Source organism: Pseudomonas sp. LBUM1645 (genome assembly GCF_059716185.1).
Map to the genome: position 1 here is coordinate 1,516,123 of NZ_CP166811.1, position 57,671 is coordinate 1,573,793.

Annotated in this window: 44 protein-coding genes, 4 tRNA genes, 2 rRNA genes and 1 riboswitch (1 of these 51 running past the window's edge); of the genes, 31 read left to right on the plus strand and 19 right to left on the minus strand. The window is 55.7% G+C overall.

From position 1 onward, the window contains the following. The 3 genes from ACA079_RS06660 to ACA079_RS06670 all read right to left on the minus strand — a co-directional run. Window positions 1–21, minus strand: partial view of an XRE family transcriptional regulator gene (locus ACA079_RS06660; RefSeq protein WP_497702976.1) — the start only. The gene continues 240 nt to the left of window position 1, outside the view; only the first 21 of its 261 coding nucleotides appear in the window; the start codon lies at window positions 19–21; its stop codon lies beyond the left edge, outside the window. An 11-nt stretch (window positions 22–32) separates the two neighbouring features. Beyond that, complete coding sequence (locus ACA079_RS06665; protein WP_033056760.1) at window positions 33–350, minus strand: helix-turn-helix domain-containing protein; 318 nt, start codon at window positions 348–350, stop codon at window positions 33–35. 93 nt (window positions 351–443) lie between these two features. Further along, a complete protein-coding gene (locus ACA079_RS06670) occupies window positions 444–1,211 on the minus strand; it encodes an AraC family transcriptional regulator (RefSeq protein WP_497702977.1) in 768 nt (255 codons plus the stop codon). Between the two features lie 111 nt (window positions 1,212–1,322). Here ACA079_RS06670 and ACA079_RS06675 point away from each other — a divergent pair, with 111 nt between their 5' ends. The 3 genes from ACA079_RS06675 to ACA079_RS06685 all read left to right on the plus strand — a co-directional run bounded on the left by ACA079_RS06675 (window position 1,323) and on the right by ACA079_RS06685 (window position 4,629). Further along, on the plus strand, window positions 1,323–2,138 hold the full coding sequence (locus ACA079_RS06675) for a sulfite exporter TauE/SafE family protein (protein WP_497702978.1): 816 nt from the start codon (window positions 1,323–1,325) through the stop codon (window positions 2,136–2,138). Between the two features lie 101 nt (window positions 2,139–2,239). Continuing rightward, complete coding sequence (locus ACA079_RS06680; RefSeq protein WP_497702979.1) at window positions 2,240–3,412, plus strand: hypothetical protein; 1,173 nt, start codon at window positions 2,240–2,242, stop codon at window positions 3,410–3,412. A gap of 35 nt (window positions 3,413–3,447) precedes the next feature. Beyond that, a complete protein-coding gene (locus ACA079_RS06685) occupies window positions 3,448–4,629 on the plus strand; it encodes a hypothetical protein (RefSeq protein ID WP_497702980.1) in 1,182 nt (393 codons plus the stop codon). Window positions 4,630–4,636: 7 nt separating this feature from the next. On the opposite strand, the gene ACA079_RS06690 is transcribed toward ACA079_RS06685, so the two are convergent. After that, window positions 4,637–5,626, minus strand: a complete 990-nt coding sequence (locus tag ACA079_RS06690) for a hypothetical protein (protein WP_497702981.1) — start codon at window positions 5,624–5,626, stop codon at window positions 4,637–4,639. Between the two features lie 568 nt (window positions 5,627–6,194). Further along, entirely contained in the window at window positions 6,195–7,868 is a 1,674-nt protein-coding gene (locus ACA079_RS06695) for a DNA cytosine methyltransferase (RefSeq protein ID WP_497702982.1), read from the minus strand. Between the two features lie 49 nt (window positions 7,869–7,917). Between ACA079_RS06695 and ACA079_RS06700 the strand changes: the two genes are divergently transcribed. Next, window positions 7,918–8,337 carry a very short patch repair endonuclease gene (locus tag ACA079_RS06700; protein ID WP_497704288.1) on the plus strand — a complete coding sequence of 140 codons (420 nt, stop codon included), beginning with the start codon at window positions 7,918–7,920 and terminating at the stop codon, window positions 8,335–8,337. Window positions 8,338–8,539: 202 nt separating this feature from the next. Here the strand turns inward: ACA079_RS06700 and ACA079_RS06705 are convergent, their stop codons facing one another. The 8 genes from ACA079_RS06705 to ACA079_RS06740 all read right to left on the minus strand — a co-directional run bounded on the left by ACA079_RS06705 (window position 8,540) and on the right by ACA079_RS06740 (window position 19,100). Then, entirely contained in the window at window positions 8,540–9,592 is a 1,053-nt protein-coding gene (locus tag ACA079_RS06705; protein WP_497702983.1) for a DUF6339 family protein, read from the minus strand. After that, the gene (locus ACA079_RS06710) at window positions 9,593–10,495 is read right to left on the minus strand and encodes a hypothetical protein (RefSeq protein ID WP_497702984.1); all 903 of its coding nucleotides are present in this window, start codon (window positions 10,493–10,495) and stop codon (window positions 9,593–9,595) included. It abuts the gene before it with no gap. After that, on the minus strand, window positions 10,492–12,339 hold the full coding sequence (locus tag ACA079_RS06715; RefSeq protein ID WP_497702985.1) for a hypothetical protein: 1,848 nt from the start codon (window positions 12,337–12,339) through the stop codon (window positions 10,492–10,494). Before ACA079_RS06715 ends, ACA079_RS06710 begins: the two co-directional genes overlap by 4 nt. Continuing rightward, on the minus strand, window positions 12,330–13,328 hold the full coding sequence (locus tag ACA079_RS06720; protein ID WP_497702986.1) for a PD-(D/E)XK motif protein: 999 nt from the start codon (window positions 13,326–13,328) through the stop codon (window positions 12,330–12,332). The genes ACA079_RS06715 and ACA079_RS06720 overlap by 10 nt, the downstream gene beginning before the upstream one ends. 10 nt (window positions 13,329–13,338) lie before the next feature. Then, window positions 13,339–15,969, minus strand: coding sequence for a Z1 domain-containing protein (locus ACA079_RS06725; protein ID WP_497702987.1), 2,631 nt, complete (start codon window positions 15,967–15,969; stop codon window positions 13,339–13,341). Window positions 15,970–16,604: 635 nt separating this feature from the next. After that, a complete protein-coding gene (locus ACA079_RS06730) occupies window positions 16,605–17,855 on the minus strand; it encodes a ribonucleotide-diphosphate reductase subunit beta (RefSeq protein ID WP_008034875.1) in 1,251 nt (416 codons plus the stop codon). A gap of 518 nt (window positions 17,856–18,373) precedes the next feature. Further along, entirely contained in the window at window positions 18,374–18,649 is a 276-nt protein-coding gene (locus tag ACA079_RS06735; RefSeq protein ID WP_497702988.1) for a hypothetical protein, read from the minus strand. A gap of 187 nt (window positions 18,650–18,836) precedes the next feature. Beyond that, entirely contained in the window at window positions 18,837–19,100 is a 264-nt protein-coding gene (locus tag ACA079_RS06740; protein WP_038979415.1) for a DUF2790 domain-containing protein, read from the minus strand. 457 nt (window positions 19,101–19,557) lie between these two features. Here ACA079_RS06740 and acs point away from each other — a divergent pair, with 457 nt between their 5' ends. The 7 genes from acs (at window position 19,558) to argR (ending at window position 27,630) form a co-directional block, all read left to right on the plus strand. Then, window positions 19,558–21,513, plus strand: coding sequence for an acetate--CoA ligase (acs, locus tag ACA079_RS06745; protein ID WP_282482684.1), 1,956 nt, complete (start codon window positions 19,558–19,560; stop codon window positions 21,511–21,513). Between the two features lie 700 nt (window positions 21,514–22,213). Further along, a complete protein-coding gene (locus ACA079_RS06750; protein WP_008154331.1) occupies window positions 22,214–22,987 on the plus strand; it encodes an ABC transporter substrate-binding protein in 774 nt (257 codons plus the stop codon). A 91-nt stretch (window positions 22,988–23,078) separates the two neighbouring features. After that, complete coding sequence (locus tag ACA079_RS06755; RefSeq protein WP_008154330.1) at window positions 23,079–23,768, plus strand: ABC transporter permease; 690 nt, start codon at window positions 23,079–23,081, stop codon at window positions 23,766–23,768. Next, complete coding sequence (locus ACA079_RS06760) at window positions 23,765–24,463, plus strand: ABC transporter permease (RefSeq protein WP_046045453.1); 699 nt, start codon at window positions 23,765–23,767, stop codon at window positions 24,461–24,463. Before ACA079_RS06755 ends, ACA079_RS06760 begins: the two co-directional genes overlap by 4 nt. A gap of 1 nt (window position 24,464) precedes the next feature. Then, entirely contained in the window at window positions 24,465–25,577 is a 1,113-nt protein-coding gene (locus tag ACA079_RS06765) for a M14 family metallopeptidase (RefSeq protein WP_497702989.1), read from the plus strand. Window positions 25,578–25,604: 27 nt separating this feature from the next. Beyond that, on the plus strand, window positions 25,605–26,369 hold the full coding sequence (locus ACA079_RS06770) for an ABC transporter ATP-binding protein (protein WP_008154324.1): 765 nt from the start codon (window positions 25,605–25,607) through the stop codon (window positions 26,367–26,369). A 280-nt stretch (window positions 26,370–26,649) separates the two neighbouring features. Further along, window positions 26,650–27,630, plus strand: coding sequence for a transcriptional regulator ArgR (gene argR, locus ACA079_RS06775; protein WP_415773628.1), 981 nt, complete (start codon window positions 26,650–26,652; stop codon window positions 27,628–27,630). Window positions 27,631–27,662: 32 nt separating this feature from the next. Here the strand turns inward: argR and ACA079_RS06780 are convergent, their stop codons facing one another. Further along, entirely contained in the window at window positions 27,663–32,528 is a 4,866-nt protein-coding gene (locus ACA079_RS06780) for a dermonecrotic toxin domain-containing protein (RefSeq protein WP_497702990.1), read from the minus strand. Window positions 32,529–32,815: 287 nt separating this feature from the next. Here ACA079_RS06780 and ACA079_RS06785 point away from each other — a divergent pair, with 287 nt between their 5' ends. The 7 genes from ACA079_RS06785 to astE all read left to right on the plus strand — a co-directional run bounded on the left by ACA079_RS06785 (window position 32,816) and on the right by astE (window position 40,689). Beyond that, entirely contained in the window at window positions 32,816–34,036 is a 1,221-nt protein-coding gene (locus ACA079_RS06785; protein WP_497702991.1) for an aspartate aminotransferase family protein, read from the plus strand. A gap of 226 nt (window positions 34,037–34,262) precedes the next feature. After that, on the plus strand, window positions 34,263–35,282 hold the full coding sequence (gene aruF, locus ACA079_RS06790) for an arginine/ornithine succinyltransferase subunit alpha (protein WP_461977786.1): 1,020 nt from the start codon (window positions 34,263–34,265) through the stop codon (window positions 35,280–35,282). 95 nt (window positions 35,283–35,377) lie between these two features. Further along, window positions 35,378–36,403: an arginine N-succinyltransferase gene (gene astA / locus ACA079_RS06795; RefSeq protein ID WP_008154313.1), complete on the plus strand. Its 1,026-nt coding sequence runs from the start codon at window positions 35,378–35,380 to the stop codon at window positions 36,401–36,403. Further along, window positions 36,400–37,869: a succinylglutamate-semialdehyde dehydrogenase gene (gene astD, locus ACA079_RS06800; RefSeq protein WP_497704289.1), complete on the plus strand. Its 1,470-nt coding sequence runs from the start codon at window positions 36,400–36,402 to the stop codon at window positions 37,867–37,869. Before astA ends, astD begins: the two co-directional genes overlap by 4 nt. 142 nt (window positions 37,870–38,011) lie before the next feature. Continuing rightward, window positions 38,012–39,358, plus strand: a complete 1,347-nt coding sequence (astB, locus tag ACA079_RS06805; protein WP_497702992.1) for an N-succinylarginine dihydrolase — start codon at window positions 38,012–38,014, stop codon at window positions 39,356–39,358. Window positions 39,359–39,378: 20 nt separating this feature from the next. Further along, the gene (locus ACA079_RS06810; protein WP_033056735.1) at window positions 39,379–39,666 is read left to right on the plus strand and encodes a hypothetical protein; all 288 of its coding nucleotides are present in this window, start codon (window positions 39,379–39,381) and stop codon (window positions 39,664–39,666) included. Between the two features lie 12 nt (window positions 39,667–39,678). After that, the gene (astE, locus tag ACA079_RS06815) at window positions 39,679–40,689 is read left to right on the plus strand and encodes a succinylglutamate desuccinylase (RefSeq protein ID WP_046056748.1); all 1,011 of its coding nucleotides are present in this window, start codon (window positions 39,679–39,681) and stop codon (window positions 40,687–40,689) included. Window positions 40,690–40,859: 170 nt separating this feature from the next. On the opposite strand, the gene ACA079_RS06820 is transcribed toward astE, so the two are convergent. Continuing rightward, window positions 40,860–41,369, minus strand: coding sequence for a 6,7-dimethyl-8-ribityllumazine synthase (locus ACA079_RS06820; RefSeq protein WP_497702993.1), 510 nt, complete (start codon window positions 41,367–41,369; stop codon window positions 40,860–40,862). Between the two features lie 102 nt (window positions 41,370–41,471). After that, window positions 41,472–41,642, minus strand: a riboswitch (FMN riboswitch). Between the two features lie 196 nt (window positions 41,643–41,838). On the opposite strand from ACA079_RS06820, the gene ltaE reads away from it, so the two are divergent. The 7 genes from ltaE to ACA079_RS06855 all read left to right on the plus strand — a co-directional run bounded on the left by ltaE (window position 41,839) and on the right by ACA079_RS06855 (window position 47,808). Further along, a complete protein-coding gene (ltaE, locus tag ACA079_RS06825) occupies window positions 41,839–42,843 on the plus strand; it encodes a low-specificity L-threonine aldolase (protein ID WP_497702994.1) in 1,005 nt (334 codons plus the stop codon). Window positions 42,844–42,989: 146 nt separating this feature from the next. Then, window positions 42,990–45,614, plus strand: a complete 2,625-nt coding sequence (alaS, locus tag ACA079_RS06830; protein ID WP_497702995.1) for an alanine--tRNA ligase — start codon at window positions 42,990–42,992, stop codon at window positions 45,612–45,614. A 91-nt stretch (window positions 45,615–45,705) separates the two neighbouring features. Continuing rightward, window positions 45,706–46,947, plus strand: a complete 1,242-nt coding sequence (locus ACA079_RS06835) for an aspartate kinase (protein WP_008154299.1) — start codon at window positions 45,706–45,708, stop codon at window positions 46,945–46,947. 187 nt (window positions 46,948–47,134) lie between these two features. Further along, window positions 47,135–47,323 carry a carbon storage regulator CsrA gene (gene csrA / locus ACA079_RS06840; RefSeq protein ID WP_002554426.1) on the plus strand — a complete coding sequence of 63 codons (189 nt, stop codon included), beginning with the start codon at window positions 47,135–47,137 and terminating at the stop codon, window positions 47,321–47,323. Window positions 47,324–47,385: 62 nt separating this feature from the next. Continuing rightward, window positions 47,386–47,476: transfer RNA gene (locus ACA079_RS06845), tRNA-Ser, on the plus strand. 107 nt (window positions 47,477–47,583) lie between these two features. Then, window positions 47,584–47,660, plus strand: a tRNA-Arg gene (locus ACA079_RS06850). A gap of 71 nt (window positions 47,661–47,731) precedes the next feature. After that, window positions 47,732–47,808: transfer RNA gene (locus ACA079_RS06855), tRNA-Arg, on the plus strand. A gap of 19 nt (window positions 47,809–47,827) precedes the next feature. Here the strand turns inward: ACA079_RS06855 and ACA079_RS06860 are convergent. Continuing rightward, window positions 47,828–48,346, minus strand: a complete 519-nt coding sequence (locus tag ACA079_RS06860) for a cell envelope protein SmpA (RefSeq protein ID WP_497702996.1) — start codon at window positions 48,344–48,346, stop codon at window positions 47,828–47,830. 319 nt (window positions 48,347–48,665) lie between these two features. Here ACA079_RS06860 and mgtE point away from each other — a divergent pair, with 319 nt between their 5' ends. After that, complete coding sequence (gene mgtE, locus ACA079_RS06865; RefSeq protein ID WP_497702997.1) at window positions 48,666–50,108, plus strand: magnesium transporter; 1,443 nt, start codon at window positions 48,666–48,668, stop codon at window positions 50,106–50,108. 100 nt (window positions 50,109–50,208) lie between these two features. On the opposite strand, the gene ACA079_RS06870 is transcribed toward mgtE, so the two are convergent. Beyond that, complete coding sequence (locus ACA079_RS06870; RefSeq protein ID WP_003178899.1) at window positions 50,209–50,535, minus strand: Arc family DNA-binding protein; 327 nt, start codon at window positions 50,533–50,535, stop codon at window positions 50,209–50,211. Window positions 50,536–50,645: 110 nt separating this feature from the next. Between ACA079_RS06870 and ACA079_RS06875 the strand changes: the two genes are divergently transcribed. Together ACA079_RS06875 and phnN are read left to right on the plus strand one after the other, a co-directional pair. After that, the gene (locus tag ACA079_RS06875; protein ID WP_415757533.1) at window positions 50,646–50,801 is read left to right on the plus strand and encodes a hypothetical protein; all 156 of its coding nucleotides are present in this window, start codon (window positions 50,646–50,648) and stop codon (window positions 50,799–50,801) included. 120 nt (window positions 50,802–50,921) lie between these two features. Continuing rightward, on the plus strand, window positions 50,922–51,494 hold the full coding sequence (phnN, locus tag ACA079_RS06880; RefSeq protein WP_497704290.1) for a phosphonate metabolism protein/1,5-bisphosphokinase (PRPP-forming) PhnN: 573 nt from the start codon (window positions 50,922–50,924) through the stop codon (window positions 51,492–51,494). Here phnN and ACA079_RS06885 read toward each other — a convergent pair. Then, window positions 51,469–51,648: a PA3371 family protein gene (locus ACA079_RS06885; RefSeq protein WP_056741414.1), complete on the minus strand. Its 180-nt coding sequence runs from the start codon at window positions 51,646–51,648 to the stop codon at window positions 51,469–51,471. The two genes, phnN and ACA079_RS06885, sit on opposite strands and share 26 nt — an antisense overlap. 22 nt (window positions 51,649–51,670) lie before the next feature. Further along, on the minus strand, window positions 51,671–51,904 hold the full coding sequence (locus tag ACA079_RS06890) for a hypothetical protein (protein WP_497702998.1): 234 nt from the start codon (window positions 51,902–51,904) through the stop codon (window positions 51,671–51,673). A gap of 292 nt (window positions 51,905–52,196) precedes the next feature. Here ACA079_RS06890 and ACA079_RS06895 point away from each other — a divergent pair. The 3 genes from ACA079_RS06895 to ACA079_RS06905 all read left to right on the plus strand — a co-directional run bounded on the left by ACA079_RS06895 (window position 52,197) and on the right by ACA079_RS06905 (window position 57,647). Beyond that, window positions 52,197–52,273: transfer RNA gene (locus ACA079_RS06895), tRNA-Arg, on the plus strand. 628 nt (window positions 52,274–52,901) lie between these two features. Beyond that, a 16S ribosomal RNA gene (locus tag ACA079_RS06900) occupies window positions 52,902–54,440 on the plus strand. Window positions 54,441–54,755: 315 nt separating this feature from the next. After that, window positions 54,756–57,647, plus strand: a 23S ribosomal RNA gene (locus tag ACA079_RS06905). The 16S and 23S rRNA genes sit together here, the layout of an rRNA operon. The last annotated feature ends 24 nt before the right edge of the window (window positions 57,648–57,671 follow it).

The window sequence follows — 57,671 nt, forward strand, 5'->3', positions numbered from 1 at the left end:
GCTTCCATTGACTTCACTCATTCGCTGACACCTCACTCAACCATCGCATAATCCGCCCGCCCAACCGGATCAGGCGTCGACCCTTTCACATTCATCCCTCGACCCGGCGCAAACCCCGGGAAGAACACCAACCCCTCCGATTCAAACCGATAAGCCAACGCCAGCCGCGTAACATCCAGCACATCGCGTTCATCCTCAAATCGCTGAATAGCGTCAACCGAAACCCCGGATTCCCGAGACAGTTCCTCCACACTCCAACCCAGCATCGCTCGGGCCTGAACGCTATGCGCGGGGGTGAATTGGAAAAGGGCGATACGTTCCAGGGTGATTTTCATCGCAAGAGAGGCCATGGTGTTCTCCGGGCTCAAGAGTGCTGATTCAAAAAATACTGTGTTTTTGTACAGTTGTTTTGAGCCCGAATCAAACTCATTTTTTGATCTGTTCTATCTCGTCCCGTCCAGCCAGGTCGTTGGCGCCTGTCCCAGTACGCGGCGGAACATCGTGGAGAACGCCGCCGGGCTGTCATAGCCAAAATCCAGGGCAATGCGCGTCACCGGTTCGCCCACCACCAGCCGCGCCAGAGCCAGCACCACACAAGCCCGCTGCCGCCATTGGCTGAAACTCAGACCTGTCTGTTGGCGGAACAGGCGATTGAAAGTTCGCAGGCTGATGTGCAACTGATCGGCCCATTGCTGTGGCGACTGATGAGCGTCGGGCCGCTGTACAAAGCCTTGGCACAACGCGAGCAGCCGCGCATCGACGGGCAGCGGAATGTGCAACGGCAGATGAGTGCTGCGCGCCAGTTCATGCAGCAGCAAGCCGATCAGCGTACCGTCGCGCCCGCGCTCGTCATACGCCAGCGGGATTTCCACCGCCTCCATCAGCAATTGCCGCATCAATGGCGAAACGCTGATCACCTGGCAGCGATCCCCCAGATCCACCTCCCCCGGCTCGATATACAAACTGCGAGTACTCACCCCCAGCATCAACACCTCGTGCGCCACTCCCGCCGGAATCCACACCGCCCGCTGTGGCGGCACCACCCAGTTGCCGTCGTGCGTGCTGACCTGCATCACCCCGGTGGCGCCGTACAACAATTGCGCCCGCCGATGTGTATGACGAGGCAACACATGGCCGTAGGAATAATCCGTACCGATGGCCACCACCGGCCGTGGCGTGTGGTCCAGCAGATCAATCGAAACATTGCGCATCGAGCAGCCCCAGCGGTTGGCGTAAACGCGAACATTATTGGCTGACTTGCTGAAGCAGGCCAAGGCGCATCGCTCTATCGTCGACCGCTCTCAACTAACGGACGACGCGCAATGTTCTATCTCATGCTGGCACTCTTCGGCTGCATGACCGGCATCACCGCGGTGCTGTTCGGTTTCGGCGGCGGCTTCGTCGTTGTGCCATTGCTGTACCGCATGCTCATGACCAGCCACGGCACAGACGACCCCGTCGGCCAATCGGCGATGCACATTGCTGTGGCTACCTCGACCTGCGTGATGATCATCAACGCAACGATCGCCACCGGAAAACACCGACGCGCCGGCAATCTCATTCGTCATTACCTGTGGCCGTTGGGTGGGTTCATCGGTTTGGGCGCGGTAGTCGGCGCAGTAGCGGCGATGTGGGCAAGTGGCGAGGTGATTCGCTATGCCTTCATCGCGTACCTGGCCGTGACCATCGCGGATTGCCTGTTGCGACGCGGCTTTCTTACAGCGTCCGACACCGCAGTCCCACGGCGATTGGGAAGGGCAGAGGAGTCTGGCGGCGGTGTAGGAATCGGCACCATCGCCACGTTTCTCGGCGTAGGCGGCAGCGTCATGACCGTGCCGTTGTTGCGGCGTTGTGGGTTGAGCATGTCCCAGGCGACGTCCATGGCCAATCCGCTCAGTTTGCCCGTGGCGCTGGCCGGGACGCTGACTTACATGGCCATGGCCGGTTTCACCGAGTTTGATCTGGGGCCGTGGTTTGTCGGTTATGTGGATCTGCTGGCGTTTGCGGTGTTGACGGTGGGGTCGCTGGTGGGAATCAGGCTGGCATCACCGTGGATTGGGCGGATACCGGATCGAACCCATGCGCGGGTGTATATCGGTTTGCTGGTGCTGGTGCTGATCAGCTTGTGTCTGAGTTGAATGCTGGCGACGTAGCTTTTCATCGATTCTCGGACGAGGCTTCGCCATAATCCGCGGCTCTTTACCGCGAGCAGGCGCTCGTTTCATTCAAGGATGATGTGATGTTCAAAGGACTGTTTCGTCTGACCGGCGTTGTCATGCTGGCGTGCACAACATTTCCTACCACGCTGTGGGCTGAAAACGGTACTCGGGTCTACACCGGAACCGTGGGCAAAACACCGATTGTGCTGGAGGTGAACGCCGACGGTAGTGAGGGTCGCTACTTCTATCAAAAGTACCGCGGCGATCTGGTGCTCACCGGCAACAAAGAAGGCGAAACCCTGATACTCGACGAGGGCAACCCGCCGGTCGAAAAGCGTAAGCCTCTCCCGCAATTTCGCTTGCAACCCAAGCCCGACGGTTGGTCTGGCGAGTGGATCAGCTCACAAGGCAAAGCCCTCAAGGTCGACTTGCAGCCAGCCAAACTCCCGCCGTTTCCCGCCGATGCATTGCCCTATCTCGTCAGACTCCATGACAAGGCGCCGTACGAATACCTACGTCTGCAAGGCCTGAAACTCAAACAAGGGCGGACCGAAACGTTCATGGGTTACACGTTGCAATGGTGGAGTGAGCCGCAGACAAAAACAGAAGGGTTTGAAGTGGTGTCGGGTTACACCGCTGAGACACGCCAGCGCATCAATCAGCAGTTGATAGCGCGGTTGTGGCAGGGCGTGATGGGGCACTTTGGGTGCTACGTCGATGGCCAAGCGAGTTACTACAATCAGACGATGCAGCCGTCGTGGATGACGCCCTCGGTGATGAGCACGACGCTCTCATTCGAGTACTACTGCGGTGGCGCATATCCGAATCAGTACAACCAGGCGCTCAATCTTGATACTCGTACCGGAAACGCCCTGACGCTTGAAGACGTGCTGTGGGTGGGGCAGGGCAAGCCACTGCATTTCGAACACAACTATGACGACGATGAACATGCACCCGAGTCATTCGAAGTCTATTCGGCCTATCGCTCAAAAGAGCTGGCGCCTTGGCTGGTGGCGCAACTGCTTAAGCTCTATCCCAAGGAAATGACGACAACGGCAGAAGGGGAGAACGACTGCGGTTACGACGAAGATGACCCTTGGCAATCTCCGGACTGGTACTTCACCGAAAAAGGCATCAGGTTAGAGCCTACTTTCGCTCACGTGGCTGCGGTGTGTGGACTCATACGCTGGAGCGTTCTGCCTTACAGCCTCGTCAAACAGCACCCCGGCGGCGTAGCACTGCAACTGCCCTAGGCTGTATACGGAAACATTTACCCAAGGATGATTTGATGTTCAAAGGATTGTGTCGTTTGACCGGCGTTGTCGTGCTGGTGTGCTCAGCGGTTTCTACTGCACTGGGCGCCGGCAGTGGCAAACAGGTTTACACCGGAACGTTAGGCAATTCGCCGATTGTGTTGGAGGTAAACTTCGATAATGGCAAGAACGTGAGCGGGCGCTACTTCTACCAGAAGTACCGCAAGGACTTAATAATCAGTGGCGCAAAGGACGGTGAGGCGCTGAGGTTTGAGGAGGGCAACTACCGCGATCGCGATGGTAAACCGCGCCCGAATATTCGTCTTCAGCCCACTTCCAACGGCTTGTCCGGGAAATGGACCAGCCCCCAAGGCAAAGTCCTGAAGATAGAACTGCTGCGAGCCAAACTACCACCTGTTCCTGTTGGTACTTTGCCTTATCTTGCTACGCTCCATGACGTGTCGCCTTATGAATACCTGCGCCTGCAAGGTATGACACTCAAACAAGGCAAAACCGAAACCTTCATGGGCTACACGCTGCAATGGTGGAGCGAACCGCAATCCGGGATGTCGTTGTTTGAAGTGGTTTCGGGTTACACCGCCGAAGAACGGCAACGCATCAATCAGCAGTTGATGGGGCGATTGTGGCAGCAAGTCGTCAGCTTTCACGATTGCCTCACCCAGCCCGGCATGTACGTCTACAGCCAAACGGCCGATCCGTTGTGGATGTCACCTTCGGTGATCAGCGTGAACATCATGGCCGAGTACAACTGTGGCGGGTCTTATTCGGATGAGAGGGACATGCCGTTCAATCTCGACATCAAGACCGGCAAGACCCTGGCGCTGGAAGATGTGCTTTGGATAGGACAGGGCGGACCGAAGTATTACGAACTAAGCCAGCTCGACGACAAGGCGTCCTATGATGCTTATCGCGCCTATTCCGAATACCGCACCAAAGAACTGGCACCGTGGCTGGTAGGTCAATTGCGTACGCTCTATCCCGAGGAAGTCACCACCACGACTGACCGTAATGATGGCTGCGTCTACGGTGAAGAACAGTCGTGGATCTTCCCCTCCTGGTACTTCACCGACCAAGGCATCAAGTTGTTGCCTTCCTTTGAGCACAACCGAGCCATGTGCCGAAACGTGGGGTGGAGCGTCCTGCCGTACAACCTGATCAAACAACACCCCGGCCACGTTGCATTGAAGTTGCCCTGACGCTGGATTACTTATCCGCCAACCCCGGCGCTTCACGAACAATGAAGTGATCCAGGTTCTCAATATTCGCACTGAACACCCCGAACGTCTGCTCGGGGTTTTTCTTGCTCGGCACCTGTTTCAACTCCGGCGTCACGCCATAAAAGAAGCAATACAACTCCTTCCCGCTCTCGCTGGCGTGCTTGATCTCTTCCAGAAACGCTTTGCGCTTGCGGTAGGTGTCGATCAGCTTCTTGCTCAGGTAAACGTTGACTGAATAAGGCTTCTTCTTCGCCTCGTCCGCTTGCTTGAACCAGACCTTCTGTTCGAAATCGATACGAAAGCTCTGAGTGTAATCCTTGATCTCCTTGATCTTGCCCCAATAAATCAGCCCCTTGTTGTCCTGCAGATACTCGATCTTCTTGAAGAACGACCCATAAGGCGCCGTGTGCTCGCCAATCTTCAGCGGCATGCGCTTGAGCAACTCCTTGTCCTCGAAGTTCGACACAAAACACTCCACCGGGTGGGCGAAGACACTGGTCTTGTCTGGTGCTGATTCGCGGCTTGGGTGCTCGACCTCACTGGCTGTCGAAGCGGGTTTCGGATCGTCCCGCATCACGTCAGCCGAGACCGCCGGGTTCGACGGCTTACGAACATACTCACGCCGCGTCAGCAACAACTCCGACGGAAAATGCTCCTCGCGACTGTCATCCGTTTCCGCACCGTCCGCGTCCACACCTGACGCCGACGCCTTGAGACTGACATAAGGACAATCCGCAACATGCCGGGTGCTGGGCGTGTTCTTGAAGTGCGGGGTGCGAACGTAATTCACGTTTTTGGCGTTGAACGTCGTCAACACATTCGCCGCATCGAACGCCAAACGACAGGCATCGTTGGGGCATTGGAAATGTTCTTTGGCGGAATCGAATTCCATGGTCTCGTCGAAATTCAAATCGCGCACGTCATAGATCGACAGCTTGTCGTCGAGGCTGAGGCAGTAGGCGAGGTCGAATTTCATGGGGGGCTCGGGTCCTTGAGTGGGAAGGGTATTAATAGCGGGAGGCGGGGTGGGTTACCAGCAATGGATCTCTCCACCCAACATTAAGAGAACTACCAAAAATCCGAGACATCCAAAGCAAAACGGCAAAACGGTAAGCACGAGTTGAATCACGACAGCAAATTTAAAACCACCGAACAGGCCATAACTTTTCCAATACAGTACGTGTAGCTCCATCGTCAGCGCGTTTGCCATCCAGACCGCACCAATGGCCATGATCTCTTTTTTTGAGCAATACGTAGCGCCATAAGCAGCAGGCCAAAAAAGGCGATGAGAAATGAGGCGATCAGGAGTCGGGATTGATTCGGATTGGTCGAGTCGACGGTGGGTGCATGCAAGGTCAGTCCATGTGTGTTCGAGAGAGCTGGTTCTCGATTACGTAAAAGTTATCAATACAAATTTGGGGTGATGACAATCCTATGAAGAACCGCTTCCGGGCATATTCATCCGCTCTAGGGGGCTTACTTCACGGAGCATGGCGGGACAAGCAGAAAAAAAGCGACCTCGCGGGGTCGCTTTTCGATACCTTTCAAGCAGGGATAGCTTCCTGTTCGCTAACACTGCTTTGTAGCTTCGTCGACTCGTACTCCCTAATCCGGGTGGATGCGACGCTGAACACTACGGATGCAATTTTGCTCGCTAGCAGGGGCGGCACCGCATTCCCTACCTGGTGAAACTGCTTCGTCCTGTTACCTTGGAAAAAGTAATTATCAGGGAAGGTCTGAAGTCGTGCTGCTTCCCTGACCGTCAGACTCCGGCATTGCTTCGGGTCGTAATGGATGAAGTAATGGCCGTCCTTAGAAATATGGCTGGTCACAGTTGTTGCCGGTTGGTTTTCCAGCTGCACTCTGAAGCGATCGTTAAACTTGCCGGATTCCCAATTCTTGTGAGCTGGGGCCAAACCTGGAAGATTGAACTGTTGATGGCCTTTTGGGGACGTTTTGTAGGCTCGCGCGTAAACACTGGCAAACATGTACCTCCTTAAATCCGAAGGCATGTGACCGCGAGCATCATGGTTCAACCAATAATCCAGCTTTTCGTCGCGATACCAGTGGTCCAGCTCATCTATACCGGTCCTGCCATCACTTTTTTGGCGAGGTACTCGTAGTGCGCCGACCTCATATACAGAGGAGATCATGCCGTCCCAGGTAATTTTCATTTCGGTTGCAAGCTTCGGTTCAGCACTGGAGTCTACGTCTTTCCTGAGCTCGTCCAGTTGATCCATAACGACTTTGTACCAAGCTTCACTATCGTCCTGTTGTTTGGTGAGTCGGCTTCGAAGCTTGGGGAGGTCATGGATTGCATGCTTGGTACAGATTTCAGGTGCGAACGGAATGCGTCCGTGATCTGGCACGCAACCTTGTTCATCCAGCGCGATACCTAGAAGAATTACGCGATGTCGTGCTTGAGGAATTCCGTGCTCCTCAGCTCTTATAATGAATCCACGAGGATCCACCTTGCCAACATCATCACCTGGGTTGAAAGACTGTCCGGTCACCAAGGAGCAGATGCGGTATTTCTTTCCCGGTGTCGCGTCACCCAATGCCTTATGAGGGTCAGTGAGGTCTTGGAGAATCTGAGTGAAAATACCTTCTCCACCCACTTTGGAGGACAGGATGCCTTTCACGTTTTCCATCACGAAAACAGTAGGCTGTCGTTCTTTGATAATCCGAAGGTATTCCTTGTACAGGAAGTGACGATGATCGTTCTCAGCGTTGTAGTTCGCTTTACCTTGATTGCGGGAGCGGCCAACGAGCGAGTAGGCCTGGCATGGCGGACCGCCGATAAGTACCCACGGTCGGTCTTTATCAAGTTTCTCTTCGAGTATCTGGTCCAGCTCCAAATCGCCTTCTTTCGACCCCAGCGTGATGCATCGGGCTTCGGCGTCGGCTTCGAGCCATTGAGGCTCACTAGCGGCAGAATAGGGACTCTGGCTATGGCCATTGCAAAAAGCGTAGTAGTCAGAAAGGCGCCCGGGATTCTTCAGCTTTAGAAGTCTGTAGAACGCTCTGAGCCTAAGAGTCTCGCGAGCTACAGGGTCCATCTCGGCAGAAACCACGATCTCAAACCGATGTCCATTACCAGAAGACGCGAAGCCTTCGCCTAGGCCGCCTGGACCGGCGAAAAGATCAACGATCTGGATTGGCTTCGAAAGCTCAGTGTCGCATTCGAAAGCAGTGTCTCGCTCTAACGGTAAATTCATTTGGGGTTCTGTCATGGACATCGTCAGTAAAGAAGTCAGGTCTCGCATGATGGCTACCATCCGCAGCCGCAATACATCCCCTGAGATGAAGGTCCGCAAGCTACTGCATCGGCACGGCTTTCGGTATCGACTACATCCCAAGGAGCTTCCTGGCCGACCGGACGTGGTGCTTCCACGTTACGATCTCTGCATTTTCGTTCAAGGTTGCTTTTGGCACAGACATCCTGGCTGTAGGTATGCCACAACTCCCAAAACCAGAGAGGAGTTCTGGCAAATGAAATTCGACCAGAACGTTAAGCGCGACCTCAGGAACAAAACCGAGCTTCTGCAGCGGGGCTGGCGCGTTTTCGAGCTTTGGGAGTGCGGTATCCGTGGGCCGGAAGCAGGAATAAACTGGCTTCTGGAGGCTGTGCGGGATTGTAATCAAAAAGACGTCTCATGGCCCACCTTTCCTATTCGGGCTGATTGATTAGCTGACGCTAGTGGATGGGGCGGCCGCTTAACCTTTCCCGCAATTGAGGTCTTTGGAGCGGGGCTGCGGCAGAAGCGTCGATGAGTGACGAGATGTTTCTTTAGCCTGTGGCAAAGGCGTCCAATTGTTGGCGATGGTCCTGAAATTTTTTGCGGCGCTAGCCAATAAGGCTTTTTTATAGAAGTCAATGAGGAAAATATCAGACTCCATTGACCACTAAACCTACAACACTTCTCTCTGCTTCTAATAGGCCGATATTCTCTATTCGTTCAAGAAGATACTTAAGAGCATTTCGCTCGTTAGATGTTAATTCAAACTCTAACGCTAATAGCGACTGCAACGCAGCATTGGATTTAGGGGAGAGTAGATTCCAGCGTTTTGCTTCATCTAGTACTCGTGTGACCGCCGCAGTTAGCGCGGTAACTGTTACACCGTTGAAAGTCGAGTTTTCTAGATTCGTTATGTCAATGGCATTGGCACTCATACTGGTATCTTCGCCACTTTGTTTAGCGGGTGCTGCGGGTATTTCGAAGATCGCGTCAAGAACGACAGCTAAGTTGTCGGTTGGAAGTTCATCCAAACATCTGACTTCATTTCTCGCTCGTATCTGAAGCACTGCCCGTCGGGTGAGGCTTTCCATAGGTCCATTGCCGTGATGCAAAGATGCCCGAACCCACGCCTCGGCTATTCCTAGTGCCAATACAGGATTACCGCCTAGGCTTGGCCGTTCAGTAATCTGCACAAATGCGTCCTCGGAAAGTTTTTCAAGTAGACCCCATCGGTCGAAGCTTGTCCGACCTCTATCAAACAATTTTCCGCGCATCCAGAGTCTTTGAAATGTGTTACGCACGCCGCCGAGATATCTCTCAGGCGAGTCACCGAATCGCCAGTTTGCAATGTCGGGAACCGCTACAATTGTTATGAATGCCCATACATCATCCCTGAGTGCTTCCCCGCTTGCTAGTACACTCTGCTCCGCCAGCCACGCAGCGGCCTGGGCATCAAAATTTGACAGCTCAGTCCTTGTGCCTCTGCGGCCATATCCATTGCTTTTCGCAATGTGTAGGATACCCAAGCGGATATCTTCAAGATGTTTTGAAGATATCGGGCTTCCGCCAGTTGGAGTGAATCTGACAGCTTCTGGAAGCTCCTTAGCGTTAAATCCTGACCACTGGTGCGGTCCGTTGTGCAGGTATGTCTCCAGCAACCGCTCTGCTGCTGGCGCCGGAAGTCTAGGCAGTAAGGTAATCATTCATTTATCTCCTAGATCTGCTAGCGCCACAAATGAAGCGCGGAATATTCCGGGCCTATTGTCAAATACGGACCTTATGAAGTTCGGGTCTTTGCCTGGCCATGCCTTTTTTAACCACGAGGATGCTTGCGCTGCCAGAGATCCGGGTTCAGGTGCGTTAAACAGATCGTTTACTTCTGGGTCCGTTATCAATCGCTCACATACCTGCCCCATCACATCGGCCATTAGCATTTGAATCATCAATGGATCTTCATCTTGAATCCTTTCGATGAACTCCGTGTGCGTCGAATTCAGATAGAGCCTCATCGCTCCATGAAAGTCGCGAGACCATTCACGTGGAGACCAGTGTAGGTACCAGGGTGCAGATGAAGAAATCATATCTCCAAGTAAGATTTGCATGTCTCCAATTTCGATTGGAAAACGAGGTTCCTCTCCTTCAAGCCTCATCCGAATTCGATCTGACCAGAGTTGATCCCCAATACGCGAAGGAGATAGAGGCGAAGGGGCGGATATTGAGGACGCTAAAGTTATCCGAGTACTAATGTCGAGAACAGACGAGAGCGCTTCGCCCTCTATCTCCAACTCGAACTCCACGAACCAAGGCTCTACTTCTAAAGTGCGATTTTCGCGAGTCAGTATTAAACGTGGCAGCCGACCCTGACCTGTACCGACTCTAACAGTCGCAAAAAACCTCAGGTTTCTGAGATCAATGTTCAAATCTGCAGCCGCGATAGATGGGTCTAGTGCTATTCGGCGACGCAGGCGAGTGGAGGAGGCGGCATCCCAGTTCTGCAGATATTCTCCAGCCGGAGCCCACTCAGATTCGTTGAGAGAAATTAACCACGGGGAAGCGATTACTGCAGATTCGGAGAGGGTCAAAAAAGGAAATGCAATACGGCTCACCGGTTACTCTCCGTCAGTACGTCCACGTCAGCGATTACCGCGCAATCGGAAGGTATCTGCACTCGAATCTCGTACACTCCCTCCGCGCCGTTGATGGTAAGTTTGCCCCCCTCTGAGAACTGAATGCCGTCTGATGAACGGATCGACAATACTTTAGCAGTAGGCAGTACGACGTCCGACTCAATCGACCGACCTCCATCTACGGCAATAGCCGCAGTCGCGGTCAGAATGCTCCCGCTACGATTAGAATTCTGACGGACTTCTGTGATGAAAACCCCCACGGCTTCGCCCTCAATAGCTTCAAGACGGATGAAATTCGGCGCACTAGCTCGAGCGCGGGCGAGTGTTGCACGCCCCCCAGATGTTTTGCCTCGCTTTCTTCCAGCTCCATCTCCGTTGACTCCTTCAAGTGCAGATCCCATACGACCTGCAAGCTTAGCGAGAGGAGGGCCCGACTGAGGGCGTGGTGTTCCTCCAGGCGAACTCAACCCTATATCTGCAGCATGGGCGCGTAGATCTCGAAGGGCCACGTTCACAAGTGTCTTCGGTATGCCCTTGGGCAGGTTTTCAGGAATCCAGTCATCATGAGCAGGGGGCTCTGACTCAGCAAAGGCCGATTCAACATCCTCTTCATTGCTGGTGACGAAAACTCCGGCCCATTCAAGTCGTTCATCAGGTAACGCTGTGCCGAGTAGGTATTTAACGACAAGTCCAACGGGGCGCATGAGTGCGATATGTTGGGAAACTGCCGGGAATAAGCTGTCCTCTTCTACAAGCAGGCGCCTGGATGTCCGTAAGCCCTTCTCAATGGCAAGCGTCCCAACCTCGATTTGAGACTTGGTTGCAGATAGCGATCGGACGTCATTCCCTTTACCTGAACGCACCGCGCGCATTGCTTTTGAAAAAAGATCTAAGGGGGGGAAATCCTCAGGGGCTGGAATTTTAATTTCCACTCCATCCAACTCAAAGCGTAGGTCAAATTTATGTGTAGCTGGCGTGTCCCGCATCATACGAGGCCAGAAATTCCATAAGACGGCTTCAATCACTTTGTTAGCCAAGGTCTGGAGGTCTTCACCATCCGTCATGAAGTCGAGGATCATGATCGACGTGCCAGTTTGATCTGCCCCCCTGTCTGGCAATCCTAAGGCCGAGGCAAGGGCTTGAGCATCGGCACCAGTCAGTGGGTCCACTATTCCATCTTCGGGATCCGCTATACCCCACCAATGGCGTCCGGTGAAGTGTTGAGACATGGCATTGTCCGGGACTTCGAAAGAAGGTCCTACATGACAACCGATGATCCGGCGTCCTTCCAGCCCGGTCGCATGCGGAAGTGTGTCCACGATGATGGTACTGCAGCAGCTAGCACGGTAGAGCGCTATTTTCCCAAATCCGTAAGTGCCGCCACCTTGCACGGTGTTTCTTGCAGCACCTATATTTCGCAGAAAATTTATGAATTGAGTATCTTTAGTCCCTAAAGGAATTCGATCTGAACGGGTTGGACCGCCGAGCCCTATGGTACGAAAATCGCAAATTTCCATCACAATAAGTTCCTTTTGTGAAAGCGAATTTCGAAGAGCTGTTCGCGAATGCTCAGCGGCAGGTAGGGATATTAGAACTTTGGATTCAAGAGCCAACCGCTGACTCTCTGTAAGTCGGCGAATTCTTATTTCTATCTTTGGACCAATCCCGAGCTTTGCAGCATCTGCGATGTTTTGTAAGGACTCACGAATTACCGTCTGGAGCGGATCGAGTGTGGGTGCTCCAAGAAGTCGACGAATATTATCACCGATGTTTCCGGTTGAACCAAAAGGCTCCGAGAAAAGCTCCAAAGGCTTTATAGGCATCCGCTAAGCTCCCTCTCGATCATTCTATAAGTGTTGTCAGAGCTCAAAAATTGTGAGGCGAACGAGAGATCAACCGCATAGGTAATGGAAGATAGACCTGCGTGTGCTACTCCCGTTGAGAGCATTGATGAGGTCAATCGAGGAAATCCGTCCCTGATTTCGTAGAGAGATTCAGATTGAATCCGGAAGGAATGGCGATTCCACCGAGGTTTGTCGAAGTCCTCGCATCCAATTGCGGCGAGTTGACTTCGAAGCCCATTCGGCTCATCTGCTTTTTTCAGAGCACTTGTAGCTAGGCTGCATATGCTGAGGCTTCCGCCAAATACTGGTTCCAATATAAAATGCAGAAGATGAAGGCTGCCATCTTCCGGAAGTTCCAGTTGGTCAAGACCGTTTATTACGATGATTGGATTTCCTGTACGGACTGTCGACTTGATCTCAAGCGAAATACTGTCCCTGCGAAAGTCATGCCTATCACCAGATGGACCGCTCCATGCTCGCCATCCAGTAGCGGAAAGGTCCAATAGGCGGTTGAGAATTAGTAGCTCTCCTACCAGACCAACAACTACGTTGGGGGCAACCTCCTTATCATTTGATTGCATTAAGAGGGAGCGAAAATCCTCAATCGTGGACTCGATGGCTGAAATGCAACTGATGCCGGTGGCAACTCTGGCAAGCATTTCATCAACAAACTCTGCGAATACAGTATCTAGATCCTTTGAGAGGCAGACTAAATCAATGAACCTGACTGAGTGCCCCTTATGGGTAAAACAAGATACGGTCAACGAAAGGGCGTCTGCGGTACCTGAGCGCGAAAGCGTTTCGCGCTCACTTAACGGCAGAAGAACTCGAGGCTCTTCGTTTGGACCCAGCGCTAGGCGTACCCTGCCCGCGGGAGTGATGACGTCGGTAGGAATCGTGCGAATCTCAAAGTCACCACCAATATCGCCACCACTACGTAGCACTCCCCACATATTTCTAGCAGTCATATGCACGTACTCACTTAACGCCTGCTGCCTCAACCTGGGAAGCTTCTTCTGTCGCTATGGCCTCGATGTCTTCAGCAGATAGTGCCTTCAATTCGACAGATACGTAGCTACCACTTTCGGTAACTGAGCCTGGAAAAACGATTCCGTAAGCTAGTACGTCGTGGTCGGCGTCCAAAAGCCTGCGCACGGTACCCTCTCTTGTTGGTTTGGAAAGCTTGTCGATAACGTAAAGTAGTAGAAGAGGCACTTCACCTACATTCTCACGTCTTAGGTCCTTTAGTTCATCCCAACTATGATCGCCTGCATCGATGTCAAAGCAATCGGAAAGGATATCTTGCTTCGACATCAAGGCTTTTATGTCAGCATCACCGGCTCCGTCAAGTCTGGAACGCTTAACCATGGTGATATTTCCTGCACTGCCGAGAGTCTCATTTGATTGCTCTCCTGTGGCGGGCTCGATGAAGGCTATGTTCCACTTGGCCAGTCTAGGATCATCGCCGCTTATGAATGGTAGAAGTATCTGGCGACTTAGATCAGTATGAGTAGCGTGCGTTTCATATGTTTCCAGAAAACGCTGGATCGAAGATTTGGGAACGTCACGCCATACTTGCTTTCTATTTGCGGCAGCTTCTTCATCTCGAAGCTGAAGCGCGTCTGCGCGGCTGACCAACTCAGCAGCAGCTCCCCAGTTCTTTCGGAGTTGCACAATGTTCCTATGTTCGAAGCGGAATGTTTGCCGGTGGGTTCCCCAGTAACTTACAGCGCATCGGCGAGCGGCCCGCATCTTTGTAGCTGCTGTAATAGCCATACCGGGAATCGAGCGAATACGAACGGCTATCTGCATCGGCGTCAATTCGCAGAGCTGGTACTGTTTGATATCGTCGCGGATTTCTTGCTCGATAGAGGCAAGCTCGCGAAATCGAAGCTTCAATGATTCTGGCATCCATATCCGCGGGAGATCTTCGTAGCCGGGCCTGAAACCGAACCAGCGGCCCATCTGTAGAAGCGTATCGTATTGGTCCGCAGTACGGAGAAAAAAGCTGACTGCTAGGCCTTCGAGAGTCAGCCCACGGGCGAGAATAGACCCCCCCACAACAATGTATGTCTTAGGTGTATTAGTGTAATCAATCCTATCTTCACTCCCTCCGTTCTCTATTGGAAATTCCAGCGCTTTAAGTACCTTCGGCATGATGTCGAAAATATGTTCAACGCTAACTGGAATAGCATTAGTGATATTCGCAGGAAGCCGTCCTTGCTCCTCGGCCCAGATCTGCTCGATCTGCTGCCCAACTGCACTACTTCGGTCGAGGAGTCCTGCGCGGTGTACATCTATCCAGCCTTCGATCAAAGCTGAGACCCGTTCATGAGCTGTAACATAGGCTGAGGTGTGAACCAGCATTGTCATATGCTTGTTCGAGTGCCCACGAAAATGGCGGGCCGCGCAACACGCCAGAAAATAAAGAATCGATCTTCTCAGGCTTTCGGTCATTGAAGGCTGAAAATCATCCCTCTCCCGCATGCTACGCGGCTGGAGTAGTGCTATTTCTTCAGTAGGAATTTCCCGAATCATATCGAGACCTTCTTCCTCGGGAAGCACGTTTGCGGGATCTATTGGCGGCTTGCCGAAGAGCCTCTCGGTTCCGAAGTATGATGCGGGTAGGGGCAGAGCGGTAATGAAATCTCGGGGGTAAAGATCGTCCAGCTGTTGACCTTCTTGCCGATATGGATCGATGAGTACGTTCGCGAACGGGGTTGCGGTATAGCCCACGTAGGTTACAGCAGGAAGAAGGGAGAGAATCTCTCGAATTCGTTCGTTGATGACAGTAGTTTCTAACTCGCTACGTGCTGCGTTAACGCTGGCCTGATCACACTCGTCGTCAATGACGAGAATTCGTAGTTTGCCCAACACGGCGGGCATCGTCCGCTCTATCGCAAGCTTCAGTTGCCCAAGTGGCGAAACGTTCTTTTTAATTACGGCCAGTTGCGCCTTGTCCGTATGGGACAAGAAACCACCTTGTGGCGGAGCTCTGAAATCTCTATCCCGGTCGTTCGGCGTGAGAACCTGCCAGTTCAGAGGATTGCGAGAAACAAGATCATCGAAAAATCTTAGCTGGGTCTGATATCTAAGCGTGTTGGTCAGGCCTGCGAGGACAATCACGGTGTTGTACCCGGCATCCAGCGCCTTCGCTATCGTAGCAGTCATGTTCGCGGTTTTTCCGGACTGTACGTAACCTAGAACTAAACCACGGCAGGAGAACTGCTGCTGTTTAGGGCTTTCCAGTAGAGAGACGACCTCATTGGAAGCATCATTGATACCTTCAACGTCATCTTCGTCCCAGCCCTTGCTGTTGACGAGATACCCTCGCACTGCTGGCCAGTGGAGATCGGAGGGCTTCGGTCCGAAATACCATTGAGGGCGTTTCTTGATAACGGAGTAGCGATGAAGGATTTCGATTTGTTCGAATTGAAGGGCTACTAATGACTTCGCCTCCTCGATTTCAGCGTGGAGCATGGTTGCCAATCCAGGACTGAGGGTGTCTAGCTCCTGGCGTACCGACTCTACTGCTCCATCTAGGTCGGAAAATCTAGACATCGCCTGCGAAATTCGCTCATGTAACTTGTCAACTTGCGGTCCTGGCATAATGGCTCCATGATATTTCGTATCGAGGTTGTTGCAATGTACATCGCGCTTGCGAGTGGTGCAATTATGCCATCGTAGACTTTAGGTCTAATTAAACCGGACATTCATTTTAGGCTAGAGAGCTGGCTAGATCGTGGTCTAAGACGACTAGGCAACGCGGTTTTTTCAACTAGCTGCCGACCTCGTGCTCAAATATCCCTACAGTTTTATAGAAGCGACGGTCATTCAGTGGCGGTGAGTCGGCACTACGCGTAGGGACAACCGGGTTTTTTCAACGCCAAGGCGTTACTCCGTATAGCAAGTGCTGATCCTAGAGCAACAGAAAGTCTAGGAACAGAGAATTCGCATCGCTCGCTTTGAGCTGGAGAAATGATGTCGGAGATCACGAGCGCTCTCGCTGATTGATCAGAGGAGCGTCTACGGGCCGCTTGATTGGTGCGAGGTGTTTGAATTCACTCGTTCATTTTTCTACGGGCAGCGTCTCAGATGCCTGACTTCTGACGGCTCGCGTTAACTCCTAGAAAATTTATGTCAGCTCAATAGAAATAGGGCTGCCATTGGCAGCCCTATTTGGTACATCCGTTTCACATTTGACGGCAGGTATTCACGTGCTAGTGAAATGAGTGATCAAAAAATCAATCCCAGCTAAGCGCACCACCAGTCTGATATTCAATAACCCGAGTCTCAAAGAAATTCTTCTCTTTCTTCAAGTCCATAATCTCGCTCATCCAAGGGAACGGATTCGTCGTCCCTGGATACTCTTCCTTCAACCCAATCTGCGACAGACGACGGTTAGCGATGAACTTCAGGTAGTCCTCCATCATCGCCGCGTTCATGCCCAGCACGCCGCGAGGCATGGTGTCGCGAGCGTATTCGATTTCCAGCTGAGTGCCCTGCAGAATCATCTGCGAAGCTTCTTCCTTCATTTCGGCATCCCACAGGTGTGGGTTTTCGATTTTGATCTGGTTGATCACGTCGATGCCGAAGTTCAGGTGCATGGATTCGTCGCGCAGGATGTATTGGAACTGTTCGGCGACGCCGGTCATTTTGTTGCGGCGACCCATGGAGAGGATCTGGGTGAAGCCGCAGTAGAAGAAGATGCCTTCCAGAACGCAGTAGTAGGCGATCAGGTTGCGCAGCAGCTCTTTGTCGGTTTCGACGGTGCCGGTTTCGAACTTCGGATCGGAGATCGAACGGGTGTATTTGAGGCCCCAGGTGGCTTTTTTCGCGACCGATGGGATCTCGTGGTACATGTTGAAGATCTCGCCTTCATCCATGGCCAACGATTCGATGCAGTACTGGTAGGCGTGGGTGTGGATCGCCTCTTCGAATGCCTGGCGCAGGATGTACTGGCGGCATTCCGGGTTGGTGATCAGGCGGTACACGGCCAGCACCAGGTTGTTGGCAACCAGGGAGTCGGCGGTGGAGAAGAAGCCGAGGTTGCGCATCACGATGCGGCGCTCGTCGTCGGTCAGGCCTTCTGGGTCTTTCCAGAGGGCGATGTCGGCGGTCATGTTGACTTCTTGCGGCATCCAGTGGTTTGCGCAACCGTCCAGGTACTTCTGCCAGGCCCAGTCGTACTTGAATGGCACGAGTTGGTTGAGGTCGGCGCGGCAGTTGATCATGCGCTTTTCGTCGACAGCCACACGGGCGGAGGCGCCTTCGAGTTCGGCGAGGCCTTCGGCGATGTCGAGGTTGTCCAGGGCAGCTTTTGCACGGGCGATTGCGGCGGAGTCGGACGCGGTTACAGCGCGGGCTTCTTGAGCCGCGACGCCACCAGCGGTGTCGAGGCGGTCCATGTTGGCTTCAGTTGCGTGCCCAGCGTTGGCGCCTTTTACAACGGTTTCGCCGCTGTCTTCTTTGTCGAATTCGTCCCAGCTCAGCATGACGTGTCGTCTCCTGCGTGAGGGCCAGATGCCCGTGTGAAAACTGATAGGTTGGTTTTTCACACGACCGTACTGGCCGCGTTGGATAGCGTTTTTTGCAGCGGTACACGCAGGCAAATAAACATAATTTTGTACGGGGTTCCGAGAGCCTCTGACGGGCGCAGAAATCGGTGAAGACTTCGGCGTGGGCTTCAGACTGGCTGTTATCCCTGTAAGGGAATATTGCAGGCCCGTTTAAGCCGGCATTATAGGGAAATTTTTGCGGTCGTGGTGGGGCGAATCCGCGCATGTAGCGGACGAGACGGAGGGTTTTTCGGTCGGAGCGAGGGTTTACAGGGCTTTGGCTGGATGTCGCGGGTGCAGATTTTTTTTCATAAATTTTGGCGGGCAATTTTTTTGTTCAAAAAACAGCCAGAAAATCGCCTTTTTCACTACATGTTGTGTTTTGAGTCGGTTTTCGATGGCTCCAGACACAACTAAGCCCGACCGAGGTCGGGCTGTAAAGTCACGCTCGATGATCAGCTGAGGCGAGCTGCACCCACGTGGTCCGCACCATCGGCAGCCACTTTGGCAGCGCCGGTGTGATCAAAACCGTCAGAAGCGAGTTTGGCAGCGCCCGTGTGATCGGAGCCATCAGAGGCGAAAGACGCCGAGCCGGTATGGTCGTAACCATCAGAAGCGACAGCCGCTTCAGTGGTGAATGCTGCCGAGCCGGTACGGTCGTAGCCGTCAGCGGCGAAGGAGTTAGCGGCCAGGACGGAGAGGGTCAGGGCGAGGATCAGTTTGGTTTTCATGGTGGTGGCTCCAGGTTCGTTGGCGTTGTGTGCCTTGGTGTGGAATTGATACTACGCCAGTTAACTTGATTAAAAAGCGCAAATAAACGCTTGAAGCAATCGAATAAATCGATGCGTAAGGTTCGGCGCTTCATCTGCCTTAATAGCGGGCGGGTGGGTCGAACCTTGGGAGAGTAAGAGCGGGTGATTAGCCGTTAGAGCAACCGTTACCCATAACGCTGTAGCGCAGAATATGGCGTTGGCCTTTGGAGTCGTCGTATTCCATTTTCGCCGGAACAACTTCGCACACATTCGGGATTTCGCTCATGGAGATAACTTTGGCGATGTCCAGGTGAGTGGAGTAAGTGTATTCCTCGATGGCGGGTTGCTGCTGCGCGACATCAGTCGGGACCTCGTCTGCCATGGCGGTTGCGCACAGGCTGCTGAGGGCCAGAACTAATAAAGCTTTCATTTCAGATTTACCTTTTAGAGGTCGAGTGGGGTCACGCAACCTTTTTGGGGTTGCGTGTAGAACTTAAGTACTGGTTTTGGATTAACTGCCTTCGTGGGGGCTGCAACTTGGTTAATCACGTTGCCTGGTTGGCGAGGCTGATTTTAGGCGTGGGGTTTACATTCATATAGGCGTGCTTTTGATAAACACCTTTGGCGAATTTCGTAACAATCCCTGTAGGAGCTGCCGAAGGCTGCGATCTTTTGATCTTGGCGGTCCTCGAAGATCAAAAGATCGCAGCCTTCGGCAGCTCCTACATTGACCGTTGGCGGCCGGAATAGAGCGTTTGCACAAAACCTGTGGGAATAGTCACGACATTTTGTAGGGGCTTGTTACTACCATCGTCGAATGGTTCTATAGGCCCGGCCCGGCTACAACTGGGTCATACAAAAACAACTATTCCACCGAGGTAACAAAGATGAGTGCGGCTTCTCTGTATCCCGTTCGTCCCGAGGTTTTGGCCAACACGCTGACTGACGAGGCGACCTACAAGGCCATGTACCAGCAGTCCGTCGTTAACCCGGACGGCTTCTGGCGCGAACAAGCCAAGCGCCTCGACTGGATCAAGCCTTTCACCACGGTGAAACAGACTTCCTTCGACGATCACCATGTCGACATCAAATGGTTCGCCGACGGCACCCTGAACGTTTCCTACAACTGCCTCGACCGTCATCTGGCCGAGCGCGGCGATCAAATCGCGATCATTTGGGAAGGGGATGACCCTGCCGAAAGCCGCAACATCACCTATCGCGAGCTGCACGAACAAGTCTGCAAGTTCGCCAACGCCCTGCGTGGCCAGGATGTGCACCGCGGCGACGTGGTGACTATCTATATGCCGATGATCCCCGAAGCCGTGGTCGCCATGTTGGCCTGCACCCGGATCGGCGCGATTCACTCGGTGGTGTTCGGCGGTTTCTCGCCGGAAGCCCTGGCTGGCCGGATCATCGACTGCAAATCCAAAGTGGTGATCACGGCCGACGAAGGTGTTCGTGCCGGCAAGAAGATCCCGCTCAAGACCAACGTCGACGACGCGCTGACCAACCCGGAAACCAGCAGCATTCAGAAAGTCATCGTGTGCAAGCGCACCGGCGGCAACATCAAGTGGAACCAGCATCGCGACATCTGGTACGAAGACCTGATGAAAGTGGCGGGCAGTGTCTGCGCGCCGAAAGAGATGGGCGCTGAAGAAGCACTGTTCATCCTTTATACCTCCGGTTCGACCGGTAAGCCGAAGGGTGTACAGCACACCACCGCCGGCTACCTGTTGTACGCGGCGATGACTCACGAACGCGTGTTCGATTACCGTCCGGGCGAAGTCTACTGGTGCACCGCCGACGTCGGTTGGGTCACCGGCCACAGTTACATCGTCTACGGCCCGCTGGCCAATGGCGCGACCACGCTGCTGTTCGAAGGTGTGCCGAACTACCCGGACATCACCCGGGTGGCGAAAATCGTCGACAAGCATAAGGTCAACATCCTCTACACCGCACCAACGGCGATCCGCGCGATGATGGCGTCGGGCAAGGCCGCCGTTGAAGGCGCTGATGGCAGCAGCCTGCGTCTGTTGGGTTCGGTCGGTGAGCCGATCAACCCGGAAGCGTGGGACTGGTACTACAAGAACGTCGGCCAGTCCCGTTGCCCGATCGTCGACACCTGGTGGCAGACCGAAACGGGCGGCAACATGATGAGCCCGCTACCGGGTGCGCACGCGCTCAAGCCGGGTTCTGCTGCACGTCCGTTCTTCGGTGTAGTGCCGGCGTTGGTGGATAACCTGGGTAACATCATCGAAGGCGTTGCCGAGGGCAACCTGGTGATTCTCGATTCGTGGCCAGGCCAGGCGCGGACACTGTATGGCGACCATGACCGCTTCGTCGATACCTACTTCAAGACGTTCCGCGGCATGTATTTCACCGGTGACGGTGCGCGTCGTGACGAAGACGGTTACTACTGGATTACCGGTCGCGTGGATGACGTGCTCAACGTGTCCGGCCACCGTATGGGCACCGCCGAGATCGAAAGCGCGATGGTCGCCCACCCGAAAGTCGCCGAAGCGGCCGTGGTCGGTGTGCCGCACGACATCAAAGGGCAGGGCATTTATGTCTATGTCACGTTGATCGGTGGCGAAGAGCCGAGCGAGCAACTGCGTCTGGAGCTGAAAAACTGGGTGCGTAAGGAGATTGGTCCGATTGCTTCGCCGGATGTCATCCAGTGGGCGCCGGGCCTGCCGAAAACTCGTTCGGGCAAAATCATGCGCCGGATTCTGCGCAAGATTGCTACGGCCGAATACGATGGGTTGGGGGATATCTCCACCTTGGCAGATCCGGGTGTGGTGCAGCATTTGATTGATGAACACAAGATCATGAACGTCGCTTAACAGCGGTTCCTGAGTCATCGAAGCCCCGCCCGGCATTGCGCCTGGTGGGGCTTTTTATTGCCTGATGTTTTTGCAGTGGCACGTCGGGCCTCTTCGCGAGCAAGCTCGCTCCCACAGTTGATCTCCAGTGAGCATAAAATCTGTGCCAGGCGCAGACCCCCTGTGGGAGCGAGCTTGCTCGCGATGGCGATCTGTCAGGCGCCACAACAACAACGGCCAATAATTATCGGCTTCACCTGTAGGTGATTTCCCACTGTTACCCATCACCTTTCAAGTAACTGAATGTGTAACCTCTCGCTCCGATACGGGGCATTGGGAAACGCAAAGCCCCGTCATTCGGCCTCTATAGCCCGCTTTAAAAATAAGACTCAACGCTGCGCTTGCCGGATTAGAAGGGTTTGCCAATAATAGGCCCGCAATTTGCAGCATAGATCGGTTCACTGTCTTTTGCTCTTGCATGAATTTGCAAGGCTGTCAACGCGCCCAAGCGGCTTTCTCGGTGCTTCTGTAATTAGTTGTCGCATTGAAGAAATATCGGCTTCGGGCCTGTCGTTAGAATGCCGATCACTCGCTCGTTGTTGCTCGCGTTGAAAAAAGCGCGCGATTCCTGCAACGCAGCACCGCTTTGCGGTTCCACTCATTCGCATATTGGGCTGTCGCTCACTCTGCCGTTTTAGCCCTTTACCGATGGAGTCCCAAGATGAAGAAACTCGTGCTGCTTGGCGCCCTGGCACTGTCCGTGCTGTCCCTGCCGACTTTCGCCGATGAAAAGCCTCTGAAAATTGGTATCGAAGCGGCTTACCCTCCGTTCGCTTCCAAAGCGCCGGACGGCAGCATCGTTGGTTTCGACTACGACATCGGCAACGCTCTGTGCGAAGAGATGAAGGTCAAGTGCGTTTGGGTCGAGCAAGAGTTCGACGGTCTGATCCCTGCACTCAAAGTGCGCAAGATCGACGCGATCCTGTCGTCCATGTCGATCACTGAAGACCGCAAGAAGTCCGTGGACTTCACCAACAAGTATTACAACACCCCGGCTCGCCTGGTCATGAAGGCCGGCACGCCAGTCAGCGACAGCCTGGCTGAGCTCAAGGGCAAGAACATCGGCGTGCAACGTGGTTCGATCCACGAGCGTTTCGCCCGCGAAGTCTTGGCCCCGCTGGGTGCCGAGATCAAGCCTTACGGTTCGCAGAACGAAATTTATCTCGACGTCGCCGCTGGCCGCCTCGACGGCACCGTGGCAGACGCTACGCTGCTGGATGACGGTTTCCTGAAAACCGACGCCGGCAAAGGTTTCGCCTTCGTTGGCCCGGCCTTCACCGACGTCAAATACTTCGGCGACGGCGTGGGTATCGCAGTTCGCAAGGGTGACGCGCTGAAAGACAAGATCAACACCGCGATCACCGCCATTCGCGAGAACGGCAAGTACAAGCAAATCCAGGACAAGTACTTCGCCTTCGATATCTACGGCAAGTAACACGTCCCGGCGACAAGTCCGAAATGGCGCAAGCAACAGGATCTCTGAGGTTTGCGCCATTTTTTCATCCCCCTTTTCGAGGACCTGAATCATGTTGAAAGGCTACGGGGCTGTCATCCTCGATGGCGCATGGCTGACGCTTCAGCTCGCCTTGTCGTCCATGGTCTTGGCCATTGTTCTGGGTCTGATCGGCGTTGCGCTGCGTCTGTCCCCGATTCGCTGGCTGGCCTGGCTGGGCGACCTGTATTCCACGGTGATCCGCGGTATTCCCGACCTGGTGCTGATCCTGCTGATTTTCTACGGTGGTCAGGACCTGCTCAACCGTGTCGCGCCGATGCTCGGTTTTGACGACTACATCGACCTGAACCCGTTGGCCGCCGGTATCGGCACCCTGGGCTTCATCTTCGGTGCGTACCTGTCGGAAACCTTCCGTGGTGCCTTCATGGCGATCCCGAAAGGTCAGGCAGAAGCCGGCATGGCGTACGGCATGAGCAGTTTTCAGGTGTTCTTCCGGGTGTTGGTGCCGCAGATGATTCGCCTGGCGATTCCGGGCTTCACCAACAACTGGCTGGTACTGACCAAGGCCACCGCGCTGATTTCGGTGGTGGGTCTGCAAGACATGATGTTCAAGGCCAAGCAGGCGGCAGATGCTACCCGCGAGCCTTTCACCTTCTTCCTCGCAGTGGCGGCGATGTACCTGGTGATCACCAGTGTCTCGTTGTTGGCATTGCGTCACCTTGAGAAGCGCTACTCGGTAGGCGTAAGGGCGGCTGATCTATGATCTTCGACTACAACGTCATTTGGGAGGCCCTGCCGCTGTACTTCGGCGGCCTGGTGACCACCCTCAAGTTGCTCGCGCTGTCGCTGTTTTTCGGTCTGCTGTGCGCGTTGCCACTGGGCTTGATGCGCGTTTCGAAAAACGCGGCCGTCAACATGAGCGCCTGGCTCTACACCTACGTGATCCGCGGCACGCCGATGCTGGTGCAGCTGTTTTTGATCTACTACGGTCTGGCGCAGTTCGAAGCGGTACGTGAAAGCTTCCTCTGGCCGTGGCTGTCCAGCGCGACGTTCTGCGCGTGCCTGGCCTTTGCGATCAACACCAGCGCCTACACCGCTGAAATCATCGCCGGCAGCCTGCGCGCTACGCCGAATGGTGAGATCGAAGCGGCCAAGGCGATGGGTATGTCGCGCTACAAGTTGTACAAGCGCATCCTGCTGCCGTCGGCCCTGCGCCGGGCGCTGCCGCAGTACAGCAACGAAGTGATCATGATGCTGCAGACCACCAGTCTGGCGTCCATCGTGACCCTGATCGACATCACCGGTGCCGCGCGCACGGTCAACGCTCAGTTCTACCTGCCGTTCGAAGCCTACATCACTGCCGGCGTGTTCTACCTGTGCCTGACCTTCATTCTGGTGCGGATGTTCAAACTGGCCGAGCGCCGCTGGCTGGGCTATCTGGCCCCGCGGAAGCACTGATATGGAACGCATCGATCATTCATTGCCGTGGAATCACTTGGGCAGCGAACGCCAGATTTCGGTGTTCCGCTTCGGCGGTGGCGAGCGCAAGGCCTACATCCAGGCCAGCCTGCACGCCGATGAATTGCCGGGCATGCGTACGGCCTGGGAGCTGAAAAAGCGCCTGACCGAACTCGAAGCCCAAGGCTTGCTCAACGGTGTGATCGAACTGGTGCCGGTGGCCAATCCACTGGGCCTCGGCCAACTGCTTCAAGGCAATCATCAAGGGCGTTTTGAGGCGGGCAGCGGCAAGAATTTCAACCGGGATTTCGTCGAGCTGAGCGCGCCAGTGGCCGCCGAGCTGGAAGGGCGCCTGGGTGATGATCCGCACGCCAATATTCAGCTGATCCGTCAGGCCATGAGCGATGTACTCGCCGCATTGCCGCCAGCCGCCAGTCAGTTGCAAGGCATGCAACGCATTTTGCTCAGCCATGCCTGCACCGCTGACGTGGTGCTGGATCTGCATTGCGATGCCGAAGCGGCACTGCACATGTACGCCTTGCCGCAACACTGGCCGCAATGGCGTTCGTTGGCCGCGCACCTGGACGTGAAGGTGGGGTTGTTGGCGGAAGATTCCGGCGGCAGTTCCTTTGACGAAGCGTGCTCGTTGCCGTGGTTGCGTCTGTCGCGTCTGTTTCCTGATGCGCAGATTCCCCTGGCCTGCCTGGCGACTACCATTGAATTAGGTGGTCAGGCCGATACCGGTCGCGCTGAAGCCTGCGCTTACGCCGAAGGCATTTTGGCGTTCCTCGCCGAGCAAGGCTTGATCAGCGGCGAATGGCCAAAACCTGCGCAGGATGCTTGCGAAGGCATGCCGTTCGAAGGCACCGAATTACTGTTTGCGCCACACCCTGGCGTGATCAGTTTCTTGCGTAAACCCGGTGAATGGATTGAAGCCGGCGATGAGATTTTCGAAGTGATCGATCCGTTATCGGATCGGGTCAGCACGGTGTGTGCTGGTACGTCCGGGGTGCTGTTTGCCATTGAACGGCTGCGTTATGCCCAACCCGGTTTCTGGCTGGCCAAGGTGGCGGGGCGCGAAGCGCTGCGTCACGGGCGCTTGCTCAACGACTGACTGACTGTTTTTGTGAGAACCGACCGCATGTACAAACTTGAAGTCCAAGACCTGCATAAACGCTATGGCAGTCACGAAGTGCTCAAGGGCGTGTCCCTGAAAGCGGCGGCTGGCGATGTGATCAGCATCATCGGCTCCAGTGGCTCCGGCAAAAGTACCTTCCTGCGCTGCATCAACCTGCTGGAGCAGCCGCACGCGGGCAAGATTCTGCTCAACAACGAAGAGCTGAAACTGGTCGCCAACAAGGACGGCGCGCTGAAAGCGGCCGACCCGAAACAGCTGCAACGCATGCGTTCGCGCCTGTCGATGGTGTTCCAGCATTTCAACCTGTGGTCGCACATGACCGCGCTGGAAAACATCATGGAAGCGCCGGTCCACGTGCTCGGCATGTCCAAGGCCGAAGCCCGTGAGAAGGCCGAGCACTACCTGAACAAGGTCGGTGTGGCTCATCGTAAAGATGCTTACCCGGGCCACATGTCCGGCGGCGAGCAGCAGCGTGTGGCGATTGCCCGTGCGCTGGCGATGGAACCTGAGGTGATGCTGTTCGACGAACCGACGTCGGCACTCGACCCGGAACTGGTCGGCGACGTGCTGAAAGTCATGCAGGCACTGGCGCTGGAAGGCCGGACCATGGTGGTGGTGACTCACGAAATGGGCTTCGCCCGTGAAGTGTCGAACCAGCTGGTTTTCCTGCACAAAGGTGTCGTCGAAGAAAGCGGCAACCCGCGTGAGGTGCTGGTCAATCCACAGTCCGAACGTTTGCAACAATTCCTCTCGGGCAGCCTCAAGTAATCAGGACTGCCGTTGTGCACCGGGATAGTGCATGCTTCGCAATTTAGAGGCCAACCCCTAATCCCTTGTAGGAGCTGTCGAGTGAAACGAGGCTGCGATCTTTTGATCTTGATTTTTCAAATCAAAAGATCGCAGCCTCGTTTCACTCGACAGCTCCTACAGGGGGGGGCGGCAAGCCAGTTCCCACATTTAGATCGCGGCTGGTTTTGAGATTTGCGTTCATTTACGGGCTAGCATTGGCCCATGCCTTCATCACTGTTTTCGTTTCGGATTGCCCGCCATGACTGCCCATCGAATTGGTTTCCTGATTTGGCCCAGCACTAAAGCACTGACGCTTGCGCTGGCTGAGGAGGCCTTGCGTGTTGCCCAGCGTGTGCATCCGGACGTTGTCTACGAACTGTCGTTTTTGCAGGCCGAACCGCCGACTGAAGGCGCCTGGCAATTGCCGGGTGAACCGTGGGCCGGCAAGCTCGAAAACTTCCAGAAACTGTTTCTGCTCGCCGATGAGCCACCGACCACACTCGCGCCGGCACTCAGTAGTTCGCTGAAACAACTGGTGCGTGCTGGCTGCGTGATTGGCGGTTTGTCTGCCGGTGTTTACCCGTTGGCCCAACTGGGTTTGCTCGACGGTTATCGCGCTGCCGTGCATTGGCGCTGGCAGGACGATTTCACCGAACGTTTCCCGAAAGTCATTGCTACCAGCCATCTGTTCGACTGGGATCGCGATCGTCTGACCGCGTGCGGCGGCATGTCGGTACTCGACTTGTTGCTGGCTGTGCTGGCCCGCGACCACGGCGCCGAACTGGCTGGTGCGGTGTCGGAAGAACTGGTGGTCGAGCGCATCCGCGAAGGCGGCGAACGCCAACGCATTCCGCTGCAGAACCGTCTCGGCTCCAGCCATCCGAAGCTCACGCAAGCCGTGTTGCTAATGGAGGCCAACATCGAAGAGCCGCTGACCACTGACGAAATCGCCCAGCATGTGTGCGTGTCCCGTCGGCAGCTGGAGCGGATCTTCAAGCAATACCTCAACCGTGTGCCGAGCCAGTATTACCTGGAACTGCGCCTGAACAAGGCCCGGCAAATGTTGATGCAAACCAGCAAGTCGATCATCCAGATCGGCCTGTCGTGTGGCTTCTCCTCGGGGCCGCATTTCTCCAGCGCCTACCGCAACTTCTTCGGTGCCACGCCGCGGGAAGATCGCAACCAGCGGCGCAGCAGCAGCCCGTTCGAACTGTCGTCGGTGCCCTCGGAGCGTGGGTGACAGAGCAACCGCGCCACCAACTGAAGGCTGATTTATTCCTCCATGTCGGAGCCTTCAGAAGTCGAGACCTCCATCTCACCTCGATTGATCACCTCGTCCACGCCGAAGTCCATGCCCGTCCGTTCGAAGTAGCCGATCAGCCGTAGCAGGCTCTCTTCGGAAAACCGATTACCTCGAAAACTGATGTTTTCAGCGATTTTCACCGGCAGTTCCAGCATGTCGCTGGGGACTTCGGTGATGGCGTTGTCACTGAGGTCGGCCCAGTGCAGCTCTGTCATTTGCAGCAGGCCGTGCGGTATTTCGGTGATACCGGTGTCATTCAACAGTATGGTCGCGAACTCCATCATCTGACTCAGATCAGGCGTTTGCCCCAGGGGGTTGTGGGCCAGATCGAGATAATCGAGCTGTCCCATTCCCGCCAGCGCACTTGCCGATTCCGCTGACAGTCTGACGCGGCATTCAGGGAGCGAGAGCGACCGAAGTTGACCCATCTTGAACACAGCATCGGGAATATTGCCCAGATTACAGGCGCGAAGCTTGAGTCTTTTGAGGTTGGGAAAAGACTCCAGAAACCGCCCGGCGCGGGTCGCTCCGTCGGCGCTGCGTAACTCCAGCGATGTCACATGACTGAAGTCGGCGCTCAGGGTAGGCAGGTCTCCGTTGATATGGGATTCAAAAACGAGATCATAGGTGGGCTCCAGCGCCTCATTGAAATCATCATGTTCGCTCTCATGCCGCCAGCACTGCTCCAGCGTCTGTTTGAACTGGTCGCGGTTCATGTGCTCGACAAGCTGTTGTTGGGCGGTGAACGGTTCGCCCGTCAACGGGTGTCGGGCCGGAAGGTTGGCGGTCCATACCGCCAAGTCGTTGCTCAGTTGTGCCAACTCCGCTTCAAGGTTTGTCAGCTCGATCCGGCCGTCTGCCAGGGTGCCTGACAGTTCATAGACAAACTCGCTCGCCTGTTCGACCTCCAGGTTCGGGTACAGCGCCCTGACTCGGTTGATGTCCGCCTCTGGGGCATAGATACCCAAATCGTATGAGCTGTCGAAGTAGTGATGCTTGATCAGTTCTCGGGCGTTATCCGAAAGCGGATTGTGCGTCAGGTGTATTGCGCGTTTGGTGTACACCGGGCTTTCGAATATTTGCGAAGGCAGCTCACTGATCCTGTTGTGTAGCAGCTTGGCGGTATCAAGTTTGGGGTGGCGAACTACGCTGTCGGGAATCTCGGTCAGGCCGGTACGGCTCAAGTCCAGGTGAACAAGCTCAGGCATGGATTCGACACTGGGCACCATAGTGAACGGGTTCTGGTACAGATCCAGAATGACCAGCTTGTTCAATGAAGACAGTTTCGCCCAGTTGGCTGCATCGAACCTGATTCCGCAATCGCTTAACACCAGCGCATCAAGGTCCGTCATTCGAGGAATGGCCTCGGGGAGGGAGGTCAGGGAAAAGCGTTTTAAATCGAGGCGGCGCAAACTGTTGAAGCGCTGAAGAAACTCGGGAACACCCTGCACAGCATGACTGCCTTCAAGGGACAGTAATGACACATGGGGGAAATCGACCGTCAGCGTCGGTAGATCGCCAAGAATCGGCCCGGCAAATCTGAGTGTGTAGCGCGGCGTGTCATTCGGGCCATCGAGGTCCCGCTCTGATTGTCGACGCCAGCTGCGCCGGATTTCCTGGGCCAGCAGCCTGCGATTGTGTTGAACGGCCTGTCGTTCCAGTTCGCTCAGGGGGACTCGAGTTTGCGGGTGAACAGTGGGCGAGTCGTTTAGCCAGGTGTTCAGATCCTGACGCAGTCGCGAGAGCTCGCTGGCCAGGCGTGAGAGCTCCATGCGCGCGCCATCGGGATGCGCTTGTAACTGGAGAACAACAGACTGGAGTTCCTCCTCGGAAAGGCTGGGGTAAACCTCGCGAGCACGGTCGTTGAGGGATTGCGTCGGGAAGTAACTGCGCCTGTAACCCTCTGTGCCGCCGGGCAAGCGCATGGTCGTCGGATCGTAGAACGGTTTTCGATGGGGGTTTTTTGCGAACAACTTGCGTAGTGCCGGTTGATTCGATGCATGTTCGGCGATGCGTACTTTGAGTGACTGAGCATTTGTTATAGATGGGTTCAGCGCATTGCGCTGTGCTAGCGGCAGCACCTGAAAAAGTCCCTGATAAAAATCACCGGGCGCCGATTCGCTGTCTTGATAAACCTGGTAAGTGCCTTTTTCAGCGCGCACCAGTGTTTTCACGATCGGTGCATCGGGCTGGCCAATGCTGTCGCGCACAAGTCCGTCATGGACGTAATCCCTCACTTCAATACGCAGCTCGGCGGGAAAATCGGGCAGCGAATTCAGGCTTTGCAAGGCCAGTCGGTGGGTGTCGGTGTTGTCCAGAATGTCGGAATAAAGGCCTTCACTGGCTCGGGTTGCGCGTACGGCCTCCATGGCTTTTAGTGCTGCTTCCTTGAGCCGTTGGGGCGCGCGACCGTTGTGCAGTTGGCGTAACTCGGTCCCGGTTGCATTGCTCACCAGCTCTTGCGCGACATCGGTCGGCAATCCATGCACGTCGTCGAGCAGTCGCTGGACCTGCACGTTGTCGGTTTTCTCCTGCGCGCGATAGCGTGTATCGAACAGCGATTTTTGATGCTTCAGGGCAAGTTCGGCCGTTTGTTTTCTGAAGGCTTGTGTTTGGGTTTCCGGTGCCGGCATTGGCGTGTCGACAGGCCAATCGTCGTAGCTGGTCAGCAATTGATGTTGCAGGATCAGATCGGCCTTGCGATAGCGCTCGGGCTGGTTGCTGCCGATCTGTTCGATAAAAGTTTCAATGTCCCGGTTGATCCTGAAACGCTTGATCGTGTCTGTCAGCAGCGAAGGCGGGCGATAATGTTCGACATGCATTTCGCGCACTACGTTGTCGTGGTAACCGCTGACCCGCAGGATCTGTTCGCGCTCGGCGTTGGTGAACGACTCGACGCTATGGCCGAGGCGGCGCATGACCTTTTCTCGGTCCCAGTTCAGCGGTTGCTCCAGTTCTGTGTGCCAGGCGCCGTGGTTGTTAAGCAGCAGCGGCGGCTGATAAGCATCAGTTCGATTCGGATGCTCAATCTGAAACGTGCCTGATACGCGGTCGGGCTTCACGGCATACAGTTTTCCCTCCAGTGGTAGCAGCGTTTTGCCCTCGTTTAGATAGAGGCCGAGATGATCGGGTTTTGCTCCTTCCGGCAAAATGAGTGCTTGTTCATAAGGCTTGAGATCTGGCTTCCAGTAGCGGGTTTTTCCTTCGGGCGTTGTGATGGGTTTGAGTGGGTCGACAAGCGCAATAGCTTCACGAGAGAGCAGACGGCTGAGGGTCCGGGCAGCGATGGCGCCGCCCACGGCAAATGTCCCCACCTGAACCACCGTTTCGACGAACGTCATCAGATGCCCGAACGCTTCTGTTTTCAGCCCTTCGGCCAGGTCCACGATGCCTTCGAAGGTTTCGTCGAGTAACTGGTAGGCCATGTAGGCCAGCATCAATTCGCCGAGAAACGGGACGAAAGGCAACGCAACGAACGTCGCGATTTCAAGGATTGTCGAGGCCACTTTGCTGAAGGCATTCCACAATGCCCATCGCGCGTTGCTGTCGGCAGTGATGGTGGATACGGCGAGCGTGCTTGCATCGTTGAGGATCTTGTTCAGCTGTCGCTGATAGAGATGGTTCCACAGGTCCGCTCTGAACGGGATCGCCGAAAACCGCAAATCAGGCTTGTCGATGGGCGTTTCGCGCCAGCTCGGCAGTGGGTCGCCCTGTCGGTGTTGATGCCAGGTCACGCTCTGGAGGCGACGGTTGAGGTCCGCGAAAAAGTGTCCTCGTTCCTTGTGGTCGACGAAACGACTAAAGAACGTTTGATAAGCGGGCGAGCGCAGTTTGCGGGTCAGCTCAGTCATGAACGCCGATGTATTCGGGTATTCCTTGAGAGGATGCTCTGGATCATCGGGAATGTAGGCAATGATCCGTGTTGCCGTGCGTGCGCGCTCCAGGCTCGCCGCGAAAATGACAATGCCGGTCACCGAGGAGGACATCATTGTCAGGTCGTGACCATACAGCGGCTGCCCATCCAGTCGAGCGCCCGAACGCCCTTCCAGAATGCGCAGGATCGAGAGATGGGCATCCGCCGGAATATCCTTTCGGGCTTGCGCCATCTGCAGCGCAGATTGGAGTGCTGTTTTGTGCGAGCCGATCACCTTCGATTTCAACACCGCACCGGCCACCGGGTTGGAGAACCCCAGATTGACTTTGAGGTAAGCGTTGTACCGGGCGCCGATATCCAGTTCCCGGCATAACCGGGTAAAGGCCGGGATAGTGAGCTTTTGCTTGACCGCCGGCAGCGTATCGAACTGCCCTGTGGGCGAAGGTTTGGTGATGAACGTCGAGGCTGACTCGTAAGCCCCTGCCGCTGTTTCCGATTCCTGAAAGTTATGCAGGGCGGCGTCGAGCATCGACACGGTCCAGGTGCGCGCGGCGCCAGTCTTGATTCCGAAAAGCGCCACGGTTTGAGGGATGTACAGGCGCAGGAAGGTGGTTTTGACGTCCAGATCCAGGTCAAACCGGGTTTTCAGGGCGTCGCTCAGCAGCGGTTCGGCGAAGGCCTGTGCGTTTTTCAGCTTCGACAGCATCGAGTCCAGTCGATTTCGATGGGTCCAATGTTCCTGACTGAGCTTTTTCAGCGACTGGTGCTGCTGGGGTGTTGCGGTGCCATGCCAGTCCGGCGTCATAAGCGTGGCGTTCTTGAGGGCGCGATGTGTATTGGACGATGCTTCTAATACCCAGGCTGGCAGATTGTTGAACAGGTGATGGTAGTGATCGTCCGGCTGCGTAGCGGATTCATTGCCTCCAGTAGTGGAAAGGCGATCGTTCTCGTATCGGCTCATGCGCTATTCCCTTAGCGTTTTGGATGAGCCGCCAGCAAAACAGACGATGATTGGTTTCGTGCGGTACATATTTACCGCACCGCTCGAGAACCCTGCCTATAACCTGTGCCGGCGGTTTAAACTGCGCCTTTGCGACCCTATATGTCGCATTGCCGTAAACCCGGGAAAAACCGGGGTTTGCGCTATAAGAAGTTGTCGCTTGGCGGCAAGGCCGGGCTGAAAACTGTCCTTACAATCCCCCCATCGCTCGCCAGTTTCAGGCGAGTGTTCCTCATCAGGAGACTCCGATGTCCGTTGAGCACGCTGCGGTACAACGCGCCGATTTCGACCAGGTAATGGTTCCCAACTACGCGCCCGCCGCTTTCATTCCTGTTCGTGGCGCCGGTTCCCGCGTCTGGGACCAGTCTGGCCGCGAGCTGATCGACTTCGCCGGCGGGATTGCCGTTAACGTATTGGGCCATGCGCACCCGGCGCTGGTCGCTGCCTTGACCGAGCAGGCGAACAAGCTGTGGCACGTCTCCAACGTCTTCACCAATGAGCCGGCCTTGCGCCTGGCCCATAAGCTGATCGACGCCACGTTTGCCGATCGCGCGTTCTTCTGCAACTCCGGCGCCGAAGCCAACGAGGCCGCCTTCAAGCTGGCCCGTCGCGTCGGTTTCGATCGTTTCGGCAGCGAGAAGTACGAAATCATCGCCGCGCTCAACAGCTTCCACGGTCGTACCCTGTTCACTGTGAACGTCGGTGGCCAGTCGAAGTATTCCGATGGCTTCGGTCCGAAGATCACCGGTATCACCCACGTGCCGTATAACGATCTGGCCGCGCTGAAAGCCGCCATTTCCGACAAGACTTGCGCTGTGGTTCTGGAGCCGATCCAGGGCGAGAGCGGCGTTATCCCGGCCGAACTCGAGTACCTGCAAGGCGCCCGTGAACTGTGCACCGCGCACAACGCGCTGCTGATTTTTGACGAAGTGCAAACCGGTATGGGCCGCAGCGGCAAGCTGTTCGCCTACCAGCATTACGGCGTGACCCCGGACATCCTGACCAGCGCCAAGAGCCTGGGCGGTGGTTTCCCGATCGCCGCGATGCTGACCACCGAAGACCTGGCCAAACACCTGGTCGTCGGCACTCACGGCACCACCTATGGCGGCAATCCGCTGGCGTGTGCTGTCGCTGAAGCCGTGATCGACGTGGTTAATACCCCCGAAGTGCTGGCCGGCGTCAACGCCAAGCACGACAAGTTCAAGGCCCGCCTGGAACAGATCGGTGAGAAGTACGGCCTGTTCACCCAGGTCCGTGGTATGGGCCTGTTGATCGGTTGTGTGCTGAACGATGCCTGGAAAGGCAAGGCCAAGGACATCTTCAACGCCGCTGAAAAAGAAGGCCTGATGATTCTGCAAGCCGGCCCGGACGTGGTTCGTTTCGCGCCAAGCCTGGTGGTTGAAGACGCCGATATCGATGCCGGTCTGGATCGTTTCGAGCGCGCTGCGGCGAAACTGACTCAAGCCTGATAGACCCTTCGACGCCTGACATTTCAGGCGTCGAACCTAATTTTTATGCTGGGCCAGATTCAATGTGGGAGCGAGCTTGCTCGCGATAGCTATCTGACAGTCGACATTGATGGCGACTGGCAGGGCCTCATCGCGAGCAAGCTCGCTCCCACAGTTGACTCTGAGTGGTTTCAGGACTGGCCCGGTTATTTTTCCTAAAAGAGTTTTACGAGAAAGGAGTGACACCATGCTGGTGATGCGCCCCGCGCAAATGGCTGATCTGGGCGAGGTACAGCGTCTGGCTGCGGACAGCCCGATTGGTGTCACTTCCTTGCCGGATGACGTTGAACGCCTGAGCGACAAGATCGCAGCAAGCGAAGCCTCGTTCGCCGCCGAAGTCAGCTTCAACGGTGAAGAGAGCTATTTCTTCGTCCTCGAAGACACCGCTACCGGCAAACTGGTGGGCTGCTCGGCCATCGTTGCGTCGGCCGGTTATTCCGAGCCGTTCTACAGCTTCCGTAATGAAACCTTTGTGCACGCCTCTCGCGAGCTGAAGATTCATAACAAGATCCACGTGCTCTCCCAGTGCCACGACCTGACCGGCAACAGTTTGCTGACCAGTTTCTACGTGCTGCCGGAGCTGGTGGGATCGGCCTGGTCGGAACTCAACTCCCGGGGTCGCTTGTTGTTCGTGGCCAGCCATCCGGAGCGCTTCGCCGATTCTGTGGTGACCGAGATCGTCGGTTATAGCGATGAAAATGGTGATTCGCCGTTCTGGGATGCTATCGGTCGTAATTTCTTCGACCTCAACTACGCCGCTGCCGAGCGTCTGTGCGGTCTGAAGAGCCGGACGTTCCTGGCCGAGCTGATGCCGCATTACCCGATCTATGTGCCGCTGCTGCCGGACACCGCTCAAGAAGCGATGGGCCAGGTGCACCCACGGGCGCAGATCACCTTCGACATACTGATGCGCGAAGGCTTCGAGACCGATCACTACATCGACATTTTCGACGGTGGGCCGACCCTGCACGCCCGTGTCTCGGGGATCCGTTCGATCGCCCAGAGCCGAGTCGTCCCGGTGAAAATCGGCGAGCCGGTCAAAGGCGCCGGTCGTCAGTACCTGGTGGCCAACGCCCAGTTGCAGGATTACCGCGCCGTTTTGCTTGAGCTCGATTACGCGCCGGGCAAACCCGTGACCCTGGATCTTGAAGCGGCCGAAGCCCTGGGCGTCGGTGAAGGTGCCAGCGTGCGCCTGGTGGCGGTTTAACACCTGCTGCTACGCCTGGAAAGAATGCTTGGAAAGAATGCCTAAAAAGCAGCGAGTTTCACGGGTGGCGCAAGCGGCCCGTTTGAGGAGATAGCATGATCGTTCGTCCCGTACGCAGCAGCGATTTACCCGCTCTGATCGACCTGGCCCGCAGCACCGGCACTGGCCTGACCACCTTGCCGGCCAATGAAGAACGTCTGGCCCATCGGGTCGGCTGGGCCGAGAAGACCTTCCGCGGCGAAGCCGGGCGGGGCGATGCGGACTACCTGTTCGTGCTCGAAGACGATGACGGCCGCGTGGTGGGTATTTCCGCTATCGCCGGCGCCGTTGGTCTGCGTGAGCCTTGGTACAACTTCCGGGTTGGCCTGACGGTCAGCGCTTCGCAGGAGTTGAACATCTACCGCGAAATCCCGACGCTGTTCCTGGCCAACGACCTGACCGGCAATTCCGAGCTGTGCTCGCTGTTCCTGCACGCCGACTACCGCACCGGCCTTAACGGCCGCATGCTGGCCAAGGCGCGGATGCTGTTCATCGCCGAGTTCCCGCAACTGTTCGGCAACAAGATCATTGCCGAGATGCGTGGCATGTCCGACGAAGCCGGGCGTTCGCCGTTCTGGGAAAGCCTGGGGCGTCACTTCTTCAAGATGGAATTCAGCCAGGCTGACTACCTGACCGGCGTGGGCAACAAGGCGTTCATCGCTGAACTGATGCCGAAATTCCCGCTGTACACCTGCTTCCTGTCGGAAGATGCGCGCAACGTGATCGGCCAGGTTCATCCGGACACCGAGCCGGCGTTGGCCATGCTCAAAAGCGAAGGCTTCAGCTATCAAGGCTACGTCGACATCTTCGACGCCGGTCCTGCCGTTGAGTGTGAAACCGGCAAGATCCGCGCAGTGCGCGACAGCCAGGCGCTGGTGTTGGCCATCGGCACGCCGGGTGACGACGCCACTCCGTTCCTGATTCATAACCGCAAGCGCGAAGACTGCCGGATCACTGCTGCTCCTGCGCGTTTCGCCGCCGGTACGCTGGTGGTCGATCCACTGACCGCCAAACGTCTTCAACTCAACGCCGGCGATCAAGTGCGCGCCGTTCCGTTGTCCGCTGCCAGGGAGTCGAAATAATGAATTCGCTATACATCGCAGGTGAATGGCTGGCCGGCCAGGGTGAAGCCTTTCAGTCGCTGAACCCGGTAACCCAGCAAGTGCTGTGGGCCGGCGAAGGCGCTACCACTGCTCAGGTTGAATCGGCTGTGCAAGCCGCACGCCAGGCATTCCCGAGCTGGGCCCGACGTACCCTGGAAGAGCGCATCACCGTGCTGGAGGCCTTTGCCGCCGCGCTGAAGAACAATGCTGACGAACTGGCTCGCACCATCGGTGAGGAAACCGGCAAACCTTTGTGGGAAGCGGCGACCGAAGTCACCAGCATGGTCAACAAGATTGCGATCTCGGTGCAGAGCTACCGCGAACGTACCGGCGAGAAGAGCGGCCCGTTGGGCGACGCCACCGCCGTGTTGCGCCACAAGCCACACGGTGTGGTCGCGGTATTCGGGCCTTACAACTTCCCTGGTCACCTGCCGAACGGTCACATCGTGCCGGCGCTGCTGGCCGGTAATAGTGTGCTGTTCAAACCAAGTGAACTGACGCCGAAAGTCGCGGAGCTGACGGTCAAGTGCTGGATCGAAGCCGGTCTGCCGGCAGGCGTGTTGAATCTGCTGCAAGGCGCTCGTGAAACCGGTATCGCCCTGGCGGCGAACCCGGGCATCGATGGCTTGTTCTTCACCGGGTCGAGCCGCACCGGCAATCACCTGCATCAACAGTTTGCCGGTCGTCCGGACAAGATCCTCGCGCTGGAAATGGGCGGTAACAACCCGCTGGTCGTTGATCAGGTCGCAGACCTCGATGCTGCCGTTTACACCATCATCCAGTCGGCGTTCATTTCCGCCGGTCAGCGTTGCACCTGTGCACGTCGCTTGCTGGTGCCGCAGGGCGCCTGGGGCGACACACTGCTGGCGCGTCTGGTCGCGGTCAGCCGTACGATTGAAGTCGGCGCGTTTGACCAGCAACCGGCACCGTTCATGGGTTCGGTGATTTCTCTCGGCGCTGCGAAAGCACTGATGGATGCGCAGGAACATCTGCTGGGTAACGGCGCAGTAGCATTGCTGGAAATGACTCAACCACAAGCTCAAGCCGCCTTGTTGACCCCAGGCATTCTGGACGTCACGGCAGTGGCTGATCGCCCTGACGAAGAGCTGTTCGGCCCGCTGCTGCAAGTGATCCGCTACGCTGATTTTGAGGCGGCGATCGCTGAAGCCAACGACACCGACTATGGCCTGGCGGCCGGTCTGCTGTCGGATTCCGAAGCGCGTTATCAGCAGTTCTGGCTGGAAAGCCGTGCGGGCATCGTCAACTGGAACAAACAGCTGACCGGAGCTGCGAGCAGCGCGCCATTCGGCGGTGTCGGCGCCTCGGGCAACCACCGCGCCAGCGCCTACTACGCGGCAGATTACTGCGCGTACCCGGTTGCTTCGCTGGAAACGCCGAGCCTGACCTTGCCAGCCGCGCTAACCCCGGGCGTGCGGATGTCGTAAGACCGCTTCGCGAGCAAGCTCGCTCCCACAGGTTTTGTGCAATCCATGTGGGAGCGAGCTTGCTCGCGATGGCCGCGACTCGGTCGCACTGAACAGTTAGTTACTGATGCCTATAACAACAGATTCTCGTGGAGCCTCGCTGATGAAATCCTATGAAGTCAATTTTGACGGTCTAGTGGGGCCGACCCATAACTACGGCGGTTTGTCCTACGGCAACGTCGCGTCCCAGAGCAACAGCCAGCAGTCTTCGAACCCGAAGGAAGCCGCGCTGCAAGGCCTGGCGAAAATGAAATCGCTGATGGAAATGGGCTTTCAACAGGGCGTGCTCGCACCACAGGAACGCCCGGACGTGGCAGCCCTGCGTCGTTTGGGTTTCAGCGGCACCGACGCTCAGGTGATCGAGCAGGCGGCTAAAGATGCGATGCCGCTACTAGTTGCCAGTTGCTCGGCGTCGAGCATGTGGGTGGCCAACGCCGCCACTGTCAGCCCGAGTGCCGACACCGCAGATGGCCGTGTGCATTTCACCGCGGCCAACCTGAACTGCAAATATCACCGCAGCATCGAACACCCGACCACCAGCCGTGTGCTGGGTGCGATGTTCGCTGACCAGAAACACTTCGCTCACCACGCCGCCTTGCCGGCCGTGGCACAGTTCGGTGACGAAGGCGCAGCCAACCACACCCGTTTCTGCCGTGAATACGGCGAAGCAGGCGTCGAGTTCTTCGTGTTCGGTCGCAGCGCGTTCGACACCCGTTACCCTGCACCGCAGAAATACCCGGCCCGCCAGACCCTCGAAGCCTCCCAGGCGGTTGCCCGTCTGCACGGCCTGAGTGATGACGGCGTGGTCTACGCTCAGCAGAACCCTTCGGTGATCGATCAGGGTGTGTTCCACAACGATGTGATCGCGGTGGGTAATGGCGAGGTGCTGTTCTATCACGAGGACGCGTTCCTCGACACCGAGCAGATGCTGGCCGAATTGCAGAGCAAACTCGCCAAAGTCGGTGGGAAATTTCAGTCGATCTGCGTACCGCGTTCCGCGGTCACCGTGGAAGACGCCGTTCGTTCCTACCTGTTCAATAGCCAACTGCTGTCGCGTCCTGACGGCTCGATGCTGTTGATCGTGCCGGAAGAATGCCGTGGCAACGAGCGCGTCTGGCAGTACCTGCAAGGTTTGACCAGCTCCGGCGGCCTGATCCGCGAAGTGAAAGTGTTCGATTTGAAGCAAAGCATGCAGAACGGCGGCGGCCCGGCTTGCCTGCGACTGCGCGTCGCGCTCAACGAAACCGAACTGGCGGCCGTCAACCCAGGGGTTATCATGACGGCACCGTTGTACGGCAGCCTGACCGAATGGGTCGACAAGCACTACCGCGACCGCATGACCGAAAACGATCTCGCGGACCCGCAATTGCTGCTTGAGTGCCGGACGGCACTGGATGAACTGACACAAATCCTTAAACTGGGCGCGGTTTATCCATTCCAGATCAATTGAACGTCGAGAGCGTAAAAAACATGAGCGATACCCTGCAGCTGATCCTTGAAGACACCGACGGCACGCAACTGGAAACTTCCTGCACCCGCGTCGCGGTCATGTGGCAAGGCAAAGAGCTGTGGATTCAGCAAGACGGCCGCGGCCAATTGCTGATCGGCGTGGACGTCGAAGAAGGTGACGCTGAATACGCAAACCTGCTGTTGCGCCCATTGGCGACTAATCTGGTAAGTCTGCAACTGGAAATGGAGCCGGCTGAAGTCGGTGACGAAGACCACGTGCACGGCCCGGATTGCGCACACGACCACTAAGGAAACCGCTCTATGCTCGCCCTCGGCAAACTGCTTGAACTGACCCTCGCCGGCCGCGAACCGGCGGAGAAGACTCAACTGACTGTCGAAGGCGTGCGCATGCGCTGGTTGAGCGAAGGTGCGCTGGAAGTCCGGCCACCTGAAGCTCGCGATAATGGCCTGGACCTGCTGCTTTCGGCCGGCATCCATGGCAACGAAACAGCGCCGATCGAGTTGCTCGATCGTCTGTTGCACGACATTGCCCGCGGCGATCTTAAGCCGCGCGCACGTATTCTGTTCCTGTTCGGCAACCCCGAGGCGATTCGCAAAGGCGAACGTTTCATCGAGCAGGACGTCAATCGGCTGTTCAACGGCCGTCACGAACAAAGCAGCGGCTCCGAAGCCCTGCGCGCGTGTGAGCTGGAGCGGCTGGCGGCGAGTTTCTTCAGTCTGCCTGATCGCAACCGTCTGCACTACGACCTGCACACGGCCATTCGCGGTTCGAAAATCGAGCAGTTCGCGCTGTATCCCTGGAAAGAAGGCCGTCAGCATTCACGCCTGGAACTGGCGCGTCTGCGTGCCGCCGGCATGGAAGCAGTGTTGCTGCAAAACAAGCCGTCCATCGTTTTCAGCTCCTACACTTACGACAAGCTCGGTGCGGAGTCCTTTACCCTCGAGTTGGGTAAGGCGCGGCCATTCGGGCAGAACGATGGGGTCAACGTCGACCTGCTGGAAACCCGCCTCAAACAGATTATCGAAGGCAACGAGCCGGCCCAGACCGAAGAGGCGCTGGACGGTTTGCAGCTGTTTAGCGTGGCGCGAGAAATCATCAAGCACAGCGATAGCTTCCGCTTGAACCTGCCAGCGGACATCGAGAACTTTTCGGAGTTGGAAGTGGGTTACCTGCTGGCCGAAGACATCGCCCAGACCCGGTGGATCATTGAGGAGGAGGGTGCCCGGATCATCTTCCCGAACCCCAAGGTCAAGAACGGCCTTCGCGCCGGCATCCTGATTGTGCCGACTACCGACGAAAACCTCGCCTAACCCGGATTTCAAACCCGGCATAGAACCCATGTGGGAGCGAGCTTGCTCGCGATAGCGGAGTAACAAACGACATCATTGTTGAATGTTAAACCGCCATCGCGAGCAAGCTCGCTCCCACATTTGATTAGAGTGAAGCCAAAGACCTCACCCTCAATCCACAGGTTTGGTGTTTACACAGCTACCGCACGAGGCTCGCTACGACGCAACGCACGCATCTTGTGCAGCGTATCCGCGCACGTCTTCGCCGCTTCCTGGCCTTTATGCACAAAGTGCTCGAAGAAGAATTTCTGATGTTCTTCGCCGGCATGGAAGTGGTGCGGGGTCAGGACTACCGAGAACACCGGCACTTCGGTTTCCAGCTGAACCTGCATCAAGCCGCTGATCACCGACTGGGCGACGAATTCGTGACGGTAGATCCCGCCGTCAACCACCAGACCCGCCGCGACAATGCCGGCATAACGACCGGACTTGGCCAGCAGCTTGGCGTGCAGCGGAATTTCAAAGGCGCCGCCGACTTCAAAGAAATCGATTTCCGATTCCTGATAACCCTGAGCAATCATTTCGGTCACAAAGCCTTTACGGCTCTGATCGACGATTTCCTTGTGCCAGCAGGCCTGGATGAACGCAACGCGCTCGCCCTGATGGTTTTTGCTTTTGCTATCGATTGCGGTGGGTTGCATGTTCTGACTCCTGTTTATGTAAAAAACAGGGCATATGAATCGAATGGGATTTAAGGGTACGCACGCTCGCACGAATGCCTGCGGACGGCCCTTTGGCGCCAATCCCGTTCTCTCTTCATCCGGACTATGACCGTCGGCCCCGGGATCACACCGGGTCTGCTGACCTTGCCGCCATCACAGCCATTGCCGTGCCTGTCGCCAAGCGCTCGCGGGCTATGCGCATTGCGCGCAATTACCGCCGGTGGGGAGTTGCACCCCGCCCTGAGAACGTTTTGCCGCCAGAATGTTTGGCGGCGAAGCTTTTTTAACACATATTTCTCACCTGTGCATTGCTGCTATCTGATGATTGCTATCGACTTTTTCGTCGGTTCAGGAAGCCTTTTCCTGCCCAAGGGTTGATTATTCGTCGGCATGACCGCAGTAACTCCTGACTGAAAGGGATTTTCCCCTGCAAACCGAGGCCAGATTCATGAGCGTTATCGATCTTCGCAGCGACACCGTCACCCAACCGTCCGCCGGGATGCTCGACGCGATGGCCAGCGCGGCCACCGGTGACGACGTTTACGGCGAAGATCCGACGGTCAATCGTCTGGAAGCCGAACTGGCGAAACGGTTGGGTTTTGCTGCAGCGCTGTTTGTGCCGACGGGCACCATGAGCAATCTGCTGGGCTTGATGGCCCACTGCGAACGCGGTGACGAATACATCGTCGGCCAGCAGGCTCACACCTATAAGTACGAAGGTGGCGGTGCGGCGGTGCTCGGTTCGATACAACCACAGCCTCTGGAAGTGCAGGCCGACGGCTCGCTGGACCTGGCGCACGTCGCGGCGGCGATCAAGCCGGATGACTTCCACTTCGCCCGCACCCGTTTGCTGGCCCTGGAAAACACCATGCAGGGCAAGGTTTTGCCGCTGGAGTATCTTGCGCGGGCTCGAAGCTTCACCCGTGAACATGGGTTGCAGCTGCACCTGGACGGTGCGCGGCTGTACAACGCAGCGGTCAAATTGGGTGTCGATGCCCGGGAAATTACTCAGCACTTCGATTCAGTCTCGGTCTGCCTGTCCAAAGGCCTGGGCGCGCCGATCGGTTCGGTGTTGTGCGGCTCGGTCGAGTTGATCGGCAAGGCGCGACGCCTGCGCAAGATGGTCGGCGGCGGCATGCGCCAGGCCGGGATCCTGGCAGCGGCAGGTTTGTATGCGCTGGATAACAACGTTCAGCGTCTGGCTGACGACCACACCAATGCGCAGTTGCTGGCAGAAGGCTTGCGAGCCGCGGGTTACGAGGTCGAGCCGGTGCAGACCAACATGGTTTACGTGCAGATGGGCAACAAGGCCGAGGCCATCAAGGCGTTTGCCGCCGAACGCGGGATTAAGCTGAGCGCTGCCGGGCGCCTGCGCGTGGTCACGCACATGGACGTCAGCCGCGCTCAAATCGAGCAGGTCGTCGCGACATTCGTCGAGTTTTCGCGCAAGTGATAGCGTTAGCGCTCCAATTGACCGTTTCTATCGTATAAACACGCTGTACCCCGCGCGCAGGGCCGATATAATGCGGCCCTTTGCCGTCGCTTCGTCTGTTGACGTTTCGAACAGGCCTTTGGCCGCAGCCTCCGTGGAAGAACCTAATGAAAAGCGCAGAAATCCGTGAAGCCTTCCTTCGCTTCTTCGAAGAGCAAGGCCACACCCGTGTAGCCTCCAGCTCTTTGATTCCGGGCAACGACCCAACCCTGCTGTTCACTAACGCGGGGATGAACCAGTTCAAGGACTGCTTCCTGGGCCAGGAAAAGCGCGCGTACACCCGCGCGGTCAGCAGCCAGAAATGCGTGCGCGCCGGCGGCAAGCACAACGACCTGGAAAACGTCGGTTATACCGCCCGTCACCACACATTCTTCGAAATGCTGGGTAACTTCAGCTTCGGTGATTACTTCAAGCGCGATGCGATCACCTACGCCTGGAACTTCCTGACGTCCGACCAGTGGCTGAACCTGCCGAAAGAAAAGCTCTGGGTCACCGTCTACGCCAGCGATGACGAGGCCTACGACATCTGGACCAAGGAAATCGGCGTTCCGGCCGAGCGTATGGTTCGTATCGGCGACAACAAAGGCGCGCCGTACGCGTCCGACAACTTCTGGACCATGGGCGATACCGGCCCGTGCGGTCCTTGCACCGAGATTTTCTACGATCACGGCGCCGACATCTGGGGCGGCCCACCGGGCTCGCCGGAAGAAGATGGCGACCGTTACATTGAAATCTGGAACAACGTGTTCATGCAGTTCAATCGCACCGCCGATGGCGTGTTGCACCCGCTGCCAGCGCCGTCGGTCGATACCGGCATGGGGCTGGAGCGGATCAGTGCCGTGCTGCAGCACGTTCACTCGAACTATGAAATCGACCTGTTCCAGAGCCTGTTGAGCGCATCGGCCAAGGCCATCGGTTGCACCAACGACAATCAGGCTTCCTTGAAAGTCGTCGCCGACCACATTCGCTCGTGCGGTTTCCTGATTGCCGACGGCGTGCTGCCGTCCAACGAAGGTCGCGGCTACGTGCTGCGTCGGATCATTCGTCGCGCCTGCCGTCACGGCAACAAACTGGGCGCCAAGGGCAGCTTCTTCTACCAGATCGTTGCGGCACTGGTCGCCGAGATGGGCGAAGCTTTCCCTGAGCTGAAATCCCAGCAAGCGCACATCGAGCGCGTACTGAAAGCTGAAGAAGAGCAGTTCGCCAAGACCCTGGAGCAGGGCCTGAAAATTCTCGAGCAGGATCTGGCTGAGCTCAAAGGCGACGTGGTGCCGGGCGATGTCGTGTTCAAGTTGTACGACACCTACGGTTTCCCGATGGACCTGACCGGCGACATCGCTCGCGAACGCAGCCTGACCATCGACGAAGAAGGCTTCGAGCGCGAAATGGAAGCCCAGCGCGTCCGTGCCCGTTCCGCCAGCTCCTTCGGCATGGACTACAACAGCCTGGTCAAGGTTGATGTGGCCACCGAATTCACCGGCTATGAAGCGACTAAAGGTTCGGCGAAAGTCGTTGGTCTCTATAAAGATGGCCAGTCGGTCGACGTCCTCAGCGAAGGCGAAGAGGGTGTGGTCGTACTGAACCAGACGCCGTTCTACGCTGAATCCGGCGGTCAGATCGGTGACTGCGGTTACCTTCAGGTCGGCAACGCACGCTTCGACGTACGCGATACCACCAAAACCGGTGGCGCCTTCTTGCATCACGGCGTGCTGGCGTCGGGTAGCCTGACCATCGGCGCGCCGGTAGAGACTCATGTTGATGCCGAAGTGCGTCACGCGACTTCGTTGAACCACTCGGCGACTCACTTGCTGCACGCAGCATTGCGCCAGGTGCTGGGCGATCACGTTCAGCAGAAAGGCTCGTTGGTCGACAGTCAGCGCCTGCGCTTTGACTTCAGCCACTTCGAAGCAATCAAGCCTGAGCAGTTGAAGGCGCTGGAAGACATCGTCAACGCCGAGATTCGCAAGAACTCCGAAGTTGAAACCGAAGAAACCGATATCGAAACCGCCAAGCAGAAGGGCGCCATGGCGCTGTTCGGCGAAAAATACGGCGACAGCGTGCGCGTACTGAGCATGGGCGGTGATTTCTCCGTCGAGCTGTGCGGCGGTATCCACGCCAACCGTACCGGCGACATCGGCCTGCTGAAGATTATCAGCGAAGGCGGTGTGGCTTCCGGCGTGCGTCGTATCGAAGCGGTCACCGGCGCCGCGGCGCTGGCATACTTGAACGCTGCTGAAGAACAACTCAAGGAAGCGGCCAACCTGGTCAAGGGTAGCCGCGACAACCTGATCGACAAGCTGTCGGCTGTGCTGGAGCGCAACCGTCTGCTGGAGAAGCAACTCGAGCAGTTGCAGGCCAAGGCTGCCAGCGCGGCGGGCGACGATCTGTCGGCTTCTGCCCTGGATGTCAAAGGCGTGAAAGTGCTGGCCGTGCGTCTGGACGGTCAGGACGGCAAGGCGCTGCTGGCGCTGGTCGATCAACTGAAAAACAAACTCGGCCGCGCAGTGATCCTGCTCGGCAGTGTCCATGAGGAAAAGGTCGTTCTGGTTGCAGGCGTAACCAAAGACCTGACTGGCCAACTCAAAGCCGGTGATTTGATGAAGCAAGCCGCTGCGGCAGTGGGCGGGAAGGGCGGTGGTCGTCCAGACATGGCGCAAGGCGGTGGTACTGACGCTGGCGCACTGGATGCGGCATTGGCCCTGACTGTTCCATTTGTAGAGCAGGGTTTATAAGGCAGTGTGTCCGGCCCGCAGTCTAGTGGCGGGTCCGAACGCTGTTTGAGTGATTATTTGGGCGCCCTTCATGGGCAGAGGCGGCTTTGAAATGGCTTTGATCGTACAGAAATTTGGAGGCACCTCGGTCGGCACTGTCGAGAGAATCGAGCAGGTCGCCGACAAGGTTAAGAAATTCCGCGAAGCCGGCGATGACCTGGTGGTTGTTCTGTCTGCAATGAGCGGCGAAACCAACCGTCTGATCGATCTGGCCAAGAAAATCAGTGGCGACGGCCAACCGGTTCCTCGTGAGCTGGACGTGATCGTCTCCACCGGTGAGCAGGTGACGATTGCACTGTTGGCCATGGCGCTGATCAAGCGCGGCGTGCCAGCGGTGTCCTACACCGGCAACCAGGTGCGGATTCTGACGGACAGTGCGCACAATAAAGCGCGTATCTTGCAGATTGATGACCAGAAGATTCGTGGCGACCTGAAGGCCGGTCGTGTGGTTGTTGTCGCCGGTTTCCAGGGCGTCGACGAGCACGGCAACATCACCACCCTCGGTCGTGGCGGTTCCGACACCACCGGCGTGGCGCTGGCGGCAGCCTTGAAGGCTGACGAATGCCAGATCTACACCGATGTCGACGGCGTCTACACCACCGACCCGCGTGTGGTGTCCGTGGCTCAGCGCCTGGACAAGATTACCTTCGAAGAGATGCTGGAAATGGCCAGCCTCGGTTCCAAGGTATTGCAGATCCGTGCGGTGGAATTCGCCGGCAAGTACAACGTTCCGCTGCGCGTACTGCACAGCTTCAAGGAGGGTCCGGGCACCCTCATTACTATTGATGAAGAGGAAACCATGGAACAGCCGATCATTTCCGGCATCGCTTTCAACCGCGATGAAGCCAAGCTGACCATCCGTGGCGTGCCAGACACCCCGGGCGTTGCATTCAAGATTCTCGGCCCGATCAGCGCCGCGAACATCGAAGTCGACATGATCGTGCAGAACGTTGCGCACGATAACACCACCGACTTCACCTTCACCGTGCATCGCAATGACTTCCAGGCCGCGCAAACCGTGCTGGAAAACACCGCTCGCGAGATCGGTGCCCGTGAAGTCGTTGGCGACATCAAGATTGCCAAGGTGTCGATCGTCGGTGTCGGCATGCGCTCCCACGCAGGCGTGGCCAGCCGCATGTTCGAATCCCTGGCCAAGGAAAGCATCAACATCCAGATGATCTCGACTTCGGAGATCAAAGTCTCCGTAGTGATCGAAGAGAAGTATCTGGAACTGGCTGTGCGCGCTCTGCACACGGCTTTCGAACTGGACGCACCGGCCCGTCAGGGCGAGTGATGCGTTAACCGAAGGGCGCGGTCTGACCGCGCCCTTTTGTTTTTTTGAATGGTGCGACTCGAGGCTGTTCTTTTGCTCGCGCTAGTCAATACTCAGGCATGTAGGGCTGCGATCGCTCCGGTTGTAGGTCGAGTGCCTTTTTTTTGCAGACTGTTGTCCCTGAAATGAAATGCGTGAGGAGAAAGGTATGCTGATTCTGACTCGTCGGTGCGCAGAAAGCCTGATTATTGGTGATGGCGAAATCACTGTGACCGTGCTCGGCGTCAAAGGAAATCAAGTGCGTATCGGTGTCAACGCCCCGAAAGAGGTTGCGGTCCACCGTGAGGAAATTTACCTGCGTATAAAGAAAGAGAAGGACGAAGAACCAAGCCATTAATTTTTATCGTTTTTTATGTTTGCAAACGGGGAAGAAGCTGGTTAATATACGCCCCGTGTTGCGGAGAGCTGGCCGAGTGGCCGAAGGCGCTCCCCTGCTAAGGGAGTACACCTCAAAAGGGTGTCGGGGGTTCGAATCCCCCGTTCTCCGCCATTATTTGCGTAGTACGTTGTAATCTAGCTTCTTCGGTAAGTGTTTGAAATTACTAGAAAAAGTGTTTGACATAGAGATTAGACGGCCTATAATGCGCGGCAACAAATGCACTCGTAGCTCAGCTGGATAGAGTACTCGGCTACGAACCGAGCGGTCACAGGTTCGAATCCTGTCGAGTGCACCATTTAAGAGTCATCTGCAGTAATGTGAATGACTTGGCTTCAACCAGTTGTGATCTGGTATAAAAACACAAATGCACTCGTAGCTCAGCTGGATAGAGTACTCGGCTACGAACCGAGCGGTCACAGGTTCGAATCCTGTCGAGTGCACCAAACACCAAAAAGCCCGCGTTTAACGCGGGCTTTTTGCCGTCTGGGATTTGGCTTTTCCTTTGGTGCATCCTTTCTCATCGAACTCGACGTGCGCGCTACGACCTCGCTGGGTGTCGTAACGGTAGCTCGTGGTCGAATTGCGAATACTGATCTTGTCTGGCTTGCCAAGGGCGCTCTCGACATCCTGCTGATTCATGCCGGCAACAACGCGCTGATTGATGATCGCTTCGCGGCGTTCTTTGGCGTTGATGAGGTTTCCACATTTGTCCTCGGTCTTGCCGACGACAGTCGGATCTCTCCTTTTGATTTTCATACCTGATGTTTCGCGATTCTCGGCTTCCGGCATGAGAGCGGTCGCACTGTCCGGTGTGAAGGTGCGTACATCCTGAAGCGAAAGGCTGTCTCCGGCCGCACAGCTCAACGTAGTGAAGGTAATGCGTCCGTCGGCCGCCTCGCAGCGGTGAACTGTCGTGGCAAGCGCCCAGGGCGACGGGCAGAGCAGGGTAGTCAATAAAAAATAATATGCATTCGATGGCATCAAACGTCCTCCGTGACGGTCCATCTCAAGGGTAGTCGTTACATTTTTCAGTCGCGGTGTGTTTTCTTTTCAGGATGAGTCGTCGCAATTTGATGGATCAGGCGGCGCTCAGGTTTGTCTTGCAAGCGCTTGTTTCAGCCACGATTTTTTAACGTTTTAAACCGTCGGGCGGTGTATCATTGCGCCCGTCAGCCCCGCCGGGGCTTGTGGAATACCTCCATGGACTTACCCAGTAGTTACTCAGTACCCCGTTTTTCCAATCATGAATTGACTGATTGATCCTTCCGGCGTGCCCCGCTGCTGGGAGTGGAGTTCGCCTATGTCTGAAGTTGAAGTAAAGAAAACGCAAGAAAGCCTGCAAGACCGCCTCGCTCAAGTTGTTGAGCTGTTGCAGCGTCAGCGGGTGGTCGAAGACCTGACTCATCGCCAGGAAGGTCCGCATCACGACCGGGTCGAGAACCTGGTTCACCGGCAAAACCTCGTCGAGTTGCAACGCAAGCTCGATGATCTGCACTCCGCCGACGTCGCCTACATCCTTGAAGCCTTGCCGCTGGGCGATCGTCTGACGCTCTGGCAATTGGTCAAGGCCGATCGCGACGGCGACATTCTGCTCGAAGTATCCGATTCGGTTCGTGAAACGCTGATCGCCGACATGGACGATCACGAGCTCCTGGCTGCGGCCAGGGACATGGACGCCGACGAACTTGCTGACCTGGCCTCCGAGCTGCCGCGAGACGTCGTCCACGAACTGATGGAAACCCTCGATGGTCAGCAGCGTGAGCGCGTACGCTCTGCGTTGTCCTACGACGAGGATCAGGTCGGTGCACTGATGGACTTCGAGATGGTGACGATCCGTGAGGACGTCAGTCTCGAAGTGGTTTTGCGTTACCTGCGGCGCCTCAAGGAGCTGCCGAGCCACACGGACAAATTGTTCGTGGTCGATTACGACGGCGTGCTCAAGGGTGTGTTGCCGATCAAGCGATTGCTGGTAAACGACCCGGAAAAACAGGTTTCTGAAGTCATGGCCAGCGACCCGGTGAGTTTTCACCCGGACGAAGACGCCTATGACGCTGCTCAGGCGTTTGAACGTTACGACTTGATCTCGGCGCCCGTAGTCGACAAAAACGGCAAGTTGATCGGCCGTCTGACCATCGACGAAATGGTCGACCTGATTCGTGAAGAGAGCGAAAACGAAGTTCTCAACATGGCGGGTCTGCGCGAAGAAGAAGATATTTTTGCGTCAGTCTGGAAATCCCTGCGTAACCGTTGGGCCTGGCTGGCTGTGAACCTGATTACCGCGTTCATCGCATCCCGGGTGATCGGTCTTTTCGAAGGCTCCATCGAGAAACTGGTGGCGTTGGCGGCATTGATGCCGATCGTGGCGGGTATCGGTGGCAACTCAGGTAACCAGACGATCACCATGATCGTTCGGGCCATGGCGCTGGATCAGGTCAGTACCGGCAATACTTCGCGCCTGATGCGCAAGGAGTTGGCGGTAGGGCTGATCAATGGCCTGGTGTGGGGCGGTGTGATCGGCGTCGTCGCCTATCTGCTGTATGGCAGTTGGTCTCTGGGGGTAGTGATGACCGCTGCCATGACGCTCAACCTGTTGCTGGCGGCATTGGCGGGGGTGTTGATTCCCATGACCCTGGCGCGGCTTGGGCGCGATCCTGCGATGGGCGCCAGTGTGATGATCACCGCCATGACGGACAGTGGTGGGTTCTTCATCTTTCTCGGGTTGGCGACGATCTTCCTGCTCTGACTTATCGACATAAAAAACCCGCCAATCGGCGGGTTTTTTATGCCTGAATTTCAGGCAAAAAAAAGCCAGCGATTAAGCTGGCTTGAGCTTTCGGATGAAATCAGGAAGCGTCTGCGGCCATTTCGGCATCATGCGCAATCAGCGAAACGAGAGCGTTCTGCTGACGGTGGGAGAGTTGGCGGAAGCGTTGCAGCAGTTCACGTTCGTGCAATGACAGCTCCGGGCTGTCCAGGCGCATGCTCAATTCTTCGCCCAGTGCGCCTTCCTGAATAAGGCTCTGTTCAAGGCGCGCGATGATTTCGGAGTTCATGCTGCGATGATGATTGCGAGCCACCTCGGCAATGCGTTCACGCATTCCGTCTGGCAGACGTACGACGAACTTGTCAGCCGTACGGCTGGAATAAATTGCCTGTTTCAATGGGCGCATATATTTAACCGGTTAGTTCAGGGGAGCGGTTCTCGGGATTGGCCGCAGGATGTCTGATAGGACAAGCGGTCTGGCCAAATGTTCAACCTGAATTGATAAAGGCTCGCATCATGCCTCAAAGCAGCCAGTTCATTGGCGTCAATTCTGTGACAAATATTGAACTGGATAAAGGCGTTATGCCAGCACCAATTATCAGAAATGCGGACTGGTTTGAAAAGTTTGCTCAGGTCCGTATTACTGACCGCATCCTCTTGCCCGGCCGGTGATGTCCCGGGACGCCTGAAGGCGCATGCTGTGTAGATTCGATCAGTGTTCCTTACTTGTACAGGATAGTGGCAATTGGCCGATTTACTAGGGGGAGACGTGCAGTGGAAGGTGATTTCAGGATGGATGGCAGGCTGATTTACTTGATGGGGCCTTCTGGGTCCGGCAAGGACAGCCTCATCGAAGCCGCGCGAGAGCCGTTGCAGACGCTCAATTGTGAAGTGGTGCGTCGGGTCATCACACGGTCGGCCGAATCAGTGGGCGAAGATGCGATTGGTGTTTCGCGGGAAGAGTTCGAGCAACACAGAGTCGAGGGCGATTTCGCGCTGTGCTGGAACGCCAATGGCCTGGATTACGGTATTCCGATCGAAATCGATCAATGGCTCAATGAAGGTCGGCATGTCTTGGTCAACGGCTCTCGTGGCCATCTGGCTGAAGCGCTGCGCCGGTATCCAACGCTGTTGCCGGTTCTTTTGATGGTCAAGGATGAAGTCCTGCGAGAGCGCCTGCTGCGCCGTGGTCGCGAAAGTTTTGCTGAGATTGAAGCGAGGCTGCACCGCAATGGGTTATTCACGGCAGAGGGTTCAAACGGAGACACGCGGATCCATCGACTCGACAATTCAGGCGAACTGTCCACAACAGTTGCCAATTTACTGGACCTTTTGAGGGTTAACGCAGTACCGGATCGAACTTGATCTTGCGCCCGGCAATCAGCGCCAGCACAAACAGCGCACCGAACACGCCGCTGGCGATCAAAGGCAGGGTAAGGACCGTATCCTGGACAACTGATAGATGAAGAATGCCGCTCAGTAAGGCGAGGATGAAAAACCCTGCGGCTGATTTGGACATGCGGTGCTCCTGATGGGGTGATTCAAAATACCAAACGTTCTGAAGACTGAGTCGGCAGCAGAATCCCTTCCTGGCTCACCTCTTGGCTAACAAAGCTGCGCTGATCGCTCATTACCGCCAGTTGAGGTGTTCTTTGCACCTGAAGGTAATGAGGCATGCGTTGAGCAATCGGCTCAACACCGCTCTCGGGGATAAAATGAAAGCCCAGCAGAATCGCCAGAGCGATCGCGATCGAGAGTAAAAGGGCGCTGTTCATGAGGCTTGCCTCCGTTGTTCTTCGAGAACAGCTAAAGCAGCCCGCATGCCAAGAGTCTATCGGTAATTAAATCCTTTAAAAACAATGAATTAAGATATTTTACCGAAATGCCTGCATTGCATTTTGCAATGATGGCCTTTTGCGGCGATGCAATTTGCACGGTAAACAAAGCCACGCACCTGCGGGGCGTCTGCCTACACTTAAAAAGCCCAACGGACGACATGACAAAAGCGGGCCTGCCCGTTAACATGCACGCCGTCTATCGCACCGTGTTTCTTTATGGTCGATCTGTGTCTCAGTAGCTCAATTGGATAGAGCATCCCCCTCCTAAGGGGAAGGTTGGCAGTTCGAACCTGCCCTGGGACACCATATAACTGAAGGCCTCTAGAAATTCATGGCCCCTCCGGTAAACCCTCATGGGTGCAGGGTGGGTGCAAATGGATTGCTTCAGGCATAAAAAAAGCCCCGCTCAGATAACTATCTGGCGGGGCTTTTTCATAACCGTTCTTTCTATATTAAGGAAAGGTATGGATGCGCGGATGAGTTCGCTCTGGCCACAATTGCGTCTGCCAGGGGGGCAGTGCTGTTGATCCAAAGCTGACACTCGCCAAGGGCTGAATTCGACCTAGGCACTTTGGTAAGGAAAAGAATTTTTGGGCGGGGGTTGACCACGTATTTTAATCCTGTACTATTCGCCTCCCGCTAACGAGCATATTGATGCTTGCCTAGTTTAAGTGATTGATTTTGTTGATAAAATCAGAAGCTTTTAAGGTTGCTACTTGAGGGTGTGTGCTGTAGACTGCGCCCCTCGGTTGAGACGAAGCTCTTAACCAATCGCTCTTTAACAATTGAATCAAGCAATTCGTGTGGGTGCTTGTGGAGTCAGACTGATAGTCAACAAGATTATCAGCATCACAAGTTACTCCGCGAGAAATCAAAGATGTAACCAACGATTGCTGAGCCAAGTTTAGGGTTTCTTAAAAACCCAAAGATGTTTGAACTGAAGAGTTTGATCATGGCTCAGATTGAACGCTGGCGGCAGGCCTAACACATGCAAGTCGAGCGGCAGCACGGGTACTTGTACCTGGTGGCGAGCGGCGGACGGGTGAGTAATGCCTAGGAATCTGCCTGGTAGTGGGGGATAACGCTCGGAAACGGACGCTAATACCGCATACGTCCTACGGGAGAAAGCAGGGGACCTTCGGGCCTTGCGCTATCAGATGAGCCTAGGTCGGATTAGCTAGTTGGTGAGGTAATGGCTCACCAAGGCGACGATCCGTAACTGGTCTGAGAGGATGATCAGTCACACTGGAACTGAGACACGGTCCAGACTCCTACGGGAGGCAGCAGTGGGGAATATTGGACAATGGGCGAAAGCCTGATCCAGCCATGCCGCGTGTGTGAAGAAGGTCTTCGGATTGTAAAGCACTTTAAGTTGGGAGGAAGGGCATTAACCTAATACGTTGGTGTCTTGACGTTACCGACAGAATAAGCACCGGCTAACTCTGTGCCAGCAGCCGCGGTAATACAGAGGGTGCAAGCGTTAATCGGAATTACTGGGCGTAAAGCGCGCGTAGGTGGTTTGTTAAGTTGGATGTGAAATCCCCGGGCTCAACCTGGGAACTGCATTCAAAACTGACAAGCTAGAGTATGGTAGAGGGTGGTGGAATTTCCTGTGTAGCGGTGAAATGCGTAGATATAGGAAGGAACACCAGTGGCGAAGGCGACCACCTGGACTGATACTGACACTGAGGTGCGAAAGCGTGGGGAGCAAACAGGATTAGATACCCTGGTAGTCCACGCCGTAAACGATGTCAACTAGCCGTTGGGAGCCTTGAGCTCTTAGTGGCGCAGCTAACGCATTAAGTTGACCGCCTGGGGAGTACGGCCGCAAGGTTAAAACTCAAATGAATTGACGGGGGCCCGCACAAGCGGTGGAGCATGTGGTTTAATTCGAAGCAACGCGAAGAACCTTACCAGGCCTTGACATCCAATGAACTTTCCAGAGATGGATTGGTGCCTTCGGGAACATTGAGACAGGTGCTGCATGGCTGTCGTCAGCTCGTGTCGTGAGATGTTGGGTTAAGTCCCGTAACGAGCGCAACCCTTGTCCTTAGTTACCAGCACGTAATGGTGGGCACTCTAAGGAGACTGCCGGTGACAAACCGGAGGAAGGTGGGGATGACGTCAAGTCATCATGGCCCTTACGGCCTGGGCTACACACGTGCTACAATGGTCGGTACAGAGGGTTGCCAAGCCGCGAGGTGGAGCTAATCCCAGAAAACCGATCGTAGTCCGGATCGCAGTCTGCAACTCGACTGCGTGAAGTCGGAATCGCTAGTAATCGCGAATCAGAATGTCGCGGTGAATACGTTCCCGGGCCTTGTACACACCGCCCGTCACACCATGGGAGTGGGTTGCACCAGAAGTAGCTAGTCTAACCTTCGGGAGGACGGTTACCACGGTGTGATTCATGACTGGGGTGAAGTCGTAACAAGGTAGCCGTAGGGGAACCTGCGGCTGGATCACCTCCTTAATCGACGACATCAGCTGCTCCATAAGTTCCCACACGAATTGCTTGATTCATTGAAGAAGACGAAAAGCCAGCCTCTAAGGTGGCTTGAGTCGTTAGAGTTTAGAAATGAGTATTCGAAAATGAATATTGATTTCTAGTCTTTGATTAGATCGTTCTTTAAAAATTTGGGTATGTGATAGAAAGATAGACTGAACAACACTTTCACTGGTGTTGGATCAGGCTAAGGTAAAATTTGTGAGTTGCTCTTAATTGAGTATTATCGAATTTTCGGCGAATGTCGTCTTCACAGTATAACCAGATTGCTTGGGGTTATATGGTCAAGTGAAGAAGCGCATACGGTGGATGCCTTGGCAGTCAGAGGCGATGAAAGACGTGGTAGCCTGCGAAAAGCTTCGGGGAGTCGGCAAACAGACTTTGATCCGGAGATGTCTGAATGGGGGAACCCAGCCATCATAAGATGGTTATCTTAAGCTGAATACATAGGCTTAAGAGGCGAACCAGGGGAACTGAAACATCTAAGTACCCTGAGGAAAAGAAATCAACCGAGATTCCCTTAGTAGTGGCGAGCGAACGGGGACTAGCCCTTAAGTGGCTTTGAGATTAGCGGAACGCTCTGGAAAGTGCGGCCATAGTGGGTGATAGCCCTGTACGCGAAAATCTCTTAGTCATGAAATCGAGTAGGACGGAGCACGAGAAACTTTGTCTGAATATGGGGGGACCATCCTCCAAGGCTAAATACTACTGACTGACCGATAGTGAACTAGTACCGTGAGGGAAAGGCGAAAAGAACCCCGGAGAGGGGAGTGAAATAGATCCTGAAACCGTATGCGTACAAGCAGTGGGAGCCCACTTTGTTGGGTGACTGCGTACCTTTTGTATAATGGGTCAGCGACTTATTTTCAGTGGCGAGCTTAACCGAATAGGGGAGGCGTAGCGAAAGCGAGTCTTAATAGGGCGTCTAGTCGCTGGGAATAGACCCGAAACCGGGCGATCTATCCATGGGCAGGTTGAAGGTTGGGTAACACTAACTGGAGGACCGAACCGACTACCGTTGAAAAGTTAGCGGATGACCTGTGGATCGGAGTGAAAGGCTAATCAAGCTCGGAGATAGCTGGTTCTCCTCGAAAGCTATTTAGGTAGCGCCTCATGTATCACTGTAGGGGGTAGAGCACTGTTTCGGCTAGGGGGTCATCCCGACTTACCAAACCGATGCAAACTCCGAATACCTACAAGTGCCGAGCATGGGAGACACACGGCGGGTGCTAACGTCCGTCGTGAAAAGGGAAACAACCCAGACCGTCAGCTAAGGTCCCAAAGTTATGGTTAAGTGGGAAACGATGTGGGAAGGCTTAGACAGCTAGGAGGTTGGCTTAGAAGCAGCCACCCTTTAAAGAAAGCGTAATAGCTCACTAGTCGAGTCGGCCTGCGCGGAAGATGTAACGGGGCTCAAACCATACACCGAAGCTACGGGTATCACTTAGGTGATGCGGTAGAGGAGCGTTCTGTAAGCCTGTGAAGGTGAGTTGAGAAGCTTGCTGGAGGTATCAGAAGTGCGAATGCTGACATGAGTAACGACAATGGGTGTGAAAAACACCCACGCCGAAAGACCAAGGTTTCCTGCGCAACGTTAATCGACGCAGGGTTAGTCGGTCCCTAAGGCGAGGCTGAAAAGCGTAGTCGATGGAAAACAGGTTAATATTCCTGTACTTCTGGTTATTGCGATGGAGGGACGGAGAAGGCTAGGCCAGCTTGGCGTTGGTTGTCCAAGTTTAAGGTGGTAGGCTGGAATCTTAGGTAAATCCGGGATTCTAAGGCCGAGAGCTGATGACGAGTTACCCTTTGGGTGACGAAGTGGTTGATGCCATGCTTCCAAGAAAAGCTTCTAAGCTTCAGGTAACCAGGAACCGTACCCCAAACCGACACAGGTGGTTGGGTAGAGAATACCAAGGCGCTTGAGAGAACTCGGGTGAAGGAACTAGGCAAAATGGCACCGTAACTTCGGGAGAAGGTGCGCCGGTGAGGGTGAAGCATTTACTGCGTAAGCCCATGCCGGTCGAAGATACCAGGCCGCTGCGACTGTTTATTAAAAACACAGCACTCTGCAAACACGAAAGTGGACGTATAGGGTGTGACGCCTGCCCGGTGCCGGAAGGTTAATTGATGGGGTTAGCTAACGCGAAGCTCTTGATCGAAGCCCCGGTAAACGGCGGCCGTAACTATAACGGTCCTAAGGTAGCGAAATTCCTTGTCGGGTAAGTTCCGACCTGCACGAATGGCGTAACGATGGCGGCGCTGTCTCCACCCGAGACTCAGTGAAATTGAAATCGCTGTGAAGATGCAGTGTATCCGCGGCTAGACGGAAAGACCCCGTGAACCTTTACTATAGCTTTGCACTGGACTTTGAATTTGCTTGTGTAGGATAGGTGGGAGGCTTTGAAGCGTGGACGCCAGTTCGCGTGGAGCCAACCTTGAAATACCACCCTGGCAACTTTGAGGTTCTAACTCAGGTCCGTTATCCGGATCGAGGACAGTGTATGGTGGGTAGTTTGACTGGGGCGGTCTCCTCCTAAAGAGTAACGGAGGAGTACGAAGGTGCGCTCAGACCGGTCGGAAATCGGTCGTAGAGTATAAAGGCAAAAGCGCGCTTGACTGCGAGACAGACACGTCGAGCAGGTACGAAAGTAGGTCTTAGTGATCCGGTGGTTCTGTATGGAAGGGCCATCGCTCAACGGATAAAAGGTACTCCGGGGATAACAGGCTGATACCGCCCAAGAGTTCATATCGACGGCGGTGTTTGGCACCTCGATGTCGGCTCATCACATCCTGGGGCTGAAGCCGGTCCCAAGGGTATGGCTGTTCGCCATTTAAAGTGGTACGCGAGCTGGGTTTAGAACGTCGTGAGACAGTTCGGTCCCTATCTGCCGTGGACGTTTGAGATTTGAGAGGGGCTGCTCCTAGTACGAGAGGACCGGAGTGGACGAACCTCTGGTGTTCCGGTTGTCACGCCAGTGGCATTGCCGGGTAGCTATGTTCGGAATAGATAACCGCTGAAAGCATCTAAGCGGGAAACTAGCCTCAAGATGAGATCTCACTGGGACCTTGAGTCCCCTGAAGGGCCGTCGAAGACTACGACGTTGATAGGTTGGGTGTGTAAGCGCTGTGAGGCGTTGAGCTAACCAATACTAATTGCCCGTGAGGCTTGACCATATAACACCCAAGCAATTTGTGAGC

Bases quoted from the DNA above. Each gene is read 5' to 3' on its own strand.
- ACA079_RS06665 (WP_033056760.1), bottom strand. From the start codon at position 350: ATGGCCTCTCTTGCGATGAAAATCACCCTGGAACGTATCGCCCTTTTC.
- ACA079_RS06670 (WP_497702977.1), bottom strand. From the start codon at position 1,211: ATGCGCAATGTTTCGATTGATCTGCTGGACCACACGCCACGGCCGGTG.
- ACA079_RS06675 (WP_497702978.1), top strand. From the start codon at position 1,323: ATGTTCTATCTCATGCTGGCACTCTTCGGCTGCATGACCGGCATCACC.
- ACA079_RS06680 (WP_497702979.1), top strand. From the start codon at position 2,240: ATGTTCAAAGGACTGTTTCGTCTGACCGGCGTTGTCATGCTGGCGTGC.
- ACA079_RS06685 (WP_497702980.1), top strand. From the start codon at position 3,448: ATGTTCAAAGGATTGTGTCGTTTGACCGGCGTTGTCGTGCTGGTGTGC.
- ACA079_RS06690 (WP_497702981.1), bottom strand. From the start codon at position 5,626: ATGAAATTCGACCTCGCCTACTGCCTCAGCCTCGACGACAAGCTGTCG.
- ACA079_RS06695 (WP_497702982.1), bottom strand. From the start codon at position 7,868: ATGAATTTACCGTTAGAGCGAGACACTGCTTTCGAATGCGACACTGAG.
- ACA079_RS06700 (WP_497704288.1), top strand. From the start codon at position 7,918: ATGGCTACCATCCGCAGCCGCAATACATCCCCTGAGATGAAGGTCCGC.
- ACA079_RS06705 (WP_497702983.1), bottom strand. From the start codon at position 9,592: ATGATTACCTTACTGCCTAGACTTCCGGCGCCAGCAGCAGAGCGGTTG.
- ACA079_RS06715 (WP_497702985.1), bottom strand. From the start codon at position 12,339: ATGCCTATAAAGCCTTTGGAGCTTTTCTCGGAGCCTTTTGGTTCAACC.
- ACA079_RS06720 (WP_497702986.1), bottom strand. From the start codon at position 13,328: ATGACTGCTAGAAATATGTGGGGAGTGCTACGTAGTGGTGGCGATATT.
- ACA079_RS06725 (WP_497702987.1), bottom strand. From the start codon at position 15,969: ATGCCAGGACCGCAAGTTGACAAGTTACATGAGCGAATTTCGCAGGCG.
- ACA079_RS06730 (WP_008034875.1), bottom strand. From the start codon at position 17,855: ATGCTGAGCTGGGACGAATTCGACAAAGAAGACAGCGGCGAAACCGTT.
- ACA079_RS06735 (WP_497702988.1), bottom strand. From the start codon at position 18,649: ATGAAAACCAAACTGATCCTCGCCCTGACCCTCTCCGTCCTGGCCGCT.
- ACA079_RS06740 (WP_038979415.1), bottom strand. From the start codon at position 19,100: ATGAAAGCTTTATTAGTTCTGGCCCTCAGCAGCCTGTGCGCAACCGCC.
- acs (WP_282482684.1), top strand. From the start codon at position 19,558: ATGAGTGCGGCTTCTCTGTATCCCGTTCGTCCCGAGGTTTTGGCCAAC.
- ACA079_RS06750 (WP_008154331.1), top strand. From the start codon at position 22,214: ATGAAGAAACTCGTGCTGCTTGGCGCCCTGGCACTGTCCGTGCTGTCC.
- ACA079_RS06755 (WP_008154330.1), top strand. From the start codon at position 23,079: ATGTTGAAAGGCTACGGGGCTGTCATCCTCGATGGCGCATGGCTGACG.
- ACA079_RS06760 (WP_046045453.1), top strand. From the start codon at position 23,765: ATGATCTTCGACTACAACGTCATTTGGGAGGCCCTGCCGCTGTACTTC.
- ACA079_RS06765 (WP_497702989.1), top strand. From the start codon at position 24,465: ATGGAACGCATCGATCATTCATTGCCGTGGAATCACTTGGGCAGCGAA.
- ACA079_RS06770 (WP_008154324.1), top strand. From the start codon at position 25,605: ATGTACAAACTTGAAGTCCAAGACCTGCATAAACGCTATGGCAGTCAC.
- argR (WP_415773628.1), top strand. From the start codon at position 26,650: ATGACTGCCCATCGAATTGGTTTCCTGATTTGGCCCAGCACTAAAGCA.
- ACA079_RS06780 (WP_497702990.1), bottom strand. From the start codon at position 32,528: ATGAGCCGATACGAGAACGATCGCCTTTCCACTACTGGAGGCAATGAA.
- ACA079_RS06785 (WP_497702991.1), top strand. From the start codon at position 32,816: ATGTCCGTTGAGCACGCTGCGGTACAACGCGCCGATTTCGACCAGGTA.
- aruF (WP_461977786.1), top strand. From the start codon at position 34,263: ATGCTGGTGATGCGCCCCGCGCAAATGGCTGATCTGGGCGAGGTACAG.
- astA (WP_008154313.1), top strand. From the start codon at position 35,378: ATGATCGTTCGTCCCGTACGCAGCAGCGATTTACCCGCTCTGATCGAC.
- astB (WP_497702992.1), top strand. From the start codon at position 38,012: ATGAAATCCTATGAAGTCAATTTTGACGGTCTAGTGGGGCCGACCCAT.
- ACA079_RS06810 (WP_033056735.1), top strand. From the start codon at position 39,379: ATGAGCGATACCCTGCAGCTGATCCTTGAAGACACCGACGGCACGCAA.
- astE (WP_046056748.1), top strand. From the start codon at position 39,679: ATGCTCGCCCTCGGCAAACTGCTTGAACTGACCCTCGCCGGCCGCGAA.
- ACA079_RS06820 (WP_497702993.1), bottom strand. From the start codon at position 41,369: ATGCAACCCACCGCAATCGATAGCAAAAGCAAAAACCATCAGGGCGAG.
- ltaE (WP_497702994.1), top strand. From the start codon at position 41,839: ATGAGCGTTATCGATCTTCGCAGCGACACCGTCACCCAACCGTCCGCC.
- alaS (WP_497702995.1), top strand. From the start codon at position 42,990: ATGAAAAGCGCAGAAATCCGTGAAGCCTTCCTTCGCTTCTTCGAAGAG.
- ACA079_RS06835 (WP_008154299.1), top strand. From the start codon at position 45,706: ATGGCTTTGATCGTACAGAAATTTGGAGGCACCTCGGTCGGCACTGTC.
- csrA (WP_002554426.1), top strand. From the start codon at position 47,135: ATGCTGATTCTGACTCGTCGGTGCGCAGAAAGCCTGATTATTGGTGAT.
- ACA079_RS06860 (WP_497702996.1), bottom strand. From the start codon at position 48,346: ATGCCATCGAATGCATATTATTTTTTATTGACTACCCTGCTCTGCCCG.
- mgtE (WP_497702997.1), top strand. From the start codon at position 48,666: ATGTCTGAAGTTGAAGTAAAGAAAACGCAAGAAAGCCTGCAAGACCGC.
- ACA079_RS06870 (WP_003178899.1), bottom strand. From the start codon at position 50,535: ATGCGCCCATTGAAACAGGCAATTTATTCCAGCCGTACGGCTGACAAG.
- ACA079_RS06875 (WP_415757533.1), top strand. From the start codon at position 50,646: ATGCCTCAAAGCAGCCAGTTCATTGGCGTCAATTCTGTGACAAATATT.
- phnN (WP_497704290.1), top strand. From the start codon at position 50,922: ATGGATGGCAGGCTGATTTACTTGATGGGGCCTTCTGGGTCCGGCAAG.
- ACA079_RS06885 (WP_056741414.1), bottom strand. From the start codon at position 51,648: ATGTCCAAATCAGCCGCAGGGTTTTTCATCCTCGCCTTACTGAGCGGC.
- ACA079_RS06890 (WP_497702998.1), bottom strand. From the start codon at position 51,904: ATGAACAGCGCCCTTTTACTCTCGATCGCGATCGCTCTGGCGATTCTG.